Origin of the sequence: Paenibacillus sp. 79R4 (assembly GCF_013393165.1) — a bacterium.
Classification (GTDB): domain Bacteria; phylum Bacillota; class Bacilli; order Paenibacillales; family Paenibacillaceae; genus Fontibacillus.
Genome location: NZ_QJOT01000010.1, coordinates 1 through 57,671 on the forward strand (window position 1 = coordinate 1; position 57,671 = coordinate 57,671).

Sequence of the window (57,671 nt, forward strand, 5' to 3'; positions counted from 1 at the left end):
CGGTCGCGCGCAGCAGCTGCTGCTCGTGCTCCGCACCGAGCAGCTTGAGCACGCGCCCTACCCACGGCTCAACCGCCGTGGGGGGCGCTGCCTGCGGCGAAGCCCCTGCGGGAGCTTCGCCAGTTAATGCCGCAGCGCCAGCACCCGTGCTTGCGCCTGCGGCAAGGCCAACCGCGCGCTCCGCCGCGGTCGGCTGTGCATCGCCTTGTCCCCTGCCGGACAAGGCAATGGCATCCTGCGCTAGCGTAGCGCGCAGCTGCGTCAACAAGCTCTGCAGTTTGCCAAGCAGAGCATCCGTCGCTTGGGCAGCGGCTCCCTGCCCCGTGGATGCCAAGAAACCATCGGCCATCGGCAAGGAAGAAGCCGGAACAGGAATTGCCTTTCCGCCGCCATCCCTTGCGGTCTGGGAATTTAATGAAGCCGGGTTTAATACGGCTTCATTCGCACCGACAGCTCCGTTCCCTTGTATCGGTCCCGCCGAACCTGCCCCAGCTGTATTCCATCCTCCAATAGAGGAAGCGGAAGCACCAAAAGTTGATGTTATGTGGTTAGGAACCGCAGCGTTTGCTGTCAACTGCGCAGCTCCCAAATTTTCCGCTTGCGTTCCAGCGAGCATCGGCATTTGAACGCCTGGCGCTTGACCAGCCGTTTGCCCTGGTACATTCAAGCGGCCTCCTGCTATAAATGCTGCCAGCTGCTCCTCCAAATTCGACAAAAGCACGTGCAGGGGCGGACCAAAAATCGCTTGATGCAAGCTGCCCACCGTCTCTCCAGTCAAAGGCAACCCCCGGTTTAACGCAATTCCAGCGGCCTGAACCCATTCCGATAACGGTACCGAAGATGGTTTTAATGCCGCCAGACTTAGCAGTTGAGTGACATTTTCCTTAGTCAGAGGTATTCCGCTCGCCTGCATCGATTGGATCAGATCACGGTTTACCGCCGTATTCTCCAGCCCGAATTCACTTAATAATCCGGCAAGCGAGGAGGAAGACAACCCCGTCGTGACTGGCGGGTTGATTGGCTTAAGCACCATTTGGCCATCCTGAACCTGCGGCTGTACTTGCAATAGCGTCGTTTGGCCTTGCTGCAGCGGGGTTTCTAACGTGGCATGGAGCTTAACCCCCTGCACCTGAATCACCGCTTCCTGTCCATCCTCGGATACGCTAAGCACCGTTCCGCGTACGACCTGTCCGGCCTTAAGCTCTAACGAGCGCGGCTCTCCGGGACGTGCATCCCCCAGCACACTTCTCAGCAGAGGTCCTATATTCATCAGCTTCCCTCCCAACCCTAGTTATATGTAGTTCAAATCGTTTATTTTTGATAACAAAAACAATCAAAACCCATTCACGGGTGATCGACCGCGATTCAGTGGCAGATTTTCTTGCGATATGGAATTTCATCAGCATAGATTTAACTTATAAATTCTAAATCTAACACGAAGTAAATCATGGAGCTATTCAAAATTGAATCTTGAACTGAATTCGCTATGTGCCTGTGCAAATGCTTATGAGGTCATGTTCCTTCGAAAACATCCCAAGGCGCTCCCGTACATACTGTATACGCTCTGCCCCTCAACTCCTGGCTTCGTCCAACTGAAGCATTTCGCAGAAAACGCCTATCGGAACCATAAACTTCGGTGCTGAAAAGCGAACTTTTGAATGGCTTTGATCTCTAAGGAAACGTCATATCGCTATTTCCACTGAATTGGGCCTCTAAAAATTCTAACGAAACTGGGTATCGTTATTTAAGCCAATTCGGCGCTTAACATCCTGAATTCTCCCAAATAACGATACGGTGTTTCGTTAGATTTTATTAACCGCTTTTTTTGCGGAAATAACGATCTGTAGTTTCGTTAGACGATACGGAAAACCCGCCTGACTTGGCGGGTTAATCAGAACAACGTCTGTTCTTCGATCAGCAAGTTTCGCAAAAAGCTTCGACGGTGCATCGGCGTTGGGCCCAAAGCCATAATTTGCTCCCGATGCAGCTTCGTGGCATAACCCTTATGTACTGCAATTCCGTATTCGGGATACCTTACATCCCATTCTCCCTGACAAAGCCTGTCCCGCGTCACCTTGGCGACAATCGATGCAGCTGCAATCGATTGGCTTGTCGCATCGCCTTTAATGATAGCCAGCTGCGGAATATCAAGATCGATCTTCTCCGCATCAATCAACAGCATATCCGGCTTGACGCTCAATTGACTCACCGCCTGCTTCATCGCCAGGCGTGCGGCCTGTTTAATATTAATCTGGTCGATGGTTGGAGCATCTACATAACCTACTCCAACAGCCACGGCCTGTTCCATAATCACGTCGTATAAATACTCTCGCTTCTTGGCACTCAGCTTCTTGGAATCATCAACATCCTCCAGCACGAGCCCCTGCGGCAAGATCACCGCAGCCGCAACTACATCACCAAACAGACAACCCCGACCTACTTCATCAACACCTGCAATGTTCTGATAAGACAATTCCCAATATTCCTGTTCGTATTTCAGTAAATGACTCATCATTTCTCCCCGATCTCCCCGACAACAGCGCCTGATATTCTATGATGAGGGGCGGCCCTACACATCCTGTCCCTCTATGAAGCTCTAAGAACACTATATACTATTTATCGGTAGAACGACGTCTAAATTAAGCGATCCCTAGGGATGAAATTTTTTCCTGATGGCCGATTTTCTTTTATCTGAAATCCAAGCGCACAAAAAATCCCTCCGGGAGCCTTAAGACTATCCCGGAAGGATTATAACCGAGCATGAATTGCAAGGTATTCAATCTGGCCTATTTCTTAATATGGGGCTTCCATTGAATATCTTCCCAGCTTGCCTGCACGCAGCTCGCGCAGAAGTATTCCCGAGGCTTTCTCCAAATCAACACGCCCGCCGCTAACGATACAGCCGCGCTTGCGCCCTACAGCCTCCATCACCGCTACAATCTCATCCGGATTGTCCGGATTTTCAGGCTGCTCCTTCAACTCGAAGCGACTGGAGAAGGGTCCCCAATAATACTTAACTAAATATTTAACGCCAAAAAAAGCGATGTCTTCCACATTCAATATTTCTTCACGAATTGCTCCAGTTACCGCCAGGCGATAACCTACATTCTGATCCTCAAATTTCGGCCAGAGGATACCCGGAGTATCGAGCAGCTCCATATCGGTCCCTACCTTGATCCACTGCTGACCCTTGGTAACGCCAGGGCGATCTCCAGTAGCCGCAATGTTCCGCCCCGCCAATCGGTTAATCAGCGTAGATTTCCCTACATTAGGAATCCCTACGATCAGGGCACGGACCGCACGTGGATTCATGCCTTTTGCCCGTTGCTTCTCCAGCTTTTCTTTCAACAGTTCTTTGGCCAGCACAGGGATTTCTTTAATCCCTTGACCGCTGTATGCATCAACAGCAACAGCGAGATGCCCTTCTTGCTTGAACACTTCCAGCCATTGCTTCGTTACGCCGGGATCTGCCAGATCGGCTTTGTTCAATACAATCAAACGCGGCTTACCCTGCAGGATTTCATCGATCATCGGATTTCTGCTGGACATCGGCAACCTTGCATCCAACAGCTCGATCACCACATCGATAAGCTTAAGCTTCTCCTGAATCTGCCGGCGAGCCTTGGTCATATGTCCGGGAAACCATTGAATCGTCATTCGTATCACCTCAATTTTCCCGAGCACATCTTTACTTTCGAAATTAGTGACCGATCATTTTGATATCTTTTACAGGCCAGAATACAAGATCCGCCCGGCCGATAATATCTTTGAACGGTATAAACCCGATCGAACGGCTATCCGTACTATTCGAGCGATTGTCGCCAAGTACAAACACATAGCCCTCCGGAACTTTTCCGTCCGGAAATTGCTCATTAGGGAAGTTTTTTTCAATATTGTAGAGTTGGTTATTTTTATGCTTCTCATCCAGCGCTTCCTGAATATAAGGCTCCTCGATCGCTTTACCGTTGACCGTAATGGTATCCCCATCAACCTTGACGGTATCGCCCGGCACACCGATTACGCGCTTAATGAAATCACGTCCCTCCGATGGAACATGGAAGACGACAACCTCACTGTGCTTCGGCGCACGGAAATCATATACGATCTTGTTGACGATAATTCTCTCGCCAGTATAGAAATTCGGATGCATTGAAGGGCCGTCGACAATAAATGGAGCAAACAACAGCCATCGGATCAATAATACTAATACGACAGCGATCACGATGGCCTTGATCCACTCCATTGCCTCGCTCTTATGTTCTTGGGGCGGCTTTTGGGAATCCTCCGCATGAATATGCTGTTCCATGGATCGCAATCTCTCCTTGTCATATATAGTATGCAGCACTATATAGCCTTTTATAAATATAGAAAGGGAGCTTGAGTAAACACACAAGCCCCCCTTATCGTTAACCCAATTAACGACGTATTTCTTTAATTCTCGCTGCTTTACCGCGAAGTTCACGAAGATAGTACAGCTTCGCACGACGCACTTTACCACGGCGAGCCACTTCGATTCTATCGAGTTTTGGGGAATGAAGCGGGAAAGTTCTTTCCACACCTACACCATTCGAAATTTTACGAACTGTAAAAGTTTCGCTGATTCCACCACCACGGCGCTTAATTACAACACCTTCAAACAACTGGATACGTTCACGAGATCCCTCGATAACCTTAACGAACACTTTTAAAGTGTCACCAGGACGAAAGCTCGGAATATCCTTGCGAAGTTGTTCTTGCGTAATCGCTTGTACGATATTCATCTATGACTCCCTCCTTCCACTCAGGTGTTCATGCCTCTTCCGGAAACTCTCTTGTTTTCCTTCATCATCCGCAGCGGACCACCGATTTCACAACAAACATAATAATATCACAGATAACTAGGCATCGCAAGAAGTTATTGCTTACTTTGCTTTGACAATTAGGCCACCGCCGTCCTCCCTGTTTTCCATGATCCCCCAGACTGGCCGAAGATGGCCGAAGTCGAGCCAGCGGAGCAGCAATAATCATTCTGCTCTCCCTAGACAGCATCCTTCCTTGCTGTATGAACAATCCCGGCTCCTGTAAACGGTGCCTTGCGATTTTATCCTTTCACAGCACCGGCTGTCAGCCCTTTGGTCACATTCTCCTGGAACAGGACGTACAGCAGGATGACGGGCAGAGCGGACATGACAAGCGCCGCTGACAACCCTGCGTAATCGGTTGTAAACGCGCCCTGGAAAGACATTAGACCGATCGGAAGCGTCTGAATGGTGTTATCCGACAGGAATACCAAAGCCAGCATAAACTCATTCCAGGCATTGATTGCCGCCAAAATCGCCACCGTCGCCAGAATAGCCCGGCTCAAGGGGAGGAATATTTGAAAAAACATGCGGTAAATACCTGAGCCGTCGATAAGCGCCGCCTCCTCCAGCTCTTTTGGCAGCTGCTTAAAGAAACCGTACAGCAAAAAGACGGCCACAGGCAAGCTGAACGCTATATACGGCAGATAAAATGAGAAGCGCGTATTCAACAAATGCAGCTTCTGCATAATCAGAAACAACGGAATTAAGGTGCTGTGAAAAGGGATAATGATTCCGGTGACAAATAAGGATAACAGCAGGCCGGAACCTTTAAACGGACGCCGTGCCAGAATGAACGAAATCATAGCCGCGGTGAGAAGCGTCCCGACGACTGTAACGAATGTCACGATTAGGCTGTTCAATAAATAGTTCTGAATTCCGTTCTCCCAAGCATTGGTGTAATTCTCCACAACCCAGGTCTTCGGAAGCCCCCACGGGTTGTCAAAGAACTCGATATTCGTCTTAAAAGAGGAAATGAACATCCATAGAAACGGATATCCGGTTAACAGCAGCATGAGGATCAAAAATAAGTAAGTCGGAATTTTCTTTATCATGACGGCCTCCTTAATATTGAATCGGCTCGCTCTTGAATAGCTTCGACAGGGCGAAGGCAAACAGCAATCCCATCAACAGCAGCAGCATAGAAATGGAGCTGGCGTATCCGAAATCGGAAAAGCGGAAAGCCTGCTTGAACATAACTGAAGCAATCACCTCTGTTGAGTTGTTTGGACCGCCGCTTGTCATAATATAGATCAGATCGAAGTATTTAAGAGAGCCCACAACGCAATTGATAATCGCAAAGGAGATTACATGCCGGATGAGGGGGATGCGGATATTCCACAGAATACGGAACTTGGACGCTCCGTCCAGGTCGGCAGCTTCGATGATCTCATCAGGCACGCCTTGAAGTCCGGCCAGGAATAAGATCATATAGAACCCGATATACTGCCATCCAACCACTAGGGCAATCGCCCCAAGCGCCGTCGTCTCATCGCCCAGCCAAACGTGCTGCAAATTCCCCAGCCCCAAAAAATCGAGCAGATTGTTAAGCAGCCCGATATTGGGCTCGTAAATCAAGCCCCATAACACACCAAGGACCGATGTGGACAAAATTACGGGCATAAAATAAACCGTCTTAAACAATCGTCGTCCAAACAACCTCTCCGAAGAAAGCATTACAGCCAATAATAGTCCGATCGGCAGCTGAATAATAAGCGCCCAAAATGTCAAAATGAACGAATGCGTTACAGCTTTCATCAGCAAGCTGTCCTGGAACATGGATATAAAATTGTGGATTCCCGAGAACTCCATCGGATTCAGTCCATCCCATGAGAAAAAGCTGTAGTATAGGCTTAATAAAATTGGAATAAGCAGAAAAATACTAAATATAGCCAATGCCGGCGATATGAAAATGATCCGGCTGATCCAGCGTTGTTTGCGGTTCTCCATCCTATTCTCACCTCTAGGTTGAAATGAAGCGGTATTTCCGGCCTGCGGAAATACCGCCGATTTCAACAGTTTATTTGATTTTAGCCAGCTCTGCCGCAATATCCGGAGCACCAGCAACAATTGAGACGACCGCGTTCAGGATTTGCTCAGCCCGTCTGGCATCGATAGCCTGGTCAAAATACGGAAAATAGCCTGAGGCTATACTGCCGACATTAGACAAATAATCCGCTACGATCGGGTTAATGTCCGAGTCCTCCAAATTCACTTTTACGGAGGAAGGAGAGCCCACCGCAATCACATAATTTTTGCGCTGCTCAGGCGTCATAATGAACTTCAGAAACTTTGTTGCCGCATCTTGATCAGCAGAGGCCGATACGGCATAGATCCCCCCGAATCCACCATGCATCAGCGAGGCATCTCCCTTTCCGTTCTCCACGGCCGGGAATGGGAAGTAGCCCAAATCAATTCCGGCGTCCGCATAGGTGCCAATGGACCAGTCGCCCATCAGGATCATCGCCGCTTTTCCAGTTTGAAATGCCGCGTCCGATTGCGCTGAGGCCATCCCCAGAAAACCATCGCCAAAGGCTCCCGCTTTTGCCAATTCTCGCAGCTTCTCGCCAGCCTCCACAAAAGAAGGGTCCGTAAAATCCCCCTCGTTCGTCACCGCATGCATAAACGGCTCGGTCCCTCCTATGCGATTGGAAAGATAAGCGAAGTAGAACAGCAGCGGCCAACGATCCTTAGCTCCGACAGCGATAGGAGTTACTCCGGCATCCTGCAATTTGCCAACGGCACTGATAAGCTCGCCCCAGGTTGCCGGAACGGCTATATCATTTTCCGCAAAGATCTTTTTGTTGTAATAGAACATAACATTGGACGAGCCGGCGGCAATGCTGTACAGCTTCCCGTCCACCTTACCGGCATCCAGCGCCCCTGCCGAGAAATGGTCGATAAACGCCTGATCCCGCAAAATCTCATCCGAAATATCCGCGATGACACCGGCTCTTACCATGCTGTTAAACTGTTCGCCCGACCAATAGTTAAAGACATCCGGCATTTGTCCGCCTGCACCGGCAACCTTAATCTTTGTCTTAAGCGCTTCGTCATCCATGTATTCTACCTTGACTTTGACCTCGTTCTGGCTCTCATGGAAGGCATCAACGCTTGACTGCATCGCCTCTCTCAGCTTTGTCTCCGAATCGGACAGCCACACCGTCAGTTCCTTCGGTTTGTCAGCAGCTTGTCCACCGGATGATTTCCCTGTATCCTGCCGTCCTCCCCCGCAAGCGGTTAGAACCAATCCCATAGATAACAGCAGCGCCAGCAACTTTTTCATTATGTCTTCCCCCTCTAAATGTTATCGCTTTCATAATCTCATTATAGATTTCCTGCCAGCGGGCAAGTAAGGCGCAGCCATCAGGAAATATACCAAAATGCTCACTTCCGCTTAAAGCGGCGAGAGGATTCTTTTACATGGGCATAAAAAAACCGCCATTACTGGCGATCCTCACGAATACTCGCACGATATTGTTTGGGAGTAATCCCCTCTAAATCATGGAACACCTTTGTAAAATACTTGGATGTCTGGTAACCAACCTTTTCAGCGATCATATAAATCTTGAGATCTGTCTGCGCCAGCATACGCTTGCCCTCCAGAATCCGGCGCTTTGTCACAAAATCACTGAAGGTAAGCCCGGTCTCTTCCTTAAATAATGAACTGAAATAATTCGGATTTAAATGAACCTCCGCAGCGACATCCTGGATTCCGATCGTTTCCCCCAAATGGTCCTCGATGAATTCGATCGCACTCAGGACAACCGTGTTCCTGGTTCCGCAGCTCCATTTCTCCAGCCATTCCCCTTCGTCCTGTACAATCCTCCGGCCCAGCAAATCTTTTTTTCTCTCCTGTTGGCTGGCCAGCCCCCGTTCTACCGCTTCAACCAATTGCCGGGGATCAATCGGCTTCAGCACATAATCAACGGCTCCAAGAACCAGGGCGGAGCGCACATATTCAAAGTCAGAGTGAGCGGATAGGACGATCGTCGCTACCTTCAGTTCTGCCCGTTTGACTTCCTCCAGCAGCTCAATACCGTTCATAACCGGCATGCGAATATCGGTAATGATCAGAACATAGCCGTCGGTTTGCAGCAGAGCCGCAGCCTCCTGACCATTATAAACAGTGATGTATTCATATTCATGAGGATTCCATTTTTGCAGCGTACGCAAAATTCCTTTGCTTGTAAGCGGCTCATCCTCAACAATCAGCACTTTGGGAATCATTCAGAGACCTCCTTCCGGTAATAGGGGAGCTTCAGCGTAACCTGCGTACCGTTACTTGGATCACTGTCCAGCAAAAGTCCATACTCATGCCCGTACATCAGCTTGATCCGTTCATGGACATTGGATAAGCCCATGCCGATGTCGCCCTCGGTTGCCGCCTCCGGACCGTCCAGGTGCTCACGGATCTCTTTCAAGCGTTCGGAGGGAATCACCGGACCGCTATTCCACACGACAATTTGCAGAATATCGTCCAGAGAACGCACGTGAACAGAAATCCGGCTGGTCTCATTCCGGACTTCCGCCCCGTGATATACCGCATTTTCAACGATGGGTTGCAGGAGCAATCTGGGGACTCTGTATCCTCCAATCCCTGTCTCCACCTCGATGGAATATTCGAGACGTTCCTGCAGCCGCAGCTGCATCAGCTTCAGGTAACGCTCCACATGCTGCAGTTCTTCCGTCAGAAAGGCGCTATCGCTCTTGAAGGAGCGGCCTGAGGTATAGCGGAACAGATCAGATAGGGAGACGATCAGATCCGCGGACTCATCATCGTCCTTGTTGCGCAGCTGCCAATTTAGCGCCTCCAAGGTGTTAAATAAAAAATGGGGATTGATTTGCGCCTGCAATGCCTTAATCTTCGATATATTGGTTAAGCGCTCTTTTTCATAAACCTCGTTAATCAGAAATTGAATCCGGTCGACCATTTTGTTGTAAGTCCGGTTCAACTCATTGACCTCCCTGTTGAAGTAAATGACTTCGTTGGCCTGAAATTCACCCCTCTGTGAATACTTCATCACTCTTCGAACATGATTAAGCGGGCGGGTAATCAGCAGCGAGAGCACAATTGACAAGACTAATGCCGTCCCGACGCCAATCGCTCCCGAGACAAGCAGCACACTGCGGAGCAGCTGCACCGGCCGCTCGATCTTTGCCGCAGGCACAAGGCTAACCATCGTCCAACCCGTCTCTGCTGAAGTATGAATCATCGGATAATAGAAATCACCCTGCCACTTTGATCGTTCTTCCTCCCTGAAATCGCTAAGCTTAGCCTTTGGCAATCCGGAAGTATCGTTAAGCAATTCGCCCTTTTCATCGTATACCAGGTATACAAAATCATTCTGATTCTGCGTTGCCGCCTGATTCTGAAATATATTCTGATGAATGTGAAAGAGCAAATATCCCCCTGCCATCCAGTCCTCAAGCAGCCTGACGTGGCGTACCGCAACCAGCCCGTCTTCTTCATCCCAAGGGCGAATCCAGATCGTCCGGTTGGGATCAACGGTTGCATTCAACACGACTTCATCGCCAATCCGCTCCCCAAGCTTCTGGTTATATAGAGGATATAAAGCTTGTCCCTTCATATCGTATAATTCAGCGCTGCTCACAAGGTCGGTAAATATCAGCTGGCGATTCAGCACATCCTGCATAGATAAACGCCTATCGGTAGAAGCGTACTTCCCCTTCAGCGCGCTGGAGAGCAGCGATTGAACTTCGGTATCCAAAGTAATTCTTTGAAAGGTCTCATCAATTTCAGACAGCTTGGCATCCAGGTTGTTGGATGCCAGAAGATTACTTTCCTGAACATATGATTCTGTAGTTTCCTTAATGTTCTGAGACAGCAGCGGATAGGCAATCGCAGAGGCGCTCAGCATCGTGATCGCGACAATGCCAAAAAAGCTCGTTATGATCTGGCTGCGTGTAGATTGAAACCTGCCGGCGATCGAGAATAAAGAAAACTTTTGGCTAGACACGATCACTCACCTCCCGAATTCATACCTTTTATCCGATCTAGTCCCGGAGGAGCTGTAGTCCGTCAGAAAAGAGGATTCGCTGTGCAAAATTTCGGCAAAAAGGGGTGGAAAACTTTCGGCCAGCACCTTATTCCTATAATAAATGAAGGAAGGGTCTTGGCAAGAATTCTCCAAGGCCCTCTGCGTGTCCATTTCTCAGGCCCTAAACGACTTCTGTACATAACATGGATCGTGATCCCATCTTTCTTCGTACAGACCAGCCCATTTCAAGCCCTTGTCAATATTTATTCGATAACTAACTTGCTTTAAGCAAAATTATAGTAGCACATTGCAAATTTCGCATCAATAAAACTTATCCGTCATAACATATCTGCGTGTCCACTGCGATAAGCCGATTATAAGCCAGTGCCTTGTGCTCCAAGCCCCATGTTATGCCTATGAAATAATTGACAAGCCCCTTAACGCGTTAAAGGATTGTCGCATTTGCGTGATATATGATATGATATTGAAAAAAACGAAAGGGTGCTTAGCATGCTTATAACCGCCTCTTTAATACTTGCGATCCCTATCGTGGTATTTGTCGGTAGTATCTGGTTCGGGGAAGTCATAGATGCTCGCAGTGTAAGACGAAACTCTCAGGCACATCGGACGGTAAACTAATTAGATTATTCAAACCCAAAAACGGCGTAAGCTGAACGGATTTCATTCCGGGAGCTTGCGCCGTTTTTTTGATTTTATTCGATTCCTAATACATTCCTACATGCTCATTCCAATTTTGTAACTTTATCATGAAGCGTGTCGATTATAATTAGGAATGTAAAAATAGATAAATATAGATGTAGGAGAGAAATATGGCACGATTCGTAAAAGTAGGCTCACTCATTTTAGTAGTACTCATTATTGTTTATTCTTTTGCGGTTACCCACCCAAGCAACGCGTTATCCCACAAAGCCTGCACCTCCTGGGAAATGATTAAGGACAAATCATTCATGCTTACCCATAGCGGATCCAAAGCGTACAAGGTGAATAAGCTCCCTGCCGGATTTGAGGTTAAGCCCGGTACAGCCAAAGAGGTCCCTGTCCTGATGTATCATTATATTACGCCTAAGGCCGATAACAAGGAACCAGGGAATAAATCAGTGATCAATCTGGAAGCATTTGAAGAGAATATGGAGTACCTCCATGATGAAGGGTACTATACCGCGACACTGCAAGAGCTCGAAAAGTACGTACTCGGCGAAATATCACTGCCTGAGAAATCGATTGTCATCACCTTTGATGATGGTTACCAGAACAATTATGCCTATGCGTATCCGATTCTGAAAAAATACGGTTTCCATGCTGTAATCTTTATGATTGGCAGCAAAATTGAGAAGCAGACCGTATTGTTTGATCCGAACAAAAAGAGCTCCTTATCTCGCGCAGAAATCGAAGCTTCTCGGGACGTATTCGAGTACCATAGCCATACCTTTGGCTTGCATGAGAAAGGATTTCCTAAATGCGGTCAGAGCAAATCGCTTGCACTCAATACTACACTTCTACAGAAGGATATCAAAAAAATAAAGGCGGCTGGAATTGACACCCCGTACCTCGCCTACCCCTATGGAGAAGTATCTACGCAAATGCTCTATTATTTGAAGCAGAACGGCTACAGAATGGCCTTTACCGTCCGCCAGGACTTCGTCAAACCGGGAGCTCCGTTAATGAAGCTGCCTCGTCTGACCGTTACTTCAGTGACGAATCTGCCCGAGCTGTTAGAGCATAAAATTACGCCAAAAGAAGCGATGGATCTGAACTCATTGTAAAAACTATAAATAAACAAAAACCCTCAAGCCCCACTGGACGTGGAACTTGAGGGTTCTTCTTATTGTTCAGCTTCATTCTCCAGCTTCTTGAGCCAGGCCAGGTCATCCTTGGATAGCTCCAGCTGCTCAAGCAGATCGGGCCTGCGCAACCAGGTGCGGCGCAATGCTTCTCTGCGGCGCCACAGTTCAATATTGGCATGATGACCGCTGAGCAGCATGTCAGGCACCTTCCAGCCCCTGAATTCCACAGGCCGTGTATAATGAGGATACTCTAACAGCCCGGTGCTAAAAGAATCCGTTACTGCGCTTGTCTCATTGCCGAGAACTCCCGGCAATAACCGTGTAACACTATCGATTACCGTCATCGCCGGGATTTCTCCCCCGGTCAGTACATAATCACCAATCGATAATTCGTCAGTCACCAAATACTCTCGAATACGTTCGTCATAGCCTTCATAATGACCGCAAATGAAGATCAAATGTTCCTCCTGAGCAAACTCTTCCGCTTTACGCTGGGTGAACGTCTCCCCTTGCGGACACATCAGAATGATGCGCGGCGCTTTACCGGTAGAATCTGTTCCTTCTCTCCCCAGCAAATCCTCCACAGCGTGAAAGATTGGATCTGGCTTCAGCACCATCCCCCCGCCTCCGCCATATGGAGTATCGTCTACTGTACCGTGCTTGTTGCCGGCATACTCGCGGAAATTGATCGCATTTAGCGCTACAAGCCCTTTATCCCTGGCCTTGCCAAGAATACTGCTCTGGAATACCCCCTCGAACATTTCCGGGAATAAGGTCAGAACGTCCATTCTCATCATTTACAACAATCCTTCCAGCAAATGAACCTTCACCAGCTTCGATTTCACGTCGACATCCAGCACAACATCATCGATTACCGGAAGTAACAGCTGCTGGCGGGAAGGCATTTGAACAACCCACACATCGTTGGCACCTGGTCGGAGGATTTCTTCAATAACCCCAAGCTCTTCGCCTTCATCACTGACGACCCGACATCCGATAATTTCGTAGAAATAATATTCATTATCCGGCAATTCGACCGATTCTTCCTTGGTCACCCTCAGCTCACAGCCTTTGTACTTCTCAACCAGGTTGATATTGTCGTAGCCATCAAACCTGATGACATACATCTGCTTAACCGGACGTGCAGATGCCACCGTCACGTCCGTGATCACGCCATTATCCGGGTTCACAATCATCAGCTTGCTCTTCGGAGCAAATCTAACCTCCGGGAAATCGGTATGCGGCAGCACTTTCAACTCCCCGCGAATTCCGTGAGTGTTTACAATCTTCCCTACCATCAACAAAGAATCCGACATAACATCCTCCCAAATGCAAAATACTATACCTGATATGCCTGATCTGAATGGATCAGCATTATATTCATCAAGAAGTGCCCGTTTCATACATGTTTGCCGCATGTACGAAAGCGGGCTAGGATGGATCTCCTAACCCGCTTTCGTATATGTTTAAGACATGATATCTACGGTAACCCGTTTATCCATCTTAACGGCTGCCGATGCCACAACCGTGCGGAGTGCCTTGGCGATTCTCCCCTGCTTGCCAATCACTTTCCCCACATCATCAGGATGTACGGATAATTCATATACAATCAGGTGTTCCTTCTCAACGACCTCCACACGGACATCGTCCGGATGATCAACAAGAGCCTTCGCAATAACGCCGACTAATTGTTCCATAGGGACCCTCCAGAATCAGCAACTATTTTTGCAACTTAGACTCATGGAATTTCTTCATTACGCCTGCATTGCTAAGCAAATTGCGAACTGTATCAGATGCTTGAGCACCATTTTGCAACCATTGCAACGCTTTTTCTTCGTCGATGTTTACTACTGCCGGTTGTGCAACCGGGTTGTAATAACCGATCTCTTCGATAAAGCGACCATCACGTGGGGAACGGGAATCCGATACCACGATGCGGTAGAAAGGAGCTTTATGAGCACCCATGCGTTTCAAACGAATACGAACTGCCACCAATTTCACCTCCTTTAAAGATTACCTGCTGCTATAGATAACCGGGTTCAATTCTAACGAAACATGTTAACGCTATTTGCAGTAAAAAGGGCTATTCTCCATGCTAACGAAACTGGATATCGTTATTGGAGCAAATTAGGGGTCCAAAGACCGGATTTCCTCTGAATAACGATAGGGTGTTTCGTTAAATTTTTATAGCACTGTTTTTGCCAAAATAACGCTCTGCAGTTCCGTTAGAAATTACCGGAACGGAAATTTCATTCCTTTACCCGCTTTGTTGAGCTGTTTCATCATTTTATTGCCTTTGCCCTTAGGGCCCATCATATCCGAGAACTGCTTCATCACTCTGCGCATCTCATCAAACTGCTTGATCAAGCGATTCACATCTGCCAGGCTCGTACCGCTACCCGTAGCGATCCGCTTGCGTCTGCTGTGATTAATGAGGTCCGGATTCTGCTTCTCTTCTATAGTCATCGAGTGCACGATGGCCTCTACTCGGCCCATCTGCTTCTCGTCAACCTTGATATCCTTCATCTGCTTCATCTTGCCCATCCCCGGAATCATATCCAGGATCTGATCGATTGGACCGAGCTTCTTCACTTGATCCATCTGTTCAAGGAAGTCATCGAACGTAAATTCCGCATTGCGCATTTTCCGTTCCATTTCCTTCGCTTTCTCAGCATCGATATTGGATTGCGCCTTCTCGATCAGAGAGAGCATGTCGCCCATGCCGAGTATTCTCGATGCCATCCGTTCCGGATGGAAAGGCTCCAGCGCATCGATCTTCTCGCCCAGTGCCGCAAATTTGATCGGACAGCCGGTAACCGCCTTGACCGACAATGCTGCCCCCCCGCGGGTGTCGCCATCCAGCTTCGTCAATACGACACCGGTCAGCTCTAACTGCTTATTGAAGCTCTCCGCAACGTTAACTGCGTCCTGCCCGGTCATTGCATCAACAACGAGCAGCACTTCATCCGGCTTTGTTACCTCATGGATCTGACGGAGCTCTTCCATCAGTTCCTCGTCTATATGCAGGCGACCTGCGGTATCGATCAACAGATAATCGTTGCCGTTATCCTTAGCATGCTGCAACGCCTGACGAGCAATCTCCACCGGACTGTTGCCAGCTGGCAGCGTAAATACCGGCACCTTGATCTGTTCGCCGAGTACTTGCAGCTGCTTGATCGCAGCCGGGCGGTAAATATCCCCCGCAACAAGCAGTGGACGGTGATTCCCCTTAAGCAATAGCTTGGCCAGCTTGGCCGAGGTTGTCGTCTTACCTGCCCCTTGCAAACCTGCCATCATGATCACGGTTGGCGGGCGATTGCTCTTGGCCAGCTTCGATTGGGTGCCCCCCATCAATTCCGTCAATTCCTTGTTAACGATATCGATGATGACCATCCCCGGAGTGAAGCTCTCCATCACCTCGCTACCAACGGCCTTTTCCTTCACCTTGGCGATGAATTCCTTAACGACTTTAAAGTTAACGTCCGCTTCCAGCAAAGCGAGTCGAACTTCGCGCATCGCTTCATTAACATCCTCTTCCGAAACCTTGCCTTTGCCGCGAAGCTTGCTGAATACACTCTGTAATCGGCTTGTCAATCCTTCAAATGCCATTGTCCCGTCACCTCCATTCCTTCATATTACCTAAAGATCGTTCCATCTTGTCTTGTCTTATTTAAACTCTATCTCATTTGCTTAACTTTAATTCTACAATCGCTCTACTTGCTGAAGCAAATCCATGACCGTCTCTTTATGTAACGGGGACATCTCGCTTCGTTCCATCAATCGCTTCAATTCGGCTACCATCCTGACGCGCTCTTCATCCTTGCGCATTAGCCCAAGCTTCTCTTCGTAAGCTTCAAGTACTTCTTCGGCACGCTTGATATGCTCATACACCGCCTGCCGACTAATACCGAATTCGCTTGCGATCTCCCCAAGGGAGAAGTCATCCAAAAAATAATATTTGAGAAACGTCTGCTGCTTTTCGGTGAGCAGCGTTTCGTAGAAATCGAACAACAGGTTGATCCGATTGGTCTTCTCAAGCTTATTTTCTTGACTCATCTGGGCACCCCCTCCGTCAAGGAAAAACACTTTACAGCGCATCAACATTCACTATAATAACGAATCGGCAAAAGGTTGTCAAGCGAAATTCCTTAACATCTGAAACATTGATCCGGCAGGAGCAAATTGAAACTTCTTTTATAAGAGGTTTGTACAAAGTCCAGGGACTCATTCAACTAAATCATTTCGAAGAAGCATACATCGGAAGAAGAAGCTGCAGTGCTGAAAACCGGCCTTTCTGAACACGCATAACAATACAAATAGCCGCCTGTCAGCTTGCTGATGGCGGCCAAAGCATTTTTGCAATGCGGATTTATAAGCTCGAAAATTAATGGTGCGGCAAAAGATAGAGTAAAATCGCAAAGAAATGCGTTACGCTACCGGCCAGTACGAATAGATGCCAAATCGCATGATGATACGGAAATATACGCCAGACGTAAAAGATCGTTCCCAATGTATACAGAATGCCGCCGGTTACAATCAGCGCGATTCCCGGCTGCGGAATCGCCGCAGTTAGCGGTCCCCAGGCGACAATAATCAGCCAGCCCATAATCAAATAGAAGATCGTTGACATGAACAGGAATCGCTTCACGAAGAAGGCCTTGAATAGAACGCCCAGCAAAGCAATCCCCCATACGATCCCGAAGAGACTCCAGCCAAGCGGCCCGCGAACAGCTATTAATAACAATGGGGTATAGGTCCCGGCGATGAACAAGTAAATCGAGGAATGATCGAAAAATTCGAACAGATCCTTGACCTTGCCCTCCCGGAAGCTGTGTACCAAAGTGGAACAAACGTAGAGCAGCAGCATGCTGACACCGTAAATTGTAAAACTAACGACATGCCAGGCCGTACCTTGTAAGCTCGAGAAAACAATGAGCAGCACAAGCCCGGCCAAGCTAAGCATCGCGCCGATGCCGTGGGTGATCGCATTGGCCACTTCTTCACGACGCGGGTAAGTATGAGTATTCGCCATCTTGCCACCTCCTTATCTGAACTTTGATCTAATCTATATTCTACCCTTAGAATATGGGCGTTAGCCCATAAAGGTTCCTTGACCTTCTTACTGATCGATATTCGCTGTCTCTTCTTCCTCTTGAATCAATCCGGCGAACAAACCGTGAACAAACTGCTCGGAATCAAATTTCTGCAAATCTTCCATCTTCTCGCCCAGTCCGACCAGCTTCACCGGCAGACTCAACTCCTGACGAATAGCGATGACGATGCCGCCTTTGGCAGTGCCATCGAGCTTGGTCAACACCAGGCCGGTAACCCCACTCTTCTCACCAAACAGCTTGGCTTGAGCGAGCGCATTTTGACCGGTCGTTGCATCAAGCACCATCAGCACCTCATGCGGAGCTCCAGGAATTTCACGTTGAATAACGCGGAATATTTTGTTTAATTCCTCCATCAGATTCGATTTGTTCTGCAGACGGCCCGCTGTATCGCAGAGCAGAATATCTACGCCGCGCTGCTTGGCTGCTTGGACCGCATCAAACATGACCGCCGCCGGGTCTGAACCGGCACTCTGCTTGATAACCTCGACGCCTACGCGTTCTCCCCATACTTCCAGCTGCTCGATTGCTCCGGCGCGGAACGTATCGCCTGCGGCCATCAGCACGCTTTTACCTTGCTGCTTATAGTAATGCGCCAGCTTGCCGATCGTTGTTGTCTTGCCAACCCCATTGACACCAACGAACAGGATGACCGTAATTCCATCCGGATTGAGCTTGATCTCATTATCCTCATCCCCACGCAGCAACCCGATCAGCTTCTCTGACATAATCGGCTGCAGGTCTGCGGCATCTTCGATCTTCCGCTTCTTCACTTCGACACGCAGATCATCGATCAAATCGATTACTGTATTCACGCCTACCTCAGCGCCGATCAAAATTTCTTCCAATTCCTCGAAGAACTCTTCATCGATCTTCTTGTGGCGGGTCACCAGCTCGGCAACCTTCTCCACGAAGCCTTTCCGCGTCTTTTCCAGGCCGTCCTTGAATTGCTTCGTTACGGATTCGGTTTTTGAAGAGATGCTCTCTTTTAGTTTTTTAAAGAAACTCATATGCTGCCTCCTCATTCTTCTTCAAAAAAAGTTCGTTTGTATATTAATCTAATTCACGATTTACGAAAATGGTTGACCTATGTTAGGCGATTTCTACAGTATCCTCATCATCCAGCTTCACGGAGACAAGCTTGGATACGCCGCCTTCCTCCATCGTCACGCCGTAGAGCACATCCGCCTCTTCCATCGTCCCCTTGCGGTGCGTTACGACGATAAACTGCGTCTGCTCGGAAAATTCGCGCAAATATTGTGCGAAGCGAATAACGTTAGCTTCATCCAGCGCAGCCTCAACCTCATCAAGCACGCAGAACGGAACTGGCTTAACCTGTAAAATAGCAAACAGCAGCGCCATCGCTGTAAGCGCCCGCTCTCCCCCGGATAGGAGCTGCAGGTTCTGCAGCTTCTTGCCCGGAGGCTGAGCGACTATATCGATGCCCGTCTCAAGCAGATTGCTCGGGTCGAGCAGCTGCAGGTCCGCACGTCCACCGCCAAACAGCTTCGTGAACACGATGCTGAACTCGCGTCTGATCGCATCAAAGGTCAACTTGAAGCGCTTTGACATCTCTTCATCCATCTCCTGAATGACTTGATACAAGGTCGCTTTCGCTTCGACCAGGTCATTCTTCTGCTCGGTGAGGAACTGGTAACGCTCATTGACGCGATTGTATTCTTCAATCGCCCCGAGGTTAACCTCCCCAAGCAAGGTGATCTGCCGCTTCAATTCCTTCGCTTCGGCCTGCGCTGCCGGTACATCCTCCGGAATTGGATAACGCTGCTTCGCCATCTCATAGCTCAGCTCATAATCATCGCTTAGCTTGTTCAGAATATTCTCCAGCTCAACATCAAGTCGATTGGCCTGAATTTCCGTCTGACGCAGCTTCTCTTCCACCGACTTCAAGGCCAGGCGCTGTTCTTTGGTCTCATTCTCGCCATCCGACAGCTTCTTGACGAGCACAACCCGTGATGCTCTCTCCAGCTCAAGCTGTTCTCCGGCGCGTTCCTTCTTTAATTTATACTCATTCAGCTCTTCACGCTGCGTGGAGCTCTGATGTATGTTCTTCTCTAAGTCTGCCACAATCGACTGCAAAATACTGCGGTTTTGCTCCAATTCACGCTTGAGAATGCTGCAATCTTCCTCGGAACGCCGCAATTGCTCTCTTATAGAGAAGCATTCCTGATCCAGCTTGCCTTCACGAACCTTCAGTCCGGTCAAGCGGTCCTGAAGTTCTTCCTTCGCGGATTCATTGGCTTTGCGAGCATACTCAGCCGCCTGGATCGATTGCTGCACACGCTGCTCTTCCTTCTCCAGCTCAACCAGCTTCGCTTCCGCCTGAACTTTAGCCTGCTCCAGCTCTTCGAGCTCTTTCAGATAATGGCCTTTCTCCTGGCCATACAGCTCGAATTGCTCGGATACATGTCTCCATTCATGCTCAATTTGCTTCATATCGCTGGCAACGGACTGCTCCTCAGTCCGTTTATGGTCTCCAGCTTCACGCAGCTTCTCTAGCGATTGCTCCGACGCAGTTACCTGCTCACGTACATCAGCCAGCCCTTTGCGCAGCTTGTCCAGCATGTCATCGGCTTCACGAATGTCGGTAGCCAGCTGATCGAGCTGGCGCTTGCGTCCCAGCAGGTTGCTGTTCTTGCGATGCTGGCTGCCCCCGGTCATCGAACCGCCTGCATTTACGACGTCGCCCTCCAGCGTAACGATCCGGAAGCGATACTGGCAGCGAGCTGCCATCTTATTGGCCCGCTCCAGATCACTGGCAAATACTACATTGCCAAGCAGGCTGCCAACAATATTGTTATACGCTGAATCGTAACCTACCAATTCAGCTCCGATGCCTACAAACCCTTCAGCGTCCTCCATTAACCGCTTGTCCGCCGCTGAGATCTGCCTTGGGCGGATAACATCGCGCGGCAGGAATGTCGCTCTGCCCAGCTGGCGCTGCTTCAGGAATGCAATGGCCTGGCGCGATACAGCTTCATTCTCCATGACGATATGCTGCATCGCTGCTCCGAGCGCCGTCTCGACAGCAATTTCCAGCTTCTCTGGCACGCGGATTAATTCAGCTACCGCACCATGAACCCCATGAAGCACCGACTTGCGTGAGGCCTTAAGTACTTCCTTAACCCCAAGGGCAAAGCCGTCAAAGTCATCCTCCATCTCCTTCATCGTATCGCGGCGCGAGACGAGTCCTTCACGCTTCTGCTCCCATTTACGGATTCCGCTCTGGCTTTCCTCAACCAGCCGATGCAGGGACTGGCAGCGTTCACTTTCTGTAATGTACTTGCCGCGCAGATCAGCGATTTCCGTCCCTAATTGCTGAAGCGTATTCTCCAATAGAGTCTTCTTGCCTTTGAGCTGCTCCAGTTGCTCGCTCCACTTGGTTCCTTCTTCTTCCGAGCGCTGCATTCTACGCTGCACAGCTTCCTTCTGCTGATCATTGTAGCGAATCTCATTACGCATCCCGGCCATCTGGTTCATGATCTCGAGCAGCTGGCCTTTCAGGCCTTCCTCCTGCTCTTGGCTTATCCCGCCGGTAACCCCGATCAGCTTCACTTCCTCAGACTGCAGTTCATCACGAAGCTCGGTTAACTGCCGCTCTGCCGCGGCAAATTTCTCAGCCAACTGCTTCATTTCAGCTTCGCGCTGTGCGTAGCGCTCCTCGCTTGCAGCCAGCGATTGCTCGAGCTGCTCCCGATTCTGCGTCAAGTTCTTGGCTCGCTCTTTCAGAACCTCGCCAAAGCCTTCACTCTTCTCGTATTTTTCACTATTTTCAAGCAACTGATTCTGCAAAATCTCAATCTTGTCCTCAACCTGGCGCAGCGCCAGTCGATCGCTCTCAAGCTTCGCATCATGGGCCGATACGACTGTAGACAAGGCAAGCTCTTCCTCTTTTAGCTCACCCAATCTATCATTTGTAACGCTCCACGATTCATGAATCTGCTCGATTTGATGTACATATAAGGAGATTTCTATATTTTTAAGCGAATCGCGTAATTGTTTATATTTTAATGCCTTCTCGGATTGCTCCTTCAACGGTCCGATTTGATCCTCCAGTTCACTGACCAGATCGTGAATTCTCAGCAGGTTCTGCTCGGTATCATCCAATTTCCGCTTTGCATCACGCTTGCGGTTCTTATACTTAACAATTCCGGAGGCCTCCTCGAAGATACCACGGCGATCCTCAGAACGTGTACTCAGAATCTCCTCGATCCGTCCTTGTCCGATAATCGAATAGGCTTCCTTCCCGATCCCGGTATCCATGAACAGCTCGGTGATATCCTTTAACCGGCAGGTTTGCTTATTGATCAAATATTCACTTTCCCCACTGCGGTGGACCCGCCGCGTTACGGTAACCTCGCTAAAATCGAGCGGCAAGGCATGGTCGCCATTGTCCAGTGTCAGGGAAACCTCGCCATAATTCACCGCTTTACGCGCATCACTGCCGGCAAAGATGATATCCTCCATCTTACCGCCGCGCAGGGATTTGGCGCTTTGCTCTCCAAGCACCCAGCGAATCCCGTCGGGGATATTGCTCTTCCCGCTGCCATTCGGCCCTACTACAGCGGTAATGCCGCGGACGAATTCCATCTCCGTCTTGTCGGCAAATGATTTAAAACCTGCTAATTCAATTCGTTTCAAAAACATACGTTCACGATCACCTCTAACGACTATTGTAACATACACAAAGCCCCTGGGACAGAAGGACAAAAGGCATGGGGACAGGCTCTGCAGAGGATGTTCAAAAAAGTCCAGCCTATGATAAAAAAATCAACCGCCGCTAATTCAAGGAGGAGCAACCGCGCTGTTAAATGAATCTTCCTACGATATATAACTACGAAATAAAATATCAGCGCAGCAACGTCGCTACGTATTTTATAGCTATATTAATTCATTAAGAGAGTTGAGTTCATCTTGAAATCTTCCGGCAGGTTTGCTAGTCTGATAGACAACCTAGATTTGACAAAGGAGACACCTAATGAATAAGTCTATAAGACGCGCTATTCTACTTCCATTTGCAATCTCCTCGCTCCTTATCGGTTCGCTGTCCGCAGCCGCTTCTCCTGCCTACGCCCTGAGCAGCGTGATAACAAAAGCGACGGCAGCCCCGGAGATCCTGCTGAGTGGCAGTCCGTTAGCCTGGACGAGCGCCAGCCCATTCGTCTACCAAGGTACTACCTATGTCCCGCTTCGGGAAGCAGCCGAGCAATTGGGCGCAGAGGTCAAGTGGAACAAGAACAAACGGACCACCGAAATACGGATTCACGGGGATATTGTCGACCATCGTCCGGAGACTCGTTATTTCACTATTAATGGCTATGCTCAGTTACAGGCGCCAGCCGCTTCGCTATTGCATAATGGCGCTACGATGGTTCCGCTGCGAACCCTTGCGGAGACGCTGGGAGCAAAGGTTACCTCCTCTTCCAACCCGCTTCGCCAAATCAACCTGCTTCCGGATCATAGCACGGTCATCACGGATGCTGCGAATAAAGCCGAGGAATATTTAGTGCGCCAGCAGTTTTCAGGTATCGCACTCATTGCTGATCATGGACAAGTTTTGCTGCGTAAAGGCTACGGCCTTAACGGTCCTGACAAGCTGATCACGCCGGATGACCAGACCAGAATCGCTTCCTTAACCAAAGCCTTCACCGCCGCTGCCGTTATGAAGCTGGCTGAGGACGGCAAGCTGCAGCTGGATGATACGCTGGAATCGTACATCCCCGGGTTTCCGCAAGGAGACGAGATCACGCTGCATATGCTGCTATCGCATACGTCTGGCCTGACCTCCAATTTCCCCCGTACCGCAGGTTTAACATTAGAACAGACCATTGAGGCCATCAAAAGCAAGCCGCTCGCCTTTGCCCCCGGTGCCGATTTTAAATACAGCAACAGCGGCTATATGCTGCTTGGTCGTATTGTTGAACTCGTATCAGGCATGAGCTACGCCGATTTCATTCAAAGCCATCTCATCGGCCCTCTTCACATGGCAGACAGCGGAATCGCGGATCAACACACGCGGGTAATCAAAGGTTATGTATCCAAATCCGATCAGTGGTCGCTTGCCGGCACCTATTATACACAGCCCGGCTCCGGAGGAATATACTCCACTGTTGATGATTTATTAAAATGGGACGCCGCTCTAAATACAACCGAACTATTGAATCAGGATTCGCTGAACAAGCTGTTCACGCCCTATTCTTATAAGAACTATGGATACGGATGGATGATCGATCAGACGGCGGACCGGAAGATTGTATTCCACAACGGCAGCGGCACCGGCTATTCAACCGGTATATCGCGCGAAGCAGGCGGCGGAATCACCATTATTCTGCTCAGCAACCATGGCGGTGTGGATACTCTAACGATGATGAGAGATATTCGTCAATTCATCGCGGGTTAACCAGATCAGATTATGCTGCCGGACAAAATATAGATCAGATTATGCTGCCGGACAAAATATAGATCAGATTCAAAAGAATAGGGGCTTTCCAGTTGCCATAAAGATGGTAATAGGAAGCCCCTTCGAAGTAGTTCAAAAAGTCCGCTTTTGATCACGAAGTGAATCATAACTTCATTCAACTGAAGCGTTTTGAAAAAACGCACACCGCAAGCATAGGCTTCGATGTGAAAACCGACCTTTTTGAACTCTTATTCTTATTTTTTTCAGTTAAACCCGCCGTAGCTGCTCCAGCGCGACTTGCGCTGCCTGCTGCTCGGCCTCCTTCTTCGACCTACCGGTCCCGCGCCCTAAACTGCGTCCGTCCATCCAGACTTCGGAGACGAATTCGCGTTCATGCGCCGGGCCTCTTTCTTCAACAATCCGGTACTCCAAGGCTCCCATATTATGATGCTGGGTTAATTCCTGAAGCTCCGTTTTATAGTCGGTGGTCTGAAGCTTCCCGTCAAACACGATTTGCGTGAAGATGTAGCGATGCAAAAAAGCGGTGACCGCCTCCAGGCCCTGATCCAAATACAGAGCTCCTACAAAAGATTCAAATACGTCTGCCAGCAAAGCAGGACGGGTTCGTCCGCCCGTCATTTCCTCCCCTTTGCCAAGCAATACGTATTTCCCGAACTCCAGGCGTTCTGCAAACCGTACTAACGACGGCTCGCAGACAATGGCTGCCCGAAGCTTCGTAAGCTCGCCTTCAGGACGGTCCGGAAACAAGCGATATAAGTGTTCCGACACCGTCAGCTCAAGGACAGCGTCGCCCAGAAACTCCAGGCGCTCGTTGTCCTCGTGCTGATTGAAGCGATGCTCATTCACATAAGATGCATGGGTAAAAGCCTGTCGTAATAACTGCTTATTATGAAATACCAGTTGAAGTTTGTGCTGTAATTGCTTTAAATCTCCACTCAACTGACTGACCCCTTATGCTTCGAATTTCTTCAGAATAATGGTGGCATTATGGCCGCCAAATCCGAAAGAGTTAGACATAGCAATTCTAACATCCGCCTGTCTTGCTTCATTAGGGACGTAATCCAGATCGCATTCTGGATCCGGATGCTCTAAATTAATCGTTGGCGCGATCATTCCATACTGAAGCGTTAATCCGCAGATTACCGCTTCCACGCCGCCTGCCGCACCGAGCAGATGGCCTGTCATCGATTTGGTCGAGCTGATCGCCACTTTATAAGCATGATCGCCAAGCGCTCGCTTAATAGCGATCGTCTCCGACTTGTCGCCGACAGGGGTAGAAGTACCATGTGCATTAATATAATCAATTTCACTCGGATCGATATCAGCATCACGAATCGCCATCTTCATACAACGCTCCGGACCCTCCGGGTTCGGTTCAGTCATATGGTAAGCGTCTCCGCTCAGGCCGTAACCGATAACCTCGCCGTAAATTTTGGCTCCGCGCTTCTGAGCATGCTCGAGTGACTCCAGGATCAATACGCCGGACCCTTCACCCATAACAAAACCGTCGCGCTCAGCATCAAACGGGCGGCTCGCTTTCGCAGGATCATCATTACGGGTTGACATCGCTCGCATGGAACAGAATCCGGCAAGTCCGGTTGGACGGATCGTTGCTTCCGCGCCGCCGCAAATCATCACATCAGCATCGCCATATTTGATCAGCTTGTACGAATCGCCGATGGAATGAGTTCCGGTCGCGCACGCAGTCACCGCAGTGCTGTTAGGTCCCTTCGCGCCGAACGTAATCGATACCTGACCGGAAGCCATGTTCGCAATCATCATCGGAATGAAGAACGGGCTAACCCGCCTAGGACCTTTCTCCAGCAAAATGGAATGTTGATCTTCCCAGGTTCCCAGGCCGCCGATCCCTGAACCGATCATGACACCAACCCGTTCCGGGTCCGTATCTTCAGCAATGTTCAGACCACTGTCGGCCATCGCGCGGCTGGCAGCAGCAACAGCAAACTGGACGAAACGATCCATCTTGCGCGCATCCTTGCGGTCCATATAATCCTCAGGATTGAAATCCTTAACCGAAGCGGCAATTCGCGTCGTATATTCACTGACATCAAAAGACTCAATTTGCGACACCCCGGATTTACCTTGAATCAAGTTATTCCAGAGCGTATCCAAATCGCTGCCAAGGGCTGTAACAGAGCCCATACCGGTTATGACTACTCTATGTTTCAAACACACTCACCTCATATAGACTTCATGTGTAAATTCAATTTACATGTTCAAATACAATCATAAAATGCAATAGAAGAGGAGAAGTCCCGCCTGCTTGAAAGGAGGTACGGGACTTTGTCATGACATTAGGTATGAGATTGTATGTAGTTAACAACTTCACCTACAGTCGTAATCTTCTCTGCATCTTCGTCTGAAATTTCCAGATCGAACTCATCTTCTAATTCCATAACAAGTTCAACCACATCAAGGGAATCAGCACCCAAGTCATCTTTGAAAGACGCTTCAAGCGTTACTTCGGCTTCATCAGCGCCGAGGCGATCCACTACAATGCGTTTTACGCGATCAAATACATCGGACATCCGGTTCACCTCCTCTTTGGTATTATACGAGAATCTAAGTTAAAAAGCCATAGAAGGAAGAAGCAAATTACATATACATTCCGCCATCCACGTGCAGCGTCTGTCCTGTCATATAGGACGCGCTCTCCGAAGCGAGGAACACAGCCACCTTAGCAATCTCCTCTGGCTGTCCAAGACGCGCCAGCGGAATATTCCCCAGCATGCCCTGCCGCACCTCTTCCGGCAATTGATCCGTCATATCGGTCTCAATGAACCCCGGTGCGATACAGTTCACAGTAATATTGCGCGAAGCCAGCTCGCGTGCCGCCGACTTGGTCAATCCAATTACGCCAGCCTTAGCTGCTACATAATTCGCTTGACCAGCATTGCCTAAAACGCCGACTACGGAGGAAATATTAATAATCCGGCCTGAGCGCTGCTTCATCATCGGACGAGTTACAGATTTAATCCCGTTGAAAACACCCTTGAGATTCGTAGCGATCACTTCATCGAACTCTTCTTCCTTCATGCGCATGATCAAATTATCTCTAGTAATTCCAGCATTATTCACCAGAATATCAATTCGGCCCCAGGCTTCGACAACGCCTTTCACCATGGCATCGAATTGTTCGCTATCGCCGACATGGCCTCTAACCGCATACGCCTTAACTCCAAGCGCTTCAATCTCAGCCACGACTTTAGCAGCCGCTTCCTCGTTGCCCGCATAATTCACAGCGATATTAGCGCCGGCACCAGCAAGAGCAAGAGCGATGCTGCGCCCGATCCCGCGTGATGCGCCGGTAACAAGTGCAGTTTGTCCTTCAAGCAATTGGCTCATACATCCATCTCCTTTCCTAGGATAAAACAGATCATTCCAGGACGATTCCTCGTAGTACGAGAAACAATGATACGATCTTTATTAACAGAAATCAACTAAAATATTGTAAATCAAATATTTTTTTATAATATATGCATATTATTCCTGATCATTAAAGCTAAACATTCTCTTAGCCCAGCGCTTCTATCGTCTTCTCCAGCGTTTCCAGATCTTTCACATTGTACAAAGCAACCGTCTTGTCGATTTTCTTAATCAGGCCGGTTAGAACCCTTCCTGGCCCCAATTCAACAAAAGTGTCCACACCTTGCTCGATCAGCCAGGCAATACTGTCCGACCACAGCACAGGAGAATACACTTGCTGCACAAGCAGCTGCTTGATCTCCCCAGACTGTTGAACCGGACGTGCCGTTACGTTGGCGACAACCGCTACAGAAGCATCCTGAAAGGACACACTATCCAGCTTACCGCTAAGACGCTCCGCTGCCTCCCGCATCAGAGAGGAATGGAACGGACCGCTTACTTCGAGCGGGATCGCCCTTTTCGCACCGATTTCTTTTACACGTTCTACAACTTGCCCAACACCTTCTTTGCTGCCAGATACGACGATCTGTCCCGGGCAATTGACGTTGGCCAGCTCAACCGGATGACCGCCATTGCTAATTTCGGCACATAGCCCCTCTAAGCCCTCGCGTTCTCCGCCAAGCACGGCCGCCATTGCCCCTTGTCCACCTGGAACAGCCTGTTCCATAAATTCGCCGCGGGCACGAACGATAGATACGGCATCTTCAAATGACAATACACCGGCAGCTGTAAGCGCACTGTATTCCCCCAAGCTGTGACCGGCTACAAAATCCGGCTTTATTCCTCTGGCGGCAAGAGCCTCATACATGACGACACTGGTCGTGAGCAGGGCAGGCTGCGTATTGGCTGTCTGCTTCAGTTCATCCTCAGGGCCTTCAAAGATCAGTTCGCTAAGCGGAAAGCCAAGCTTCGCATCCGCCAGCCCAAATAATCGTCTAGCATCCGGGGATTGATCGAACAGATCCTTACCCATGCCGACGCTCTGGGAACCTTGTCCCGGAAAAACAAACGCTATTTTTCCCATTTTATTTATCCGCACTCCTTATTATTCGCTCCTAGAGATTGTTCAAAAAGCCATATTTGGTAAGAAAATTGATCGAAGCCACCTCAAAAATAAGTGACTGCGATACAAAGACCCCTTTTCTTACGATATCGAATTTCATCAGCGTAGCGCACTCGCTCGTCTAGCCTTCTCGATGCTGAGAATCGTCCTTTTTGAACTTAAGCTCTTATTCATCTCTGTCTGCGATTTTATGGTTTAGCACAATTACCAGACGAGGACGGACGCTCCCCAGGTCAAGCCGCCACCGAAGCCGACGAGCAGAACTGTGTCGCCTTCCTTGATCCGGCCCTCTTCTGCTGCTTCTACAAGCGCAAGCGGAATAGATGCTGCCGATGTATTGGCATACTTGTCGACGTTGATAACGCATCTTTCTTCCGGCAAATCAAGCCGCTGCATCGCAGATTGAATGATGCGGATATTCGCCTGATGTGGAACGAATAGGTCGATATCTTCTTTTGTCTTGCCTGCTTTGCGCAATACTTCTTCGGTTGCCGTCCCCATTACCCGAACGGCAAATTTGAATACTTCGCGACCGTTCATATAGATATAGTGCTGCTTCCCCTCAACGGTAGCTTCGGAGGCAGGCAGGCGAGATCCCCCGGCAGCCAGCTTCAGCAGGTCGCCCCCAGCCCCTTCGGCGCCAAGATCAAACGACAGGAAGCCACGTCCTTCAGGCACCTCTCCGACGATAACCGCACCCGCTCCGTCTCCAAACAAGACGCAGGTGTTGCGGTCTGTATAATCCGTAATCCGGGACAGGGTATCCGCCCCGATAATGAGTGCATTTTTGTACATTCCCGTTTGAATAAAGCCATTAGCGGTCGCCATACTGTATACGAATCCAGAACAAGCCGCAGATAAGTCAAAAGCAGCCGCATGCTTGGCACCCAGTTTGTCTTGCAAAATGCAAGCTGTCGACGGAAATGAAGTATCCGGCGTGATAGTAGCAACGATGATCAATTCAAGCTGATCCGCGGTCATTCCCGCCGACTTCAGCGCACGTACCGCCGCTTCATAAGCCAAATCAGAAGTCGCTTGCTCCGGTGCCGCAATATGGCGCTCGCGAATTCCGGTACGGGATACGATCCATTCGTCGTTGGTATCCACCATTTTCTCCAAATCCGCATTCGTTAACACTCGCTCTGGAACATATTTGCCGGTTCCAATAATGCCTACGGAACGCATTTTCATATACTCTCCACTCTCTTCCCGCTAATTTCTTGTGATATGCTCTCCGTTAACCGACTCTCAATCGCCAGCCGTGCTTGCCGGACCCCATTCTTGATCGCTTCGCTATCCGAGGAGCCATGGCTTTTTACAACCAGTCCGCTTAACCCAAGCAACGGCGCACCGCCATGCTGCTTATAGTCCATCATCTGCTTCATTCCACGCAAGGAAGGCATCAGCACAGCGGCTGCCAGCTTGTTCTTCAGGGACTTCGTGAATTCTTGCTTCAAGACAGAGAACATCGCTCCAGCTGTTCCTTCAAGGGATTTCAGCAGGATATTTCCGGCAAACCCGTCGCAGACCAGTACGTCGCAAGCGCCAGTTAACACATCGCGAGCCTCTACGTTACCGATAAAGTGGATCGGCAATTCTTGTAAAAGCGGATAAGCTGCTTTGGTTAACTCGTTGCCCTTCTTCGCTTCGGTCCCAACATTAAGCAAGCCTACGCGCGGCTTGGCGATTCCAGCCACCTTCTCACGATAAATACTGCCCATCAAGGCATACTGGGCCAAATGCTCTGGCTTGGCATCCATATTCGCGCCCAGATCCAGCGCCAGGACACCGCGGCCGTCCATCGTTGGTATAATCGGAGCAAGGGCCGGACGCTCGATTCCTTCCATTCTGCCGACAACGAGCAGACCCGTCGTCATCAACGCGCCCGTATTTCCCGCAGAGATCATCGCATCAGCTTCTTTATCATGCACAAGACGTCCCGCTACGACCATGGAAGCATCCTTTTTACGTCGAACCGCTCTTACCGGCTCGTCCTCCGCTTCAATAACATCTTCCGCATGATGAAGAATAAGATTGGCCGGGGCCTCCGACATTAACGGTCTGAGACGATCCTGATGCCCGACAAGTATAATCTCGGTGTCGCTCCATTCGCGGGCCGCGTCCATTGCCCCCTTCACAGTACTATCCGGTGCAAAGTCGCCGCCCATAGCATCAATGGCGATCCGCATGTATGTTTCCCCCTTCATGATTGTCATCCCCGGTCGAGCGGTAAATGACGAAGTTTCCTTGAAATACCATTTCCTCACCGACATAGGTAAACACTTCAACCTTGGCTTTGGCCTTATTCCCGGAAGAGGGACGGACGTAAGCCTTGGCAATGCATTTCTCTCCTAAATGAACCGATCTGATAAATCGGATGTCCGCCGAGAAGGTCAGGGCAATCTCATCATTGATGACCGCGACAGCTAGAGAATTTGCTTGTGCAAACACATGGTGTCCGCGCGCAATGCCGGTTCTTGAGAATACATGTTCATTACGGATCTCGAAGATGGAGATCCCGCTCTTATCCAGCTGCAAATCAACGATTTCCCCGATCACCTCATGCAGCGGCAAAGAACGAACCTGGTCGTAAGAGCGTTCTGCCATCTGCTTCATCCGTTCCCTAAGCTCAGGAATGCCCAGCTCCATCCGATCCAAGCGAATCGTCTGAATGCTGACCTTCAACTTCCGAGTCAATTCCTGATCCGTAACGAAAGGATTCTCTTCAATTAATTTAACAAGCTGCTGCTGTCTCGCTTTTTTCGGCAAACGTTCGATTGGATATCCCCCCCTGCAGAATGGCTACAATTATATAAAGTACGTAAACTTGCACTTATAGAGATTGTTCAAAAAGCCCGCCTTTGATAAGAAAACCGTTCGAAGTCATACAAGGTTGAGCAACCGCAATTCGCCGGTAGTTCTTCCTGCGATATAACAATTTATAAGTAATAGTTGTTGCGAGTAAATACTATGCGAGTAATACTATGCGAGTAAATTCTATATCTACAGCGAAGTTACAGGAAATGATCCAACTTCGAAACCTTGAAGCTTGAATTCAGCCGGGTCTTTTCGAACACTTACTTATAGATTAATATCCGCTCCATTTTAGAACCTGGTACTAAAATAGTATAAATCAACTTACCGCAAAAAGAAAGCAGAATTCCAAGCTGAGGCAATTTCGCCCGGTCCAGCCGTTGTTTTCACCGCCACTTGCCAGGTTGGATTAAATATGTAATGTTGTGCAATACTTGTGTTCTTTTAGCTTGAACTTCTAACGAAACTCAGAAGCCTTATTATGGCGAAAATACAAGCCTTCAGATTCTAACGAAACTCAGGAGCGTTATTCAAGCAAAATCCTTCCCCAAACGCACTGTTTATAGCAAATAGCGTTACCCTGTTTCGTTAGAATTTTTATGACTCCATTTTCGGGCAAATAACGATCCCAGGTTTCGTTAGAATTAAAAACGGATCTTCAGCAGATCATGAGTTTATTCTATAATAACAAAAAAAGTAGCACTTCATCAAAATGAAGTACTACTTTGCGTTAACGAAATCAAGTTTTATTGGTTAATAATTTCTCTCGATTTGTATGTTCCGCATACTTTGCATACGTGGTGAGCAAGCTTCAATTCTCCGCATTGTTCACATTTTACCATGCCCGGCACAGCCAATTTGAAATGCGTACGGCGTTTGTCGCGACGCGTCTTGGACGTTCTCCGTTGAGGTACTGCCATGGTTCTCCACCTCCTTATCAAATAAACCCTGCATCGGTGTTTTCATAATGTCACTTTCAAGTAGAAACGGTAACCTGTGAGATGGCTATCATCTCTCCTGGAAATTATAAGAAAAACGTCTAACGACGTACTTTCTACCTGCTTACTTCTTGAAAAAGTCGCCTAGTGCAGCCAGCCGCGGATCAATCCGCTCCGTATTGCAATCGCATTGCCGTTCATTCAGATCACTTCCGCAGGATGGACATAATCCCTTGCAGGTATCCTTACAAACGGCGGAAAAAGGAAGTTCCAGCAGCAGCGCTTCCTCCAGATAAGGTGTTAGGTCCAGACGTTCTCCGGATACAAGCACCAAATCCTCTTCTCCTTCATCCAGCTCAGCGTTATCCTCGTCACTTTGTTTGAAGGCTTCTTCAAATCGAACATCCACGCGACGCTTGAGTGGCTTCAAGCATCTGGAACAGGACATGTCCAATTCCGTCGATAAGCGCCCGGTAACGCGAACAACGCCGCCCCCTGCCGGCTCAGCCTGCAGTTCAGCTTGCAATGGGGAAATCCCCGTAATGTCCTTCCGTCCCTGAACTACATGACCGACATCCAATGTCTGGTGGAACTCCACCGGAGCTTCGGATGAAGAGATCTGACGAAAATTAATAATCATGAGTATCACTCCAAACAAACAAAAATAATTATACCGATCCAGGCTAAGTTTTGTCAACTGTAATCGGTATTCCCTTAACTTCAATTCACGCGGCTTGCCCTCTTGGAGTCACCTTCTGACTGGCAAAAAAACAGAATGCTCACCATCGCTTTCTCTAAGGAGGCACACTGCGGGGGCTATATGTTATATTCTTTATTAATTGAATAACATTTAAACCAATAAAAACTTAAAGTTAAGAAGACTAACACTTATTCTAACCTAAAAGGTGATGGCTTTGAATACCGTAGGACTAATTGTTGAATATAATCCACTACATAACGGACATGCCTATCATTTTCGCGAAGCCAAACGGCTGGCGAATGCGGATACGGCCGTCGCGGTAATGAGCGGCGATTTTCTGCAGCGCGGCGAGCCCGCGATCGTGAACAAATGGGCGCGAACCGAAATGGCGCTGCATCTCGGCATCGACCTGGTGCTTGAGCTGCCAGTGTCGTATGCGGTGCGGCCGGCGGAGTGGTTCGCGCACGGAGCGGCGGCGCTGCTGGATGCGACCGGCGTCGTGTCGCATCTGTGCTTCGGCAGCGAGTCGGGCGAGCTGCCGGTCCTGGGCGAGCTGGCAGCGCTGCTCGCCAGCGAGAGCGGCGCGCTCAAGGCCGCGGTCGCGGAGGAGCTCGCCACCGGGGCGAGCTACCCGCGCGCCTACGCGGCTGCTGCCGCGCGCGCCTTCGCCGCCGCAGGCGGCCTGGGCGGCGACGTGGACGCCGCCCGCCTGCTGCTGGAGCAGCCCAACAACTCGCTTGGGCTGCATTACCTGATCGCGCTGCGGCGGCTTAAGAGCGGCATTACGCCGCTCACCTTGCAGCGCCAGGGGGCCGGCTATCGCGACGAGAGTCCGCGCGATGCCAGCATCGCCAGCGCCACTGCCGTGCGCCGGCTCATCTCTGGCGGCGGCTCGCTCGCCGCTGCCGCCGCCTACCTGCCGCCCTTCACGCTGGAGATTCTGCAGCGTGAATTCGCGGCAGGCCGCGGTCCGCTGGATTGGGACCGCTTCTCCCAGCCCTTGTTCAGCCGCCTCCTCTCGGCTACGCCAGAGGAGCTGGTCGGTCATCCGGAGATGAACGAAGGGCTGGAGCACCGCATCCACAAAATCTTGCCCAAGCTGGAGCAAGCAACCGTAACCGAACTGATAGAGCAATTAAAGACCAAACGCTACACCCATACCAAGCTTCAGCGCACACTCATGCATACACTTCTTGGACATACACGGCCAATGGGTTCGCGCGAGGTCTTATCCGCCGGACCGCATTACTTGCGAGTTCTCGGCTTCAACGAGCGTGGTCGGCAGCTGTTGAAGAAGATGAAAAAGACGGCCAAGCGCCCGATCATCACTCGAGCTGCCGATCTGTCTCATCCGCAGCTCGATGCCGATATTAGAGCTTCAGCCGTCTATGCTAATGCTATGCCGGAGCGGACGGGGGTTGATTGGTTCCGCGACTACCGCCAACCCCCGATCAAACTTTAAAGTAATTCAAAAAAGCCACTTTTGATCACGAGGCAACTTCATGAAGAAGGCTCGACTTCGAATCTTGAATTCAACCGGGCCTTCCGGGGCTCTCGTACAAAAGACGTACGCTCCGCTCCTCACTCCCTGGCTTCATCCAACCTTCTCGGTGCTGAAAACCGGCTTTATTGAACCTTCATTTTACTTGGTAATTCAAAAAAGCCACTTTTGATCACGAGGCGACTTCATGAAGAAGGCTCGACTTCGAATCTTGAATTCAACCGGGCCTTCCAGAATCAAGCCTTTGGATCAAGCTGCTGCAAATACTCCAGCGCTTCTTGCGCGGTCTGTACCTTGACCAGCTTCATCTTGCTGCCGATCTGATCGACCTTCGCTTTGGCAACTTCGTAATTGTTCACCGGCACAAAAAAGATGTCGGCATGCTGCCTCTCGGCGGCAACGATCTTGAACTGTACTCCCCCGATTTCCCCAACCGTGCCGTCCTCGGCAATCGTCCCTGTACCGGCAACCCGATAGCCTTTGGACAGGTCTCCTGGCGTAAGCTGGTTATATATCTCCAAGGTGAACATTAAACCTGCAGAAGGGCCGCCAATGCGGGTATCGATGAATTTGACCTCCTGGTCCTCTACAGCAGGGTCAACCTTGCGCACCTCGCCGATGGAGATGCCAAGCCCCGCTTTGCTCCCATCCTTGTTCTCGGATATGTCAATCAGCTCTACCTGTTCGTCCAAAGTCTTATTCTTGCGCTCCAACTGGATGCTCACCCGGTCGCCAGGTTTCTTCCCGGCCATCAATACCGATAAATCCTCAAACTTGCCAATCGGCTGGCCTTCAACCTTGCGAATAATATCCCCCGGATGGAAATCGCCCTTAGGGGCAACTGCCTTGTAAAGACCAACAATAAATACATACTCCGGAACAATCTCATAATCGATATTTGCTAGATGATAAGCCGCCATAATAGCACTGGATTGCGAACTGCTCATATAATACTTCTGCTGCGTCTCATATTCCTCTTCATTACGATCCGGCTCCTTGCGTACAACCTCGGCGTTGCGATTAAATTGCGCGGTCGCCAGCATCGCCAGATTCGCATAACTGACAGACACGGTCGTAAGCATGAATGTGCCTTTTTCTTCCGGATCAGCGGCAGGAATACTCACCATCGGCTTGATCTCCTCTGCAAGTCCGGGCTGATTAATCATATAGGGCGTCGGCATATATACCATTACATATACGAGAACGACCAGGGTTATCAAGTATAGAGTTACTTTGATGACTACCGATTTATTGGATCGCATTTGTAATCCCCCTCCAAGCATGGTTGATATCTCATTGGTCTTCCGTTCCCTTGTCCAGCATATGCATAGTACTAGCCGTCCATTTCCATATACATATGAAGAAGGTGAACGCTTATGCAACGCGAACAGGGAAGCGCAGGCAAGATGTCTTCAACCATACTGTTTGCTGCTATTGCTATACTACTTGTAATCTGTATTGTCGCTGCCCCCGGCCCGGCCTTTCAAGCCTCCGGGCAAGGTCTGTCTCTCTGGTGGCGAGTTGTATTCCCGGCAATTTTGCCTTTTCTCGTTCTATCTGAAATGCTCATTGCCGGCGGATTCCCTCAGGGACTCGGCGTTATTCTGGAGCCCTTCACACGCAGAATCCTCAAGCTTCCGGGCTCCTTCGGCTGGATTCTCCCGCTCGGGATGACGGCCGGTTTTCCAGCGTCTGCTGCCGCAGCAGCAACCCTATATAAACAGAGGAGAATCACAGCAGACGAAGCCGAAAGAATGGCCGCTACCGCTCATTTCGCCAGCCCGATGCTCATCATGGTCGTCATCGGAGCCGGTTATCTGAATAACCCGGACCTTGGCTTGTTGCTGCTCTGTATTCACTGGATCTCCGGCCTGGCAGCAGCTTTTACGCTAAACCAATTCTGGCGTAATACCGCGCCCAGCAACCATGAGAAACGCCGGATGGGGCAGCAGAACCCTTTGAACAAAACAGCTCCATCCAGGCCGCAGACCGGACTAAAACTGGCACTGCGGAAAATGGAGCAGGCGAGGCAAGAGGATGGCCGCAGCTTCGGCAAGCTGCTGGGAGATTCCGTCGCTAATGGAGTTCAGACCTTGATGACCATTGGCGGTTATATGTTGATCTTTGCCGTCATTATTCACGTCGTCAACTCGTTTCTCCCGACATCCGCCCTGTCCTATCTCATTGCCGGAGCAGCGGAAATCCATCTGGGGACGCACGCGATTACGAAGCTTACCCTTTCACAACCCATGCTGGCCGCCTTGCTTGGCGCTGCGTTAGGATGGAGCGGAATATGCTCTTTCCTTCAAGTCCAGGCCGTATTGAAGCCTGTCGGAATCGGCGGTCGCAGATTTATTCTCCAGCGTATTCTTCACGGGGCCTATGCCTTTGTGTTGACTTTAATACTTTGGCGCCCCCTTGTTACTCTACTGCCAGGCGCCCTTCCCGCCTATAAGGAAATGAACCACCCGCTAACAGGCCGGATGGAAGCAGCGCTTCCGAACTGGCAGCTAGCGGCTGGCTCGTTACATAAGTCTATGTGGTTATTGGTCTTGCTCGTTATCCTCTTCGCCGCTATCTCGCTTACATGGAGAAGAAGCAGCCGCCAGTAAGCATTGCTCGGCTCATTGTGGCTTTGGCATATCTTCGTATTTTTTTCTTAGGGCTTGTTCAATTTCATTCGGAACCAGGTCCCCAAGATCACCTTTGAAATAGGCGATTTCCTTGACTACGCTTGAGCTAAGGTATGAATATTTAGGGTTCGTCATCATAAAGATCGTCTCGACATTATGATTAAGCTGGTGATTCAAGGACGCGAGCTGTAATTCATATTCAAAATCCGTAACCGAGCGGATCCCTCTAACGATGACGTCCGCTTTGCGATAATCCACATAATTAACGAGCAGATCACGGAAGCTGTCTACCTCAACATTAGGCAAATCGCCCGTTACTGTAGAGATTAGCTCTTTGCGCTCCTCAACCGTAAAGAGCGGTTTCTTGCTCAGATTGTTCAACACAGCCACGATGAGCTTGTCAAACTGACGGGAAGCCCGCTGGATGATGTCCATATGTCCATTGGTAATAGGATCAAAACTGCCCGGATATACGGCGATTCGCGGTGCTTTTTGCTGTTCCATAAGTACTGTTTTCCTCCTTATATGACGGGGTGTCCTAGTCTGAACTTCTACGGCTCATACCTGTATATGGATACGGCAGTTTCTCCGTACTCCGCTTTGCGCAGCTCTGTAAAATTGCCGAAGCAGCTCGGATAGACATAGGAAGATTCATACTCCAACACAACCGTCGCGCGATCTTCAAGCAGTTTAAGCTCGTCCATCGCTTGCATCAGCTTTTCCCCAAACTTAAGCCGATACGGCGGATCAAGGAACACCAGCTCGAATGCTGCTTCGCGCTTGGCCAGCACCTTCAGTGCTCTTTCCGCATCATTCTTATAAACCTCTGCACGTTCCGCCAAACCGGCGGTCTGCAAATTGGCACGCACCACTTCGACGCTCTTGTAATCGAGGTCCACGAATACCGCCTTGTCCATACCGCGGCTGAGCGCTTCGATGCCTAGTCCGCCCGTCCCCGCGAACAGATCAAGCACGGCACCGCCGTCAAAATACGGCCCGATCATGCTAAACACAGCTTCCTTCACTTTGTCTGTTGTCGGCCTTGTTCCCATCCCGGGAACCGCCTTCAGTGTCCTGCCCCGGGCACTGCCCGATATGACTCTCATGCTAGTTCACACACCCTTGCACAATGCCGCTCTATTAAAAGTCAATTCAAAAGTCCGCTTTTGATAAGAAAACCTTAACAAGGCCATTTAAGGATAAGCAATCGCGGCTTGATGGCAGGTTTTCATAAGTTTCGATACTAAAACTGGACGGTTTGAACACAATCAAAATAGAGCAATTATATAATTTTCAGGCTCCAAAATGCCTGTCGATATCGTACCATAATCCCGCATAGAATGAAAAATGTAATTTCGAATTACTTTTTAAGGATATACATGTATAAATCGCCCAGGCCCGGGCAAACTTGAACTATCGACATCACCAAATGTCGTAGACAACCGCGGAGAAGACTTACGTTTCCCCATAAGCTCTTCGTCCGGTTTCTCCTCTCCCATGATTGGGGCCCTCGTAAAGGGGGCCCTGACTTTTTTTTATGTTAAATGTTCTCCACGACGGCCTTCCGCTCCTTACACGCAACTAGAATCTCTTCCATGCTGCCATGTCCCTTTCAAAGGAAAAAATCCATTCCATCGCCCAAGCTTGCACACTAAAAATCCCCCTGAGAAGTGACTCCTTACTGCCACATCAGGGGGATTCTATTTAATGCTTGGTCATCGCTTCAGCGGCTAACTTACATGTTGAACCAACGCAGTTCGCCGCCCTTGAGTTCTAAATCGAAGCTCTTGCCGTTCGCATATACTGTCGTGTTGCGTGGCTCCGCGGTATTATTGACAACGCAATACGTGCCTGTCTCCGGATAGACATGGATCTCCGTATGCGCATCTGAACTAAACCAATTGTGCAATTCGTTATCTTTACTGCATGACCATAAAATAGCGCGGTGCAGCAAGCGAGCATTCTCCGCACTGTATGGCAGCCCGCCGATATAGACCGAACGACCGTCAAAGTAATTGTTAACTGCAAACTGCACTTCTTTATCATTGCAAGCTAAAATCTCAGCGCTCGTCGCATATACATTCTTCTTGCCTTCTCCAAAATTAATATCACCATCCATATCGGCGGTAATAAAGTGAGAAGACAATACGTCCCAATTATATTTATCGTAGCCGAGGGTGAAGCCGCGCTCCAGCTCTACGCCAAGAGCATCGCCCAGTTGGAAGAAGCGGCCTTGGTGCTGAACCGCAGAAGGTTCGCCTACCCCGATAAACCCGCCTCCGCGAGCAATAAATCCGCGAATCTGCTCAGCGATATACGGGTCCTTCCAGTTATCGCCGCCAGTATGTGCCGTATCTGCGTCACCGATATTAATAATGACGTCGATATCATTTAACAGCTGCGGCTGGTCACGAATATCATCAAAGCTAATGAAAGATACATCGAACGGAGCACCACTCAAAATTTCAATAATCCCCGCATAGCTGTAGTTCTGCTTCTGATACAGGGCATGATGCACCATATGGCAACCCCAAGAGCGCATTTTCCCCCAGCAGTTCAGAACAGCAACCTTAGCAAGGCATAGCGGCTTCGTGCGAGCTTTTTCATATAAATCACGGAATTCATCGGCCACTTGCGTTACATATTCCACAAAATCCGGGAAGTCCAGCGCCAGCTTCAAGTAGCCGCCATAACCGATGCGATCCACAGGCTTACGCAAAATAGCTCGTCTTGCTGTTAACCAGTTCTCTTGAGCTTCTGCTGTCGGATTGCCGCCGGGATGGAACGTATCAGGGAAGAAGTAAGGCAAAAAGCGCCCTTCTGTGTATTTCACGCCAGGAATATCGCTAATTAAGCGCAGTGTCGAACCATTGCCCACGCTGCCCACGACTGCATCCAGCCCGATCGTTTTAAACTCGTCCATATAAGGCTCTGTACCAATAAAATGGTCGCCTAAGAACATCATCGCTTCGCGGCCTTCTTCATGGGTAATATCCACGAGTTCTTTCGCCAGCGCCGCCACCTCGCGACGTTGGAAGGCCATAAAGTCCAAGTATTGTTTAGAGGGAATCCGATACTGATTGTTATAGTAACCTTCGTCGATAATATATTCTGGACGGAACTTATAGCCTACTTCACGCTCGAACTGGTCGAGGATATAAGGGCTGACGCTAGCGGAATAGCCGTACCAGTCCACGTATTTCTCCCGGCGCAGCTCATCGAAGATAAGCGTGAACTGATGGAAGAAGGTTGTGAAGCGGACTACATTAACATAGGACTTTTCGCGCAAAAATTCACGCAGTCTGCCTTTAGAGTATTCCCGTGTCTTAGGCTGACGTACATCAAACGTAATTTGTCGTTCGAAATCCTTCCAATCATTAACGACCGCATTGTACATATGGACAGGATCCCAGATCAGATAGGTCAAGAAGCTAACGCTATACTCATGATAAGGTGTCGTGTGATTAATAACTACACAGCCGCTTGCTTCATCATAGCTCCAGTGATTTGTCAGTACGACCTCGCCAGTGGTACGATCGATGACTTCCCACCAACGGTAGATATCATCACGGTTGTTTACCAGCAATAAGTCTTCGCTAATCCCTTCCAACAACCGAATAGAGAGAGTCGCATCTGTAGCAGCTACAAATCTCGTAGAAATATAGCATTGCTGTACTTCATCAGGGTTTGCTTTTGCCCAATGGTTGTCTTTACGGGTCGTATAATAAGTAGCGTATATTTTCGCTCCACAATCTACTAGCTCTTGCGGGAATGTTGTGCCGTCTGCATCGCGTACTGCATCAGCGCCCCATAGCTCCATCGTTTTCAGTGTTTCTCCTACGACATCAAGGTCGGTAGGGATTGTGAGGCGCCCTCGATTTTGTTTGCTCTGATTCTGCTTGTGCATATGAGACATGCTCCTTCCAAAATAACTGATGGTTGCTTTCATCATACTTAGCAAGCCATAGAGAACCAAGGATGAATTATGACCTTCCACGAGTAAAATTTTGACCTTTCAAGCGAATGAAGATAAATGCTGTTACCTTTGTGCTGGTTGGTCAGCGCTGCGAGAAATGTGCAATATTTAAACTTCAATCTCAAAAGCCAAGATCCTAAACATCAGACCTTGGCTTTTGAACGAATTATTTAAGCAATTACTCCATAATCGTATCTGGATTAGCGACGGTTTCGATCTTTTGCTCAATCTTCCCTTGGCTGCCCAGATAATATTTCTCTATCGGTTTGAATTGCTCGTCCAGCGTGTACACGAGCGGTGTCCCCGTCGGAATATTCACATCCACAATTTGCTCACTGCTGAGCTGTTCCAGATATTTGATCAGGGCACGCAGACTGTTGCCGTGCGCTGCTATAACGACTTGCTTGCCTTGAATGATCTGCGGCTTGATCTCCCGCTCCCAATAGTCCTCAACGCGAATGACCGTCTCCTTGAGACTCTCTGTTAACGGAAGCTCCTCATCGGTGAGCTCATTATATTTAGGGTCATGGCGAGGATAACGATCATCTTCCTTAGTCAGCGCAGGCGGCAGCACATCATAGCTTCTCCTCCAGAGCAGCACCTGTTCATCCCCGTATTTTTCCGCCGTATCCGACTTGCTTAAGCCTTGCAGCGCCCCATAATGACGTTCATTCAACTGCCAGGTCTTATGAACCGGAATCCACAACAGCTCCATCTCATCCAAAATATGATAAAGCGTCTTAATCGCCCGCTTCAGGTAAGAAGTATAGGCGATATCAAACTTGAAATTTGCCGCTTTGAGCAATTTTCCGGCTTCCTCCGCTTCCTGTACGCCCTTCTCAGACAGCTCCACATCTGTCCACCCGGTAAACAGGTTGAACTTGTTCCATTCACTTTCTCCGTGTCTGACCAATACTAGTTGATACATCGTTAACACTCCTTCCAATCTTATCTTACAGCGATACCGCCGATCCGTCCGGTTCTACCATCTATTCCTGTAAATAACCTTTCTGAACCGCATCCCGGATCAGCCCGGTTACCAGCTCATATAGAGAAGGCGCAATATCTGCCACATCGGAAATACGCTCCAACACCTGTGAGCTCCTAACGCCATGCTTCCTCCAGGATAAACCGCCTGTATAATAATTATGCAACAACGGTTGAATACGATCAATTGCCACGGCATACTTTGCCTCCTGGCTTTGACGCTGCTCAAACTCAAGCCATAAAGCTATAAGCTCCTGCTTCTGATCCTCCGGCAGTAAACCGAATATCCGCTCAGCTGCTTTCATCTCCCGCTCCTGTTTATCCTCATGCCCTGCCGCATCATAAGCAAATGTGTCGCCTGCATCAATTTCTACAATATCGTGAATAAGCAGCATGTTCAGTACCTTTGCCAAATTCGGCGGCTCTGGCGTATGCTCCAGCAGCACCATCGCCATCATAGCCAAATGCCAGGTATGCTCCGCATCATTCTCTTGTCGCGATCCATCCATCAGCACCGTCCGCCGCAGTATATGCTTCAGCTTATCGATTTCTTTAATAAATTCAATTTGCTTCAGAAGTCTTTCACTTTGATTCATAGGTTCTCCCCTCTTCGTTCTATATTTCTGCCTATCTACATTAATATCATGAATATGATATAATTGGTAATCATTATTAACGGATGGTGGGCCTACAAAATGAGTAAATTGTCCATATTGCTGTTCCTATTATTATCTTGGGTTACCGGAAACCCTCTGATTGCCATCATTATTATTCTCGCTGTTGTTTACTTTCTGGATCGGCGTTATGTCGGCGTTATGCCCAGCATTGCCAAGCCTTTTCGGCGCTCCAGCAAAATTAGGAAGCTGCGGACACAACTCGCCTCCAGTCCGTTTGATGTCTCTTCCAAACGCGAGCTAGCCAGACTTCTGATTGAATCGAAGAAATATGCCGAGGCTCATAAACTGCTTGAAGAGGCCAGGGAAGCTTCCGGGGATTCCGCCGAGTACTGGAGTGATCTAGGCGCCGCATCCATCGGATTACAGCAGCTCCAGGACGGAGAACAGCAGATGCTGCAAGCACTTCGTCTGAATGAACGCGTTAAGTACGGGCAGCCTTATCTACAACTGGCTACCGCCTTCAAGGATAAGGACCCGCAAAAAGCGCTGGACTATGCCTCAAAATTTGGTGAAATTCAATCTTCCTCCAGTGAGGCTTATTATTTGCTCGGTTCCCTGTACCAATCGCTGGGCCGCAAGGATGAAGCCAGACAAGCACTCGGGGAATCCATCTCCATTTACCGTTCGCTCCCGAAATATAAGAAGCGGCATGAACGTGGATGGGCCTTGCGAAGCGCAATAAAACGGAACTTCCTTTAAATTCATTTAGCCTAAGCAAAAGGACGACCTCTTCCCGCTAAAACACGGGATTGGCCGTCCTTTTTTTATAAAATACAACCCTCTAACGATACTGGATATCACTATTCGCATCTAAAAAGACTGCTAAAAACTGTAACGAACGGGGTATCGCTATTGATGTGAAGCAGAGGCTAAATGCCTGCATTTCACCCTTATAACGATATGTTGTTTCGTTAGTTTTAAATTACTGCTGTTTTGCGGGAAATAGCGATCCGGAGTTTCGTTAGAAACTGCGCAAATTCAGTAGCTAAGCATCAATCCCATGATCGCTGGAATTCTCGCGTCTCCGCATAAAAGGCCACCAATTCGCCTGGCCGAATATTCTTACGAACACCGGGATCAGGAATGGCAGTACAACAACCGCATACAGGAACAGTCCTGTCAGCACGAGCGTTGAAATCTGCAGCATCGACAGTACCCCTGACGGATACATCGACGCCATTGTACCGCCCAGAATAACGGCTGCCGACAGAATCACAGTCCCCATCTTCCGCATCGAATGCACGATCGCCTCTCGGACATCCAGTTCGCCATGCTCATTGAAGCGGTCCATCAGGAAGATGCTGTAGTCTACGCCGAGAGCGACCAGAATAACAAAGCCAAAGAATGGCGTCGCCCAGCTCACGCCGGAGTACCCGAGAATATGAACGAAGATGAGCTCGGTTAAGCCCACCGATGCGAAGAAGGTTAATACTAATGAAGCGATAATATAGATCGGCATCACAACAGAGCGAAGCAACAGAAGCAATACGATGAAGATGCCCGCAAGCATGAAAATAACCGTCCGCGTGTAGTCTGCGTCAGAGATCGTCTTCAGGTCATTAAATGTACTGGATACGCCGCCGATCGCAATTTCCGCATTCGCAAGCTTTGTACCTGCAACAACCTTGTCTACTGCAGCCTGCACCTGGCCGATCTGATCGATCGCCTCGCGCCCATAAGGGTTGCTGGAGAAGACGACGTCCAATGTCATCACCTTGCGGTCTGCCGATAGATAAGTATCCAAGAGCTGATCAATCGCCTGATTATTCATCGCCTCCTGCGGCACATAATAACCGCCCAGGCCGTTATCACTGCCGCCAACCTCGTTCAAATATTGCTTGGCAGTAGCAAGCCCGCCGGACACTTGGCCCAATCCCTCGACACTCTGATCCAGCCCGTCTGTAAGCTGACTGATTTGTCCGGAAAATTGCGAGAAGCCGGTTTGGATCTGCTCCTGACCTTGCTGGATTTGGGTCAGACCATTTACAATCTCAGGCAGCTTCTTCACAATTTGCCCCTGACCATTACCCGCTTGATCAAGACCCTGCTCCAGCTGCGACAGTCCGGAGATAAATTGCTCCAGTCCGCCTGCCAGCTGATGACTTCCTTTGGCGGCTTCGGCATAACCTGAATTCGCTTGTTCCAATCCTGCCTTCACCTGTTCAAGCTGACCTGTAGCCGTTCCAAGACCACCGGCGATCTGTTCCAGACCTTGACCGGAGGCTGTAACCGTTCCGCGTATGGTCAAATAGTCCTGATCTCCAACCAGCTCAGGATATTTCTGCTCCAGACTGGCGAAGGAGGCATCCAGTTGTGAGAAGCCCTTTGCAATCCCGCTCAATTGCTGCTGAATTTGCTGATATCCATCGCCCAGCGAAGCAATTCCTCCAGCGATTGATTGATAGGATTGCAGCAGCTTATCGTTCGCCCCCGCCAGCTCTTCTGCGCTCTGTTTAAGCTGCTTCAAGCCCTGCTTCAAGCTGCCAGCTCCCTTGGAGCTATCCGTGATCCCCTTCTGGATCTGCGACAGACCGTTCGACAGAGCGGAGATTCCTTCCTTCAATTCCCCGGTCCCCTCAACAAGCTTGCCCGTGCTTTCCGCCGCTTCCGCCAGCTTAGGTTCATTTTCATTCAGCGCCTGGCTTGCTTCCGCCAGCCCGTTTTTGATTTGAGACAGGCCTTCATTGCCCTCTCCAAGACCTGCGCCAACGGTCTTTACTTGATTTGCGATTTCAAAATCCTTCTGGATCTCCCCCGTTGGACGGCTGAGGCTGCGTACACTGGCAACTCCGTCCACCTCCATCACAGCGCGACTGATTTTCTCAGCCAGTACAATATCCTCCGAATGATCCATCGTCTGATCACTCTTGATGACGATCGTCGTTGGCAAGGATTCTCCGGGTTCGAAGCTATCTGCAATTAAATTGTACGCCTTCACGGATTCGTACTGCTCTCCAATCTCCTCCATATTGTTGAAAGAAACGTTGTTGCTGTAGGAGATGACCAGGGGAACTGTGATGACTGCCACGAGCAAGGCAGAGGCCCAGGGTTTCTTTACAGAGAAAGTGCCGATTGCTCCCCAGAATCTGTTATCCTTATGCTCAATAGCTCCCTTCATCGGCCAGAATAGCCATTTGCCAAGCACGGCCATAAAGAACGGTACAATCGTAACAAGTGCAAGCAGCATAACAGCGATGCCAACGGCAACTGCTACGGCCGAACGATATAGTACAAATTGGGAGAGGCCGATTGTTGTGAACCCAACCAATACCGCAAGCCCCGAGAAGAACACGGTTTTTCCTGCTTTACGATAGGTCTGGATAATCGCCTCCGGGATTTTATCTGTTAACTGAAGCTCTTCCTTAAAGCGGCTGATCAGAAGAATACAATAGTCTGTACCGATGCCGAACATGACCGCAACCATAAAGATCTGTGTGTATGTAGAGACAGGGAAGTTATAATGAGCGACAAGAAATGCTACAATCGATTGGGAGATCAAATAACTAATTCCGACAGTAAGCAGCGGTATAAATGGAGCCACGGCTGAACGGAAGACGATGAAAAGAATCACCAGAATAAAGATCACCGTAAAATACTCTGATTTCTTCAAACCTTGCTCCGAGCTCAAAATTACATCTTGATTAATTTGCTGAGCGCCGGTCATGTAATGATCCACCTTAAGCGACGAGAGCTCATTACGAATATCCTGTTCTATTTCCTCCAATGGACGCTGATCCATTTGCAGGCTTAATGAAGCAAGAATCGTCTTACCGTCAGCGGAAATCATTTTATCCTGGGCCTCTGGCGTATCAAACGGATCAATCATCGAACTAATTCCGAGCTGATCCATGGATGAACGCAGTCTGGATAAGGCTTGCTCAATCTCTTTCTTATCATCAGCAGCAATCCCGCTATCCTGATGGAAGACAAGGGCTACACTGCTTGATTCCCCTTCCCCCTCCTGTTCAGCTGCCGTATTTAATATGCGGGCGGCTACTTCCGAAGAGTACCCCTTGGGTACGGTTATTTCACCTTTTTCCCGCACAAGTTCTGTCATAGATGGCGCTGTAATCACGAGCAGTACTGCTACAGCTATCCATAATAACAGGAACCCCCATTTCGCCTTTAAGATGTACTTCATATCGTCGGTTTCCCCTCCTCAACCAGCTTAGCCAATTTCTCAAAAGGTCGGATAAAGCCGTCAATTTCCTCTGCCGAAAAATGAGCCACATAAGCCGATAACATATCCATAATCGATCCTTGCATCTTGGAATATATCATTCTGCCGTGCTCCGTTAGGGATAAATAGACGACGCGCCGATCTTGGACGTCTCTCGTCCGCTCGACAATCCCCTTGTCTACCAGCCTGGTAATGATGGCTGTAATCGAGCTTTTGCCGACCGAGAAAGCCTCGGCAAGCTCTGTCGACGTTCCGTTCTCATGCGTTGCAATGTAATCGATGATTTGATATTGATCAAGCGTCGCGTCATCCTGAATCACCTCTCCGATTTGTACATTCAACTTTTTGAACAGTACGAAGTATGCTGCCATGTAGCGTTCAACCAATTGCCGCAATTGATAGTCCGATTCGTTCATTTCATCCTCCAAAAATAACGTACTAAATATCCAAAACTGTTCTACATCAGAACTATTATAAAATCTAATAGTTCTATAATCAAACTGTTCGATATAAGAACTATATCGCATAATTATTTGAAGATCAACTTCCGATATTTCTTCATTTTCGTTATCTGCCTATATCTCCACCAGAATACAAAAAAAGCACAGCCGACAGATCCTGCTGTCGTCTATGCTTATTCCCGCTATGATTTCAATTATTCCTCTCCGGCATCGATTTCCACTTCATAGGTACAGCGGAATTGCTCCATACCCTCTTCGTTTGCAGGCAGGCCCGTAATCCGGAAGCCGATATTGCGGAAGAAATCGGCACCATCCTCATCTGTAACGGTGATAATGCGGCGAGGATTTTTCAGCAAAATCGTCTCCAAAATAATTCCGCGTCCATATCCCTTCAGGCGTTCCTGAGGATGAATGACCAGCTCTGTAATGACCAGTTGATTCTGCTCATCCATCGTAAAGCCGATGATCCCGATGAATTCCTCCTGGTCTTCAAACACGTACAACTCTTGTGAGCCTGAGGTTCGATACCGATCCATCACCTTGTCCACCTCGGAAGGTTCATAGTAGAACGCATCTTCCAGCAGCTCGCGAACTTCATGATCCCATTGGCTATCTGCCAATTTAATAAGCATCCTTAGTCCTCCCTCACTACTTCTTCTCGATGACCTCGGTGCGTCCATCCTCATATCCGACCACAACCGTATGGGCAATATCAACGAACAAACCATGCTCGACAACCCCGGTCATGGCCTTCAACTCGCGATTGAGTTGACCTGGATCGGAGATTACGCCAAACGAAGCATCGGCAATGTAATTGCCATTATCGGTGACGTAGAGCTCTCCGTCACGGGTGCGCATTTCAATCGGCACATTGTAGATCCGCTTCAGCTGTCCGAAGGTCCACTCATAGCAGAACGGGACAATCTCAATCGGCAGCTTGAAGCTGCCAAGATGCGTTACTATTTTACTGTGATCAGCAATAACGATGAAGCGCTCACTGTTGATGGCAACCAGCTTCTCACGCAGCAAAGCGCCGCCGCCGCCCTTAGTCAGCGCCATGTTGCTGTCCACCTCATCCGCCCCATCGATCGCCAGATCAAGGCGCTCAACTTCCGCTGCGCGAATCAGCGGAATATTGTATTTCTTCGCCAATTCCTCTGAAGCATTCGAAGTGGCAATCGCCTTTATTTTCAAACCTTGAGCTACGCGCTGCCCGATCTTCTCTATCGCATAATACGCCGTTGATCCGGTTCCCAGTCCAACGATCATTCCATCTTCCACCCATTCTGCTGCACGGTACCCTGCTGCTTGCTTCGCATTCATTGCGTAAATCCCTCCTAAATGGTATAAAGCCCTGGATCAATATTTTCACGTACATCCCCAAACTCGGTTTCTTCCCTTATCCCTATCCATGTTATAATCAAAATCTGACCTTCGAAGTAATCTCATACGGAAAACGAGGTGACGGTAATGAGAACCGCAGACCAAGTCAAAGCCAAGATCATTGAACTGTCCCAACAGAAAAAAACATTCGAATCCATATCCTCTGCAATGAACCCGGATGACCCTGGAGCCAGTGCATTGTCGCTAACGATTAACCAGTTGAACGACAGGATTATGATGCTGGAATGGGTGTTGAACGAACCGAGCGGCAAATATCATATGTAACCTTGTCCTGTCTGGCGAATCAGCTTATATCATAACAAAAAAACGATAAGAAAAACACTAAGTCCGCGATACCGATTTTCTAATCAAAGACGGCCTTTTACTACAACTTACAAAACATCTGTAAAAACAAAGAACGGGCAGCCTTTGCTTTGCGTTCTGCAAGCCATAGGCCAACCGTTCTCATTCTCCGTATGTCGTTATTGCCCAATCGCCGCCTGTATTCCTTCCCAGGAGGTATCATCGACAGCTTGTCCGTTGATAAATACAAATGGCGTTCCATCGACGCCCTGCTTCTCTCCAATGAGAAGGTCGCGCTTAATGTTGGCGATATATGTCCGATCATCCAAATCCCGTTCAAATCGCTTCAGATCAACCCCAGGGATATTCTCCTTAACCAAATTCATAATAAACTTTTTGTTGGCCCAGGCCGTCCCCTTACTCCCCTGATTCTCCATCATGAGATCGTAATAGGTCCAGAAATATTGCTGATCCTGTTGGAATAAAGTCTCTCCAGCGAGAGCAGCCAGGTTCGAATCAGGAGCCAGGAATGGGAAATCGACATAATAATATACGGCATTGCCTGTGTCCAAATATTCGCTCTTAAGCTTAGGGAAGATCTCTTGTGTCCATTGCTTGCAAGCCGGGCATTTGTAATCCGCGAATTCCACGATCTTCACAGCTGCTTCTGGATTCCCCACATAGGGCTGATTAGCTTCGTCAAAGCCATCGGGGACTTGTCCCGCCTCCACCTGCTCCAGATCCGGGAATTCGGCTTGTTGTGAGTTCTTCTCATGGATGCGAATAAACACGAGTACAGCTACTAGCAGCACTGCTACACCAATTAATGCCCACAATCCCCATTTCTTACTTCTCATATTCTTCCTCCCAGGATACAAAATAGTAATATTTTGTGCTGATTGTATGAGTTTTGGAGGTAAATAACTAGGAGAAATGTCACATTTCATCGGCGCAGATTACCATTATTTTGAAAGCGTATTCTAATGCTGTGGGCGCAGGGCTTCAGACAGACCGCCCTTGCCCTCCTTCGATTCCGGTTTGACCATGACTAAGAGCAGAATCATGGCCACCAGAGAAATGCCGGCAATTACGAAGAACAAGGTCATATGACCTGACTTGACGAGCAAGGACACCACCGGTGGCCCCAGCGACACCCCGATAAATCGCATACTGCTGTAAATGGAAGTAATCGTGCCACGCAGTTCCTTCTCGATCCCTTCGGTAATAAGCGCATCCGAGCTAGGCAGGACCATGCCGATTCCCGCGCCGCAAACGATGAGACAGGCGAGCACAAAATAGATATTGTTGAAAAAACCAATCCCGAATAACGCCCCTGTAGACAGGAGCAGTCCAACTACACCGCACCATTTCATCAGCACTTTGTTCTTGCCGATCTTCTTGCCTGTGAAGTAAGACGCGAGGCATAAGGATGCAAGCGGGATCGCCAGCACAAAGCCCTTGAGGACGCCGTCCAGACCATGCCTCTTCTCTAATTGCTCGGACAAATAAAAAAGTACGGCAAAGAGCAGAAACATCGAAATCCCGCCAATGATGAATATGGCGTACAACCATCTTCCCTGCGAAGCGAATACGCCCTTCACCGACTTCCAGAACTGCTTAAATGGCTTTGGTTTACTCTTGTGCTCAGGCTCCTTGACCAGGAAGATCACAAGGAGTAAGGAGCATAAGCATAACACAGGGATAGCCAGAAATGGCATATACCATATCCATGCTCCGAGCAGTGCCCCCAGAATCGGGCTAAGCACCTTGCCAAAGGTGTTGGAGGTCTCGATAATGCCAAGGCTCTTGCTGATCTCCTTGTCATCATCAAACATATCCCCAACAAGTGGCAGTACGGTCGGAAATGCCCCCGCTGCCCCGATCCCCTGCAGAAATCTGCCGCCAATAATAATCCAGTACAGCATCATTCCATTAGAAAACCAGGGGGCTGCGCCGCAGATTCCCCCGCCAATCCCCGCTATGATGAGGCTTGGAATAATTACGGCCTTACGCCCGACCTTATCCGACAAGTAACCTGCGATCGGAATCAATAAGATGGCAACAACCGCATAGACCGTGATCAACATACTCACCTGAAGTGAAGAAATGTGCAGTTCTCGCGAAATCTGTGGCAATATCGGGATCAGCATGGAGTTGCCCAAAGTCATGATCAGCGGAATGGATGCTAACGCCGCCAGATCCCCCTTCTTGTTACCCATCATTCGGACACCCTTTCCATTCATGTAAACAACAATCATGGTTAGTGTGGAGAATATTCCGTAAAATATTCCGAATGCATTTGTTACCTTATTTTCTTACAAAAGATTGCGAATCCGTCTCTGCCATAAATCGGCTTGGCTCTCCTGCCGAATAAACATGCAGCAAATGCATAGCCCTTGTACAAGCTGTATAGAACAGCTTGCGCTCCGACTCGCGGGTATATTTATCGTTCGAGCCATCGAAGATAAGCACGGCGTCGAATTCCACCCCCTTAGCGAGATAAGCTGGGATGATGTGAACCCCCTTCTCGAAGGAAAGCGTCGTTTTTTTAATTAATCTGGCCTCCAGATCCTTGGCGAGATGATCGTGAACCTCTTTGCTCTCCTCCGCCGTCTTGCAAATGACAGCAATCGATTCATAACCCTCATTCCGCAATGCCGTAACATCCTGTCTGATCTGTGCATACAAATCATCCTGACCTTGTACAACCACCACTTCCGGTTTCTCGCCTGCACGATTAAACGGAATGATCGCCTCTCCTCCCGGCAGCATACCGCGCGTAAACTCAACGATCTCCCGGGTCGACCGATAGCTCTGCCGCAATACGATCTGCTCGCTGTTATCCGATCCGTATAAATCGGTCAGCACAGACGACTGCTGCAGTACAGAGGAATGCGCATAAATCGCCTGATTGAGATCACCGAGAGCTGTCATCCGCGCACGCGGGAATAAACGCTTCAGGAAGAACAATTGGAATGGTGAATAATCCTGAGCCTCGTCAATAATGACATGACGGATCGCGTGATTGGAGTGAAAGCCCAGGATCATTTCTTTCAGATAAAGGAATGGCGTAATATCCTCATAGAATAATTCTCCGGCCTTGATCTTAGAAAGGGTACGTCCGCAAATGAGCGGCCAATCCTCCGGCAAAGCATCCATATGAACCTCCTCTGCGATCTCCGACGGTTCAAATAATTGACAATACAGCTTCGTTACGTCCACAAAGCGCAGCGATTTGATCCATTTACGCAGCGGCTTCAGGCGCTCGCTGACCACCATTCTTCCCAGGATGGTTCTCTCCTCTTCATACTCGCTGATTTGACCATTGCTTTTCTGCTGCTGACGGCGCATCCGCTGGTAAGCACGCTGATAGTCCTCGGTATCAAGAAGCTGAATTTGCTCATCCACCCACGGCTGGTTAACCTCCTCCTTGCCGAAGGCGGCAATCTCCTTAAGCAGCCATTCCTTGAGCAGTTCACAACGATTGGCCAGGGTAATCGCCGAGTCATAAGCATAGAAGCGTTGCAAGATAGCTTCGGCCCCAACGATCTCCCGGCCCATAAAGCGCAGCGGTTTGAATCTCATGCCCTTTTGCTCAAGCAGCGCTTTATATCTGCCGATCGCCTCGAAGAACAGCAGTGAGGATTTGTAGCGAATCCCGTTCATACGGGCCTGATAAGCATCATCCTCTTCACCGGATAATACATATTCAATCTGGACGAACGGGTCCTCCAATTGGAATTCCCGGCCAAGACGCCGCTCCAGATACTCCTGGAATGTCGTCTGCAGCATATTCTCTTCCCCGAGCTCCGGCAATACCGTGGATACATAGCTATTGAACATCGGGTTCGGAGAGAACAGGATCATCTGATCAGCACGAAGCGTGTCGCGATGCTTGTATAGCAAATAGGCCACACGCTGCAGCGCAGCTGAAGTTTTACCGCTGCCTGCTGCTCCCTGAACAATCAGCATGCGTGAAGTATCATTACGGATGATGCGGTTCTGCTCCTTCTGGATCGTCGCCACAATACTCTTCATCTGCGCATCCGAGCTTCTGCCGAGCACTTGCTGCAACAATTCATCGCCAATTGTTACCCCGGTATCGAACATTACCTTCAAGTCGCGCCCGCGGATGACAAACTGCCGTTTGAGCGTCATCTCCCCTTCAATCGTGCCGGAAGGCGTCTCATAAGAGGCCGGGCCAGGGACGCTATCATAATATAAATTCGAAATCGGTGCACGCCAGTCATAAATCAGAAATGTCTCATCATCTTCTTCCAGCAATGAAGCTATCCCCAGATAAATCGCTTCGCCTTGCTCTCCTTGCTCGGCAAAGTCGATGCGGCCAAAATAAGGGGATTGCTGCAGCCGTTTCAGCTTCACAAGCGAATTGTAAGCCAGTTGGTGGCGCTTCTCCCGCTCGGACAACACTTCGGATTGTTGTCTTAAACTGGTTGAAGTTTCCCCTACATCATCCGCCTCACTGAAGTTAACCGTAACCTCATCCCAGAAATCCTTTCGCATAGATACGACATCACCACGGATTGTTCCAACTTCTGATTCCAGGCGGGTTATGCGCGTTTCGATCTGATCCTCGACATACTCTACCCGACGCTGTTCCGCCTGCCGCTCCTTGTCATGATTACTCAAAATAGTCGCCCCTTTTGTGAATTAATCCCAAAAAATAACTTCCTCCAGACACCCCAAAAAATCTATTGACAAACACAATTCAATGTGATAAAATTAAATTGCTTAATCCTTGGTCTATTAATATAGATTGGGACCGCTCTTTATTGTAACACTGATATGTAGCAAATTCAATCTTATGTTCTTTTTCAATTAGGAGTCCTGTCCCTTTGCTGACCGTCTGCCGGTTCAGCAAAGGGACAGGACCTTTTTAGTTTGTTCGACTCTCTTCTTCCCCATCCAAAACAAGAAGCCTTCTAACATAACACTTGACTACAGTGTATGTCAGAAAGCTTCTTGTGCAGCTGGTAATGATATTGGTCAGACCAAACTATTTCATGATGGTAATGGTTTTAGTAGTATTATCAAAGGTTACATCTGCACCAAAATACTCGGCAATGAAACGGAGCGGAAGCATAGTGCGTCCGTTAACAAGCATAGCTGCTGTATCCATTTCCGGTGCAAGTTCTCCGATTTTAAAGGATAGGCTTTGATCGTCTAAAGCAATGGTTACAGTTTTGGTAATGTTATCCCAGCCAACATTAGCGCCTAAACTCTCGGCGATAAAACGCAGCGGCACCATGGTTCTGCCTTTCACTACGAGCGGTGCTACGTTCATACTTGATTTGACTCCGTTCAGCATATATTCCGCCTTACCAAGGGTAAGTTGCAATGCAACAGGTTCGCGCTTGGTTGTGACGAAGAAATAACCTGTCCCTGTTGCTAGAAAAGTGAATTTACCGGACTTGCGATCATAGTTGCCGCCTAAACGTTCCTTGTTGTCGTCTGCGAGAAGTTTGATGCCGCAAAGCTTGCTGATATCGCTAGCTTGCAGCTGCTCCTGCGACAGGTCAAAGGTTACTGGAATAAGTCCTGTATAATCCGTTATTACCTGGTCATCGACCAAGATTTTGATCTCGTATCCCCGTCCCAGGCTTCCATTTCCCTCGTCTACTGGCTTAATGGCAATCTTCATCGTCTTGCCTGTATTCAGTTGCTTCAATAAATCAGAAGACAATTCAATTGAAATGGTGCCATTTGACACGGTTAGCGGTTTATCCGCTTTTATAATCGAATCCAGCGTGCCGTTGTGAAGCTCAAGCTCATCCGTTTCAGGTGACATTGTGAGCAGCAGGGAATCCCCTTGCTTCAATTGCTCTTTGATGGCGTTATCAATAGGATCCACGACCGGTGTGGTGCTGCCGTTGTTCCCTGAATTCCCGCCATTTCCATGATTACCGTTATTGTTTTCATTGCCATTATTTCCACCATTGTCGTTGGCTGCAATAACGATAGTCAAATCTCTCATATCCCTGCCGATATTATTGGAGGCTGTAACAGTGAATTTGTAAGTCCCCGCTTGCGTTGGAGAACCGGAAATAACCCCCGTAGCTTCTGCTAAATTCAGCCCCCATGGTAAACTCCCCTCGGTCACCGTCCAAGTAACTGGAGCATCCCCACTGGCTGTAAGCGCCTCTTGATAATTCTGATTTACTTTGCCGTTTTTCAAAGTGATGGTTGTAATCGTTGGCGCAGTACCAACCGGCTCTTCTTCTGCAATCTCAATCCTTAGCCATTGCTCACCGCTGCCATAATCATTCGTTGCCGCAACAGTGAACTCGTAATCTCCCGCCACTTGAGGCGTACCCGCGATCATGCCGGTGGCTTTATCCAGGTTCAAACCTAGTGGCAAGTCACCTCCACGGGCCTCCCAGGTCATCGGATCGCTTCCATATACTGCCAGCGTGACCGTATACTCTTGGCCAACTTTACCATTTGGCAGATTCTTGGTTATAATCTCTGGAGCGGTGCCCTCTGGTACATCTTGAGTGATTACTAGGCTTAATGTCTTTGAGTCGCTGCCTGCATCATTGTTCGCTTGAACTTTGAAAGTAAATTGTCCCCTCTGTTCCGGTAAGCCAGAGATAATGCCTGTCTCCTCATCCAGGCTTATGCCCTTTGGCAATTCACCATCTGTAATCGTCCATTTGATTGGCGCGTCACCTGCTGCGCTCAGAGCTGCTGAATAGGTTTGTCCAACTTGGCCATTTTCAAGTGAATCCGTCATAATCGTTGGCGCAGTACCTTGTTCATCTTCAATCCATTTTGCATATAATTCGGTATCGCTTGTTACAAGATCAGTAGCGAAATCCCACGCGTTGTTTAACTCTGCATCCCGGTACCAGCCGCCGAACACGGCGTCACCTTTTGTCGGGGCTTTCGGCTCGGTAATGGTACCGCCCCTGTCAGCGAACATCATCGCCACTTCACTGCCTCCGCCCGAATCAAAAGCTACGGCATAAGGGTTGTGCACACCGATCGACGGGCTTCTGCCGCCTAGTGGATTGCCGAAGAAGTCTGTTCTCTCTGTCATATGAGGCAAAGCATTCACGCGATCAACAAAGGGGCTTACCACTTCCACACCCGCACCATAGGCCAGGTTATTGCCATCAGCAAGACGGAATCCGCTCATTGCGCTGTAATCAAGCGTCGCAGCAGCGGTTCCGCTGTTGGCAATCCAATGCTCCGGTGCTGACTTATAGTCATTTAATATTGAATTTAATTCCTCTTCCGTGACATAGCGGTTGTCGGCTGCTGTTACACCTGCGCCCAGATACCCGCCGCCACCTGCATTCAGGCTGCCAAACAGATTTGCTGGATAAACTATGTTATTCGTAAACCGTCCGGCAATAAATGGAGCAGAGGTTCCTCCGCCCTTTAGGCCAACATTGCTGTTAGCCCCCGTATAGGCAAAAATATTATTTTGGAAATAAATATGCAAATTCGTCGCCGTTGGATCAAATACTAACGAGCTGCTATTTTTCAAGGGGGACACGATGACATTGTTATAGAATAATCCGCTGGACTCTTCGCTAGTGGAAGAACCCCCCGCAAGTAATAGAAGACTGTTGTAGCTTTTGTTAAAATCCGGGCTGCGTCCGTCGTTCACGCTGACATTATAACGAATGACGTTGCCCTTGGCGGCATTCATCTGCAAATACCAGCCGCCATAGTTATTTCGGCTATAGTTGTATTCGTAGACATTATCTTGGCAGTAATTATCAATATCCCAAGCCATACCATCATTACTTGCATGATAAGGATTATCTACCGATTCGTTATAGCGGAAGATTGTTCCTTTACTTGCCATAATCCACGCTGCGGCATAATTCTGCGAGCCAAGGTAGATTGGTGTATGATTATTGGGTCCCCAGTTCGATACCAGATTACCGCTCTTATCGCTCAAATAGCTGTATCCGCTGTCTGTGACCACATTTCGTTCCACCAGGGAGTTATTCCCGCCGGATATAACTATGCCATCTCCAACCGAGCTTGAAACCCAGTTGTTTCTAAACACAGCTTTTGATGCCCAAGGATAGCTAGAGTTGCTCCAAGTGATGCCTGTATGATTAGTCCCTGGATTACTAGGCCCATAGGCATTGTTGCGAATCCCTTCATTATCGCAGCGAAGGGTCTTGTTGCCTTCAACCAATACATCGACATAACCATTAATAATAATGCCGCCGGATACCTTGCTTGCTCCGTTTGCTTGGTGCAGGCCATTGACATCATGGACATAGTTATCGCGAATGACGATGCCTTGCATACGGGCATCGGCATAATCCTGAATATTAAACTGGCCTTGTCCCAGCTTGGAAATGCGCGACATTACAGCGATGCCGGAACGGCCGTCACCCGCTGTATTGCCGATGTTCGTTACTTCAAT

The 57,671-nt window shown here is 49.0% G+C and carries 48 protein-coding genes and 1 pseudogene (1 of these 49 running past the window's edge); 6 read left to right on the plus strand and 43 right to left on the minus strand.

Annotated elements, in window-relative coordinates; translation table 11 throughout:
- The 10 genes and pseudogenes from DMN77_RS15255 to DMN77_RS24155 form a co-directional block, all read right to left on the minus strand.
- Positions 1-1,270, minus strand: a pseudogene (locus tag DMN77_RS15255) (flagellar hook-length control protein FliK); the annotation flags it as partial.
- 621 nt (positions 1,271-1,891) lie between these two features.
- Positions 1,892-2,512, minus strand: a complete 621-nt coding sequence (locus tag DMN77_RS15260; protein WP_068780696.1) for a ribonuclease HII — start codon at positions 2,510-2,512, stop codon at positions 1,892-1,894.
- 281 nt (positions 2,513-2,793) lie between these two features.
- Positions 2,794-3,657, minus strand: coding sequence for a ribosome biogenesis GTPase YlqF (ylqF, locus tag DMN77_RS15265; RefSeq protein WP_068780685.1), 864 nt, complete (start codon positions 3,655-3,657; stop codon positions 2,794-2,796).
- Positions 3,658-3,700: 43 nt separating this feature from the next.
- Positions 3,701-4,306: a signal peptidase I gene (lepB, locus tag DMN77_RS15270; RefSeq protein WP_068780684.1), complete on the minus strand. Its 606-nt coding sequence runs from the start codon at positions 4,304-4,306 to the stop codon at positions 3,701-3,703.
- A gap of 109 nt (positions 4,307-4,415) precedes the next feature.
- Positions 4,416-4,760 (minus strand): 50S ribosomal protein L19, encoded by a 345-nt coding sequence (gene rplS / locus DMN77_RS15275; RefSeq protein WP_068780683.1) that lies wholly within the window; start codon positions 4,758-4,760, stop codon positions 4,416-4,418.
- A gap of 320 nt (positions 4,761-5,080) precedes the next feature.
- Positions 5,081-5,893 (minus strand): carbohydrate ABC transporter permease, encoded by an 813-nt coding sequence (locus tag DMN77_RS15280; protein ID WP_179015598.1) that lies wholly within the window; start codon positions 5,891-5,893, stop codon positions 5,081-5,083.
- Between the two features lie 10 nt (positions 5,894-5,903).
- Positions 5,904-6,788: a carbohydrate ABC transporter permease gene (locus DMN77_RS15285; RefSeq protein ID WP_179015599.1), complete on the minus strand. Its 885-nt coding sequence runs from the start codon at positions 6,786-6,788 to the stop codon at positions 5,904-5,906.
- A 70-nt stretch (positions 6,789-6,858) separates the two neighbouring features.
- Positions 6,859-8,124, minus strand: a complete 1,266-nt coding sequence (locus DMN77_RS15290; protein ID WP_179015600.1) for an ABC transporter substrate-binding protein — start codon at positions 8,122-8,124, stop codon at positions 6,859-6,861.
- Positions 8,125-8,282: 158 nt separating this feature from the next.
- Positions 8,283-9,068, minus strand: a complete 786-nt coding sequence (locus tag DMN77_RS15295; RefSeq protein WP_068780679.1) for a response regulator transcription factor — start codon at positions 9,066-9,068, stop codon at positions 8,283-8,285.
- Positions 9,065-10,819 (minus strand): sensor histidine kinase, encoded by a 1,755-nt coding sequence (locus tag DMN77_RS24155; protein WP_179015601.1) that lies wholly within the window; start codon positions 10,817-10,819, stop codon positions 9,065-9,067. Before DMN77_RS24155 ends, DMN77_RS15295 begins: the two co-directional genes overlap by 4 nt.
- A gap of 851 nt (positions 10,820-11,670) precedes the next feature.
- Here DMN77_RS24155 and DMN77_RS15305 point away from each other — a divergent pair.
- Positions 11,671-12,624, plus strand: a complete 954-nt coding sequence (locus DMN77_RS15305) for a polysaccharide deacetylase family protein (protein ID WP_068780676.1) — start codon at positions 11,671-11,673, stop codon at positions 12,622-12,624.
- A 59-nt stretch (positions 12,625-12,683) separates the two neighbouring features.
- Here the strand turns inward: DMN77_RS15305 and trmD are convergent, their stop codons facing one another.
- The 9 genes from trmD to smc form a co-directional block, all read right to left on the minus strand.
- Complete coding sequence (gene trmD, locus DMN77_RS15310) at positions 12,684-13,439, minus strand: tRNA (guanosine(37)-N1)-methyltransferase TrmD (protein ID WP_179015693.1); 756 nt, start codon at positions 13,437-13,439, stop codon at positions 12,684-12,686.
- Positions 13,440-13,442: 3 nt separating this feature from the next.
- Positions 13,443-13,961 (minus strand): ribosome maturation factor RimM, encoded by a 519-nt coding sequence (gene rimM, locus DMN77_RS15315; protein WP_068780675.1) that lies wholly within the window; start codon positions 13,959-13,961, stop codon positions 13,443-13,445.
- A gap of 150 nt (positions 13,962-14,111) precedes the next feature.
- The gene (locus DMN77_RS15320; RefSeq protein ID WP_068780674.1) at positions 14,112-14,342 is read right to left on the minus strand and encodes a KH domain-containing protein; all 231 of its coding nucleotides are present in this window, start codon (positions 14,340-14,342) and stop codon (positions 14,112-14,114) included.
- 22 nt (positions 14,343-14,364) lie between these two features.
- A complete protein-coding gene (gene rpsP / locus DMN77_RS15325) occupies positions 14,365-14,637 on the minus strand; it encodes a 30S ribosomal protein S16 (protein ID WP_068780673.1) in 273 nt (90 codons plus the stop codon).
- A gap of 240 nt (positions 14,638-14,877) precedes the next feature.
- The gene (gene ffh / locus DMN77_RS15330; protein ID WP_068780672.1) at positions 14,878-16,254 is read right to left on the minus strand and encodes a signal recognition particle protein; all 1,377 of its coding nucleotides are present in this window, start codon (positions 16,252-16,254) and stop codon (positions 14,878-14,880) included.
- 93 nt (positions 16,255-16,347) lie between these two features.
- The gene (locus tag DMN77_RS15335) at positions 16,348-16,701 is read right to left on the minus strand and encodes a putative DNA-binding protein (protein WP_068780671.1); all 354 of its coding nucleotides are present in this window, start codon (positions 16,699-16,701) and stop codon (positions 16,348-16,350) included.
- 328 nt (positions 16,702-17,029) lie between these two features.
- The gene (gene trhA / locus DMN77_RS15340) at positions 17,030-17,677 is read right to left on the minus strand and encodes a PAQR family membrane homeostasis protein TrhA (RefSeq protein ID WP_068780670.1); all 648 of its coding nucleotides are present in this window, start codon (positions 17,675-17,677) and stop codon (positions 17,030-17,032) included.
- Between the two features lie 87 nt (positions 17,678-17,764).
- Positions 17,765-18,766 carry a signal recognition particle-docking protein FtsY gene (ftsY, locus tag DMN77_RS15345; protein WP_179015602.1) on the minus strand — a complete coding sequence of 334 codons (1,002 nt, stop codon included), beginning with the start codon at positions 18,764-18,766 and terminating at the stop codon, positions 17,765-17,767.
- An 82-nt stretch (positions 18,767-18,848) separates the two neighbouring features.
- Positions 18,849-22,421 carry a chromosome segregation protein SMC gene (smc, locus tag DMN77_RS15350; RefSeq protein ID WP_179015603.1) on the minus strand — a complete coding sequence of 1,191 codons (3,573 nt, stop codon included), beginning with the start codon at positions 22,419-22,421 and terminating at the stop codon, positions 18,849-18,851.
- Between the two features lie 331 nt (positions 22,422-22,752).
- Between smc and DMN77_RS15355 the strand changes: the two genes are divergently transcribed.
- A complete protein-coding gene (locus DMN77_RS15355; RefSeq protein WP_179015604.1) occupies positions 22,753-24,174 on the plus strand; it encodes a serine hydrolase domain-containing protein in 1,422 nt (473 codons plus the stop codon).
- Between the two features lie 267 nt (positions 24,175-24,441).
- Here the strand turns inward: DMN77_RS15355 and rnc are convergent, their stop codons facing one another.
- The 10 genes from rnc to DMN77_RS15405 form a co-directional block, all read right to left on the minus strand.
- On the minus strand, positions 24,442-25,134 hold the full coding sequence (gene rnc / locus DMN77_RS15360; protein WP_068780666.1) for a ribonuclease III: 693 nt from the start codon (positions 25,132-25,134) through the stop codon (positions 24,442-24,444).
- A 12-nt stretch (positions 25,135-25,146) separates the two neighbouring features.
- Positions 25,147-26,385 carry a beta-ketoacyl-ACP synthase II gene (gene fabF, locus DMN77_RS15365; protein WP_082790078.1) on the minus strand — a complete coding sequence of 413 codons (1,239 nt, stop codon included), beginning with the start codon at positions 26,383-26,385 and terminating at the stop codon, positions 25,147-25,149.
- Between the two features lie 125 nt (positions 26,386-26,510).
- Complete coding sequence (gene acpP / locus DMN77_RS15370; protein WP_068780664.1) at positions 26,511-26,744, minus strand: acyl carrier protein; 234 nt, start codon at positions 26,742-26,744, stop codon at positions 26,511-26,513.
- A gap of 67 nt (positions 26,745-26,811) precedes the next feature.
- Positions 26,812-27,561 carry a 3-oxoacyl-[acyl-carrier-protein] reductase gene (gene fabG / locus DMN77_RS15375; RefSeq protein ID WP_068780663.1) on the minus strand — a complete coding sequence of 250 codons (750 nt, stop codon included), beginning with the start codon at positions 27,559-27,561 and terminating at the stop codon, positions 26,812-26,814.
- A gap of 169 nt (positions 27,562-27,730) precedes the next feature.
- The gene (gene fabD / locus DMN77_RS15380) at positions 27,731-28,666 is read right to left on the minus strand and encodes an ACP S-malonyltransferase (protein WP_179015605.1); all 936 of its coding nucleotides are present in this window, start codon (positions 28,664-28,666) and stop codon (positions 27,731-27,733) included.
- A gap of 243 nt (positions 28,667-28,909) precedes the next feature.
- Positions 28,910-29,896, minus strand: a complete 987-nt coding sequence (locus DMN77_RS15385; protein WP_068780661.1) for a beta-ketoacyl-ACP synthase III — start codon at positions 29,894-29,896, stop codon at positions 28,910-28,912.
- Positions 29,893-30,894, minus strand: a complete 1,002-nt coding sequence (gene plsX, locus DMN77_RS15390) for a phosphate acyltransferase PlsX (RefSeq protein ID WP_068780660.1) — start codon at positions 30,892-30,894, stop codon at positions 29,893-29,895. The genes DMN77_RS15385 and plsX overlap by 4 nt, the downstream gene beginning before the upstream one ends.
- The gene (gene fapR / locus DMN77_RS15395) at positions 30,878-31,474 is read right to left on the minus strand and encodes a transcription factor FapR (protein WP_179015606.1); all 597 of its coding nucleotides are present in this window, start codon (positions 31,472-31,474) and stop codon (positions 30,878-30,880) included. Before fapR ends, plsX begins: the two co-directional genes overlap by 17 nt.
- Positions 31,475-32,265: 791 nt before the next feature.
- Complete coding sequence (gene rpmF / locus DMN77_RS15400) at positions 32,266-32,439, minus strand: 50S ribosomal protein L32 (RefSeq protein ID WP_018750828.1); 174 nt, start codon at positions 32,437-32,439, stop codon at positions 32,266-32,268.
- A 142-nt stretch (positions 32,440-32,581) separates the two neighbouring features.
- Complete coding sequence (locus DMN77_RS15405; RefSeq protein ID WP_179015607.1) at positions 32,582-33,097, minus strand: YceD family protein; 516 nt, start codon at positions 33,095-33,097, stop codon at positions 32,582-32,584.
- Between the two features lie 274 nt (positions 33,098-33,371).
- Between DMN77_RS15405 and DMN77_RS15410 the strand changes: the two genes are divergently transcribed.
- Positions 33,372-34,619: a nucleotidyltransferase gene (locus DMN77_RS15410; RefSeq protein WP_179015608.1), complete on the plus strand. Its 1,248-nt coding sequence runs from the start codon at positions 33,372-33,374 to the stop codon at positions 34,617-34,619.
- Positions 34,620-34,894: 275 nt separating this feature from the next.
- On the opposite strand, the gene DMN77_RS15415 is transcribed toward DMN77_RS15410, so the two are convergent.
- Entirely contained in the window at positions 34,895-35,920 is a 1,026-nt protein-coding gene (locus tag DMN77_RS15415) for a SepM family pheromone-processing serine protease (RefSeq protein WP_068780656.1), read from the minus strand.
- Positions 35,921-36,034: 114 nt separating this feature from the next.
- Between DMN77_RS15415 and DMN77_RS15420 the strand changes: the two genes are divergently transcribed.
- Positions 36,035-37,270, plus strand: a complete 1,236-nt coding sequence (locus DMN77_RS15420) for a nucleoside recognition domain-containing protein (RefSeq protein ID WP_179015609.1) — start codon at positions 36,035-36,037, stop codon at positions 37,268-37,270.
- A 12-nt stretch (positions 37,271-37,282) separates the two neighbouring features.
- On the opposite strand, the gene coaD is transcribed toward DMN77_RS15420, so the two are convergent.
- The 5 genes from coaD to DMN77_RS15445 all read right to left on the minus strand — a co-directional run bounded on the left by coaD (position 37,283) and on the right by DMN77_RS15445 (position 42,850).
- Positions 37,283-37,795 carry a pantetheine-phosphate adenylyltransferase gene (gene coaD / locus DMN77_RS15425; RefSeq protein WP_179015610.1) on the minus strand — a complete coding sequence of 171 codons (513 nt, stop codon included), beginning with the start codon at positions 37,793-37,795 and terminating at the stop codon, positions 37,283-37,285.
- A 47-nt stretch (positions 37,796-37,842) separates the two neighbouring features.
- The gene (gene rsmD / locus DMN77_RS15430) at positions 37,843-38,397 is read right to left on the minus strand and encodes a 16S rRNA (guanine(966)-N(2))-methyltransferase RsmD (RefSeq protein ID WP_068780653.1); all 555 of its coding nucleotides are present in this window, start codon (positions 38,395-38,397) and stop codon (positions 37,843-37,845) included.
- Between the two features lie 629 nt (positions 38,398-39,026).
- Positions 39,027-41,198: a 1,3-beta-galactosyl-N-acetylhexosamine phosphorylase gene (gnpA, locus tag DMN77_RS15435; RefSeq protein ID WP_179015611.1), complete on the minus strand. Its 2,172-nt coding sequence runs from the start codon at positions 41,196-41,198 to the stop codon at positions 39,027-39,029.
- Positions 41,199-41,445: 247 nt separating this feature from the next.
- On the minus strand, positions 41,446-42,195 hold the full coding sequence (gene gpmA, locus DMN77_RS15440) for a 2,3-diphosphoglycerate-dependent phosphoglycerate mutase (RefSeq protein ID WP_068780651.1): 750 nt from the start codon (positions 42,193-42,195) through the stop codon (positions 41,446-41,448).
- 61 nt (positions 42,196-42,256) lie between these two features.
- On the minus strand, positions 42,257-42,850 hold the full coding sequence (locus DMN77_RS15445; RefSeq protein ID WP_068780650.1) for an HD domain-containing protein: 594 nt from the start codon (positions 42,848-42,850) through the stop codon (positions 42,257-42,259).
- A 99-nt stretch (positions 42,851-42,949) separates the two neighbouring features.
- On the opposite strand from DMN77_RS15445, the gene DMN77_RS15450 reads away from it, so the two are divergent.
- Positions 42,950-43,630: a tetratricopeptide repeat protein gene (locus tag DMN77_RS15450; protein WP_068780649.1), complete on the plus strand. Its 681-nt coding sequence runs from the start codon at positions 42,950-42,952 to the stop codon at positions 43,628-43,630.
- 286 nt (positions 43,631-43,916) lie between these two features.
- On the opposite strand, the gene DMN77_RS15455 is transcribed toward DMN77_RS15450, so the two are convergent.
- From DMN77_RS15455 to rpiA, 4 genes are all read right to left on the minus strand, one after another.
- Complete coding sequence (locus DMN77_RS15455; RefSeq protein ID WP_179015612.1) at positions 43,917-47,072, minus strand: MMPL family transporter; 3,156 nt, start codon at positions 47,070-47,072, stop codon at positions 43,917-43,919.
- Complete coding sequence (locus DMN77_RS15460) at positions 47,069-47,527, minus strand: MarR family winged helix-turn-helix transcriptional regulator (RefSeq protein ID WP_068780647.1); 459 nt, start codon at positions 47,525-47,527, stop codon at positions 47,069-47,071. The genes DMN77_RS15455 and DMN77_RS15460 overlap by 4 nt, the downstream gene beginning before the upstream one ends.
- 239 nt (positions 47,528-47,766) lie before the next feature.
- Positions 47,767-48,204 carry a GNAT family N-acetyltransferase gene (locus DMN77_RS15465; RefSeq protein WP_179015613.1) on the minus strand — a complete coding sequence of 146 codons (438 nt, stop codon included), beginning with the start codon at positions 48,202-48,204 and terminating at the stop codon, positions 47,767-47,769.
- 16 nt (positions 48,205-48,220) lie between these two features.
- Entirely contained in the window at positions 48,221-48,895 is a 675-nt protein-coding gene (rpiA, locus tag DMN77_RS15470; protein ID WP_179015614.1) for a ribose-5-phosphate isomerase RpiA, read from the minus strand.
- A gap of 147 nt (positions 48,896-49,042) precedes the next feature.
- On the opposite strand from rpiA, the gene DMN77_RS15475 reads away from it, so the two are divergent.
- A complete protein-coding gene (locus DMN77_RS15475) occupies positions 49,043-49,240 on the plus strand; it encodes a hypothetical protein (protein ID WP_068780644.1) in 198 nt (65 codons plus the stop codon).
- Between the two features lie 197 nt (positions 49,241-49,437).
- Here the strand turns inward: DMN77_RS15475 and DMN77_RS15480 are convergent, their stop codons facing one another.
- The 4 genes from DMN77_RS15480 to DMN77_RS15495 form a co-directional block, all read right to left on the minus strand.
- Positions 49,438-50,115 carry a DsbA family protein gene (locus DMN77_RS15480; RefSeq protein ID WP_068780643.1) on the minus strand — a complete coding sequence of 226 codons (678 nt, stop codon included), beginning with the start codon at positions 50,113-50,115 and terminating at the stop codon, positions 49,438-49,440.
- Positions 50,116-50,238: 123 nt separating this feature from the next.
- The gene (bcbE, locus tag DMN77_RS15485) at positions 50,239-51,477 is read right to left on the minus strand and encodes a bacillibactin exporter BcbE (protein ID WP_068780642.1); all 1,239 of its coding nucleotides are present in this window, start codon (positions 51,475-51,477) and stop codon (positions 50,239-50,241) included.
- Positions 51,478-51,565: 88 nt separating this feature from the next.
- Entirely contained in the window at positions 51,566-53,908 is a 2,343-nt protein-coding gene (gene helD, locus DMN77_RS15490; RefSeq protein WP_179015615.1) for an RNA polymerase recycling motor HelD, read from the minus strand.
- Between the two features lie 367 nt (positions 53,909-54,275).
- Positions 54,276-57,671: the 3' portion of a putative Ig domain-containing protein gene (locus tag DMN77_RS15495; protein ID WP_179015616.1), read on the minus strand. The gene runs 3,411 nt beyond the window's last position; 3,396 of the gene's 6,807 nt are visible here — the last part of the coding sequence; its start codon lies off the right edge, out of view; the stop codon is at positions 54,276-54,278.

What these genes read in the sequence shown, in the direction of transcription:
- DMN77_RS15260 (WP_068780696.1), bottom strand. Translation starts at nt 2,512, where the DNA reads ATGAGTCATTTACTGAAATACGAACAGGAATATTGGGAATTGTCTTAT.
- ylqF (WP_068780685.1), bottom strand. Translation starts at nt 3,657, where the DNA reads ATGACGATTCAATGGTTTCCCGGACATATGACCAAGGCTCGCCGGCAG.
- lepB (WP_068780684.1), bottom strand. Translation starts at nt 4,306, where the DNA reads ATGGAACAGCATATTCATGCGGAGGATTCCCAAAAGCCGCCCCAAGAA.
- rplS (WP_068780683.1), bottom strand. Translation starts at nt 4,760, where the DNA reads ATGAATATCGTACAAGCGATTACGCAAGAACAACTTCGCAAGGATATT.
- DMN77_RS15280 (WP_179015598.1), bottom strand. Translation starts at nt 5,893, where the DNA reads ATGATAAAGAAAATTCCGACTTACTTATTTTTGATCCTCATGCTGCTG.
- DMN77_RS15285 (WP_179015599.1), bottom strand. Translation starts at nt 6,788, where the DNA reads ATGGAGAACCGCAAACAACGCTGGATCAGCCGGATCATTTTCATATCG.
- DMN77_RS15290 (WP_179015600.1), bottom strand. Translation starts at nt 8,124, where the DNA reads ATGAAAAAGTTGCTGGCGCTGCTGTTATCTATGGGATTGGTTCTAACC.
- DMN77_RS15295 (WP_068780679.1), bottom strand. Translation starts at nt 9,068, where the DNA reads ATGATTCCCAAAGTGCTGATTGTTGAGGATGAGCCGCTTACAAGCAAA.
- DMN77_RS15305 (WP_068780676.1), top strand. Translation starts at nt 11,671, where the DNA reads ATGGCACGATTCGTAAAAGTAGGCTCACTCATTTTAGTAGTACTCATT.
- trmD (WP_179015693.1), bottom strand. Translation starts at nt 13,439, where the DNA reads ATGAGAATGGACGTTCTGACCTTATTCCCGGAAATGTTCGAGGGGGTA.
- rimM (WP_068780675.1), bottom strand. Translation starts at nt 13,961, where the DNA reads ATGTCGGATTCTTTGTTGATGGTAGGGAAGATTGTAAACACTCACGGA.
- DMN77_RS15320 (WP_068780674.1), bottom strand. Translation starts at nt 14,342, where the DNA reads ATGGAACAATTAGTCGGCGTTATTGCGAAGGCTCTTGTTGATCATCCG.
- ffh (WP_068780672.1), bottom strand. Translation starts at nt 16,254, where the DNA reads ATGGCATTTGAAGGATTGACAAGCCGATTACAGAGTGTATTCAGCAAG.
- DMN77_RS15335 (WP_068780671.1), bottom strand. Translation starts at nt 16,701, where the DNA reads ATGAGTCAAGAAAATAAGCTTGAGAAGACCAATCGGATCAACCTGTTG.
- trhA (WP_068780670.1), bottom strand. Translation starts at nt 17,677, where the DNA reads ATGGCGAATACTCATACTTACCCGCGTCGTGAAGAAGTGGCCAATGCG.
- ftsY (WP_179015602.1), bottom strand. Translation starts at nt 18,766, where the DNA reads ATGAGTTTCTTTAAAAAACTAAAAGAGAGCATCTCTTCAAAAACCGAA.
- smc (WP_179015603.1), bottom strand. Translation starts at nt 22,421, where the DNA reads ATGTTTTTGAAACGAATTGAATTAGCAGGTTTTAAATCATTTGCCGAC.
- DMN77_RS15355 (WP_179015604.1), top strand. Translation starts at nt 22,753, where the DNA reads ATGAATAAGTCTATAAGACGCGCTATTCTACTTCCATTTGCAATCTCC.
- acpP (WP_068780664.1), bottom strand. Translation starts at nt 26,744, where the DNA reads ATGTCCGATGTATTTGATCGCGTAAAACGCATTGTAGTGGATCGCCTC.
- fabG (WP_068780663.1), bottom strand. Translation starts at nt 27,561, where the DNA reads ATGAGCCAATTGCTTGAAGGACAAACTGCACTTGTTACCGGCGCATCA.
- fabD (WP_179015605.1), bottom strand. Translation starts at nt 28,666, where the DNA reads ATGGGAAAAATAGCGTTTGTTTTTCCGGGACAAGGTTCCCAGAGCGTC.
- DMN77_RS15385 (WP_068780661.1), bottom strand. Translation starts at nt 29,896, where the DNA reads ATGAAAATGCGTTCCGTAGGCATTATTGGAACCGGCAAATATGTTCCA.
- plsX (WP_068780660.1), bottom strand. Translation starts at nt 30,894, where the DNA reads ATGCGGATCGCCATTGATGCTATGGGCGGCGACTTTGCACCGGATAGT.
- rpmF (WP_018750828.1), bottom strand. Translation starts at nt 32,439, where the DNA reads ATGGCAGTACCTCAACGGAGAACGTCCAAGACGCGTCGCGACAAACGC.
- DMN77_RS15405 (WP_179015607.1), bottom strand. Translation starts at nt 33,097, where the DNA reads ATGATTATTAATTTTCGTCAGATCTCTTCATCCGAAGCTCCGGTGGAG.
- DMN77_RS15415 (WP_068780656.1), bottom strand. Translation starts at nt 35,920, where the DNA reads ATGCGATCCAATAAATCGGTAGTCATCAAAGTAACTCTATACTTGATA.
- DMN77_RS15420 (WP_179015609.1), top strand. Translation starts at nt 36,035, where the DNA reads ATGCAACGCGAACAGGGAAGCGCAGGCAAGATGTCTTCAACCATACTG.
- coaD (WP_179015610.1), bottom strand. Translation starts at nt 37,795, where the DNA reads ATGGAACAGCAAAAAGCACCGCGAATCGCCGTATATCCGGGCAGTTTT.
- rsmD (WP_068780653.1), bottom strand. Translation starts at nt 38,397, where the DNA reads ATGAGAGTCATATCGGGCAGTGCCCGGGGCAGGACACTGAAGGCGGTT.
- gnpA (WP_179015611.1), bottom strand. Translation starts at nt 41,198, where the DNA reads ATGCACAAGCAGAATCAGAGCAAACAAAATCGAGGGCGCCTCACAATC.
- gpmA (WP_068780651.1), bottom strand. Translation starts at nt 42,195, where the DNA reads ATGTATCAACTAGTATTGGTCAGACACGGAGAAAGTGAATGGAACAAG.
- DMN77_RS15445 (WP_068780650.1), bottom strand. Translation starts at nt 42,850, where the DNA reads ATGAATCAAAGTGAAAGACTTCTGAAGCAAATTGAATTTATTAAAGAA.
- DMN77_RS15450 (WP_068780649.1), top strand. Translation starts at nt 42,950, where the DNA reads ATGAGTAAATTGTCCATATTGCTGTTCCTATTATTATCTTGGGTTACC.
- DMN77_RS15455 (WP_179015612.1), bottom strand. Translation starts at nt 47,072, where the DNA reads ATGAAGTACATCTTAAAGGCGAAATGGGGGTTCCTGTTATTATGGATA.
- DMN77_RS15460 (WP_068780647.1), bottom strand. Translation starts at nt 47,527, where the DNA reads ATGAACGAATCGGACTATCAATTGCGGCAATTGGTTGAACGCTACATG.
- DMN77_RS15465 (WP_179015613.1), bottom strand. Translation starts at nt 48,204, where the DNA reads ATGCTTATTAAATTGGCAGATAGCCAATGGGATCATGAAGTTCGCGAG.
- rpiA (WP_179015614.1), bottom strand. Translation starts at nt 48,895, where the DNA reads ATGAATGCGAAGCAAGCAGCAGGGTACCGTGCAGCAGAATGGGTGGAA.
- DMN77_RS15475 (WP_068780644.1), top strand. Translation starts at nt 49,043, where the DNA reads ATGAGAACCGCAGACCAAGTCAAAGCCAAGATCATTGAACTGTCCCAA.
- DMN77_RS15480 (WP_068780643.1), bottom strand. Translation starts at nt 50,115, where the DNA reads ATGAGAAGTAAGAAATGGGGATTGTGGGCATTAATTGGTGTAGCAGTG.
- bcbE (WP_068780642.1), bottom strand. Translation starts at nt 51,477, where the DNA reads ATGGGTAACAAGAAGGGGGATCTGGCGGCGTTAGCATCCATTCCGCTG.